We start from the raw sequence: 54,866 nt of genomic DNA, 5'->3' as shown, positions 1-54,866 counted from the left end.
GTCAGGCCAACCCTGACAACCCCCCAAGGAGGCCAGATGCCCGCCCCTTCCCTGACCGACCAGCAGATCCACTGCTCGTTCTGCGCCAAGTCCAAGACCGAGGTGGACAAGGTGATCGCCGGCCCCGGCGTCTACATCTGCAACGAATGCGTGCACCTGTGCGACGCCATCCTGCAAGCACCGCCCGCCGAACCCGAGATCCCCTGGCTCGACAGCATGACCGACCAGGACATCCTCGACTTCCTGCCGCGCGTCGCCACGGTGAGCGCCCAGGTCGACGCCAACCTTCAGGTCTGGGTGGGCAGGGCGCGCGACCGTGGCATCACCTGGGCCCGTATCGGCGCGGCCCTGGGCATGGCGCGGCAGTCGGCCTGGGAGAGGTTCTCCGGCGAGGAATGACCATAGGCTCAACGGGCACCTTCATGACATGGTGTCGTCATCGGCTTGACGGGGCCCAAACGGGTTTGTGACACTGTGTCATGAAACATCCGTACGAACCCTAAGGTGCAGCCGTGACCTCGTTCTCCGAGACCTTGAGAAACGCCACCTGGGGCGAGCACGAGGCCGCCGAAGGTGAGAGTTACCTGTCGGAGCTGATGGGCGGGCGGCTGACCGAGCGGGAGTACGGCGAGATGGTCGCCCAGCACTATTTCGCCTACGTCGCCCTCGACGGCGTGTCCCGCAGACTGAGCGATCACCCGGTGGCGGGACGGTTCGTCTTTCCCGAGCTCTACCGGGAGGAGGCGCTGGAGCGGGACCTGGTGAAGATCTACGGGCCGGGCTGGCGCGACCGGATCGCCCCGTCCAAGGCCACGCGGACCCTGGCGGCCCGGATCGAGCAGATGGCCGACTGGCCGGGCGGCTACATCGCCCACCACTACACCCGCTATCTCGGCGACCTGTCCGGCGGGCAGTTCATCCGGATGGAGCTGGAGAAGATCTACGGCTACCAGCCGGGCGGCGGCGTCGACTTCTACCTCTTCGACCAGGTCAGAAGCCTGCCCAGGTTCAAGGACGAGTACCGTTCCCGGCTGGACGCGCTGGCGCCGGACGAGCGGGAGCAGCAGCGGATCATCCGCGAGGTGAAGCTCGCCTACCAGCTCAACACCGAGGTCCTGACCGAACTGCTGCACGTGGTGCGGGCCCCCGCCTAAGGACACAGCCTGAGAACACAGCCTGGCAACCAGCCTAAGGACACAGCCTGAAGGCACGGCCTACCATGAAGCCATGCCCCGGATCTCCGCAGCCACCATCGGCGAGCACCGCGCCCAGACGCGTGACCGCATCCTGCAGGCGGTCTCGCGGCTGTCGAGGGTGCAGGGCATCGACACGATCTCGCTGACGGACGTGGCGCACGAGGCCGGGATCACCAGGACCGTCCTGTACAACTACTTTCCGGACAAGGCGGCGCTGCTGCTGGCGTTCACCGAGCGGGTGACGCGCTACTTCATCGACAGCTACGAGCAGGGCCTGCCCGAGGGCGCCTCGCCGGCCGATCGGCTGCGGGTGTTCGTGCGGCTGCAGCTCGACGGGCTGCTGGCGCATCCGCATCCGGGCGCGGCCGACCTGAGCGCGGCCCTGGGGCCCGCCGCCTACCAGCAGCTGGCCGAGCACGTGGCGCCCATGCAGCGGATCCTGATCGACATCCTCGACAGCGGTGCCGCGTCGGGTGAGTTCCAGGTGCTCGACGTGGCCGCCACCGCGCGCATGATCATGGCGTTGATCGGCGCGGAGCGGGTGCCGCTGATCAGCGGGGCGGTGACCGTCGACCGGGCCACCGAGCTGGTGTCGGCGTTCGTCCTACGCGCCCTGGGCGCACCACCCGCCTGAGGGCCATCCCCCTGGGGTGGCAGGATTGCCCTCATGGCAAACGGTCACATAGAGCTCAAATCAGCACAAGGCCGGTGGATTCTGGCTGCCACCGTGCTGGGGTCCGGTCTCGCCATGCTCGACAGCACGGTGGTGAACGTCGCCCTGCCCTTTCTCGGTACCGAGCTCAACGCCGGCATGGCCGGCCTGCAGTGGACCGTCAACGCCTACACGCTGACGCTCGCCGGGCTGATCCTGCTGGGCGGCTCTCTCGGCGACCGTTACGGCCGGCGCAAGGTCTTCCTGATCGGCACGATCTGGTTCGCGCTCGCCTCGGCGCTCTGCGGGATGGCGCCGAACATCGAGTTCCTCATCGCCGCGCGCGCCCTGCAGGGCGTCGGCGGCGCGCTGCTGACACCGGGCTCGCTGGCGATCATCCAGGCCTCCTTCCACCGGGGTGACCGGCCGCGGGCGATCGGCGTCTGGTCGGGGCTGGGCGGAGTGGCGAGCGCGGTCGGGCCGCTGCTCGGCGGGATGATGGTGCAGACGATCGGCTGGCGGTGGGCGTTCCTCATCAATCTGCCGTTCGCGGTGCTGGTCGTGCTGGTCACGGCAAGGCATGTGCCGGAGAGCAGGGACGAGCTGGTAACGGGCCGCTTCGACGTGCTGGGCTCGCTGCTGGCCGCGCTGTCGCTGGCCGGCGTCACCTACGGGCTGATCCAGTTCGACGCGCCGGCGCCGCTGATCGCGGGCATCCTGCTGGGGGTGGCGTTCGTGGTGGTGCAAGTGCGCAGGTCGCCTGACGCGCTGGTGCCGGTGGGGATGTTCCGCGATCGGGTGTTCACGGCCGTGAACGTGGTCACACTGATCATGTACGGCGCGATGGGCGTGGCGTTCTTCCTGCTGGCGGTGCAGTTGCAGGTGGTGTCCGGGTTCTCGCCGGTCGCGGCGGCCTCGGCGTTGCTGCCCGCCACGCTGCTGATGCTGCTGCTGTCGGCGCGGGCCGGGGAGCTCGCCAAGCGCGTCGGGCCGCGCTGGCCGATGACGGGCGGCATCCTGCTGGTGGGCGTGGGGCTGCTCTGGATGAGCACGATCGGTCCTGACGCGTCGTACCTGCTGCTGGTGCTGCCCTCGGCGACGGTGTTCGGGCTGGGGCTGTCAGCGGTGGTGGCGCCGCTCACCGCGACCGTGCTGGCCAGCGCCGACGATCGTTACGCCGGTACGGCCAGTGGCGTGAACAACGCGGTGGCCAGGACCGGCGGGCTGCTCGCGGTGGCCGCCGTGCCGCCTGTGGTGGGGCTGGTCGGGGACGCCTTCCAGAACGCGCCGGTGTTCGACGCCGGGTTCAGGACGGCCATGCTGATCAGCGCGGCCATGATGGGGGTGGCGGCGCTGATCACGGTCGTCACGGTCACGACGAACGTCCTGGACCCTCAGAACGTGAACGCCTGACTGCGGACGCTGTTGTCGAAGTTGGACACCAGCAGCTCGGGCTCGCCGACCGAGCGGATGTCGGGCAGCCGGGTCAGCAGTTGCCGGAACATGGCCCGCATCTCCTGCCTGGCCAGGTTGGCCCCCAGGCAGAAGTGCGGGCCAGGACCGCCGAAGCCGACATGCGGCTTGGTGTCGCGGGTGATGTCGAAGGCGTCGGCGTCGGGGAAGACCGTCTCGTCGCGGTTGGCCGAGCCGTAGAAGAGCACGACCTTGTCGCCCTTCTTCAGCTCCAGGCCGCGCAGCTCGTAGTCCCTGGTCAGGGTGCGGCGGAACTGCATGATCGGTGAGACGTGGCGGACCATCTCCTCGATCGCGTTGCCGATGTGGGCGTCGAAGTCGCTCATCAGGAGCTCGCGCTGCGCCGGGTTGTCGGTGAGGAGCTTGATGCCGTGGGCCATGGTGTTGCGGGCGGTCTCGTTGCCCGCGACCAGCAGCAGCGAGAAGAACGAGCCGAGCTCGCGGTCGCTGAGCTTCTCGCCGTCGGGGTTGGCGGTCACCAGGAGCGAGACGAGGTCGCCCTTGGGGTCGGCGGCGCGCTCCTGACCCAGCTTGATCACCATGCGCTGGAGGGCGAGCAGGGCCAGCATGTTCTGGCCGGCGAGCTGGACGGTGCGGGCCAGGCTGGTGCGGACGCCGGTGTAGGCGGTGGAGACGTCGACGTGCTGGTGGACCTTGGCCCGCCAGGCCTGCGGGATGTCCAGCATGTCGCAGATGACGTGGATCGGCAGCCGGGCCGCGACCTGGGTGACGAAGTCGCGCGGGCCGTCCTTGATCACGTCGTCGACGATGCCCGCGCACGCGTCGTCGATGTCGGACTGCAGGCCGGCGAGCATCTTCGGGCTGAACGAGCGCGTGACGATCCGGCGCAGCCGGGCGTGCCGCGGGTCGTCCATGTTGACCATGGACTCGCCGAACACCTGCTTGACCCAGGAGGGCGGCTCCGGGTTGGTGGCGGCCGGCTCACTGGAGAAGACCGCGGCGTTACGGCTGGCCTCGACCACGTCAGCGTGCCGGACCAGGGCGTAGAAGCCGGACCCTGACCGGAGGAGCGGCACCTTCTTCTCCGGGAAGAACACCGGTTGCTCCCGCTGCCGGAGACTGGCGAACGCTTCGCGACGTTCTTTCGGGGGCTTACGCCAGAAATCCAGATCTGCGAGATCGATGTGCACGCGCCTATCGTGGCACGTTCCTGCAGCGTTTAAACACTGTTCGGTCGGCCCGGAAATTACTAGAGGTATGAACGTACCGCTTGCCGCTGTTCTGATCCTCCCCCTTCTGACCGGTACGACACAGTCACCCTCCGCTCAGTGCGGCGGCGGGCCTTCGGACTTCGACGGCGACGGCCGCCCCGACGTGGCGGTGGCCGCGCCGTACGACGACCGGCGGGCCGGTTCGGTGACGATTCTGTACGGCTCTGGGGAGCGGGTGAAGCTGACCCAGGACGAGCCCGAGCCGGGCGACGCGTTCGGGGCGGCGCTGGCCGTGGGCGACTTCGACGGGGACCGCTGCTCCGACCTGGCCGTGGGGGTGCCGGAGGAGTTCGCGGGCGATCGGGTGCCGGGCGCGGACGGCAACGGCGTCGTCCAGCTCTACCACGGGTCGACCGGCGGGCTGCGGCCCGGCAAGGAGCTCGCCCTGGCCAAGCCGTCGAGCGACCGGTTCGGCGCGTCGCTGGCGGCCGGCGACCTCGACGGGGACGACCGGGACGAGCTCGCGGTCGGCGCTCCCGGGCTCCGCTCCGGCGGTGGCGTCACGCTCTACTGGATGAAGGGGCGTAAGCCGTACCAGATCACGCAGAAGACGCGCTGGGTGCGGCAGACGGCGCGGATGACGGACCAGTGGGGCGAGGCGGTCGCGACCGGCGACTTCGACGGCGACGGGCGCGACGAGCTGGTGGTCGGCGCGCCGTCCGACAGCGTGACGATGGACGGGCAGGGCTCGGCGACCGTGCTGGACCTGCGGCGTGAGTCGGCGCTCCGGATCACGCAGAGCTCACCGGGGATCGGCGGCTCCGCGGAGAAGTGGGACGCCTTCGGGGCGGCGCTCACGACCGGCGACTTCGACGCCAACGGCCGCGACGACCTGGTCATCGGCGTCCCCGGCGAGGGGCTGACCGCCAACCAGCGCGCCATGGACTACGGCGACGGCGCCCTGCACGTGCTGTACGGGACCAGGCGGGGGCTGGGCGGCGCCCGGTCGGAGATGTGGACGCAGCGGCTGCTCAAGGGCACGCCACGCTACTACGACCGGTTCGGCGCGTCACTGGCCGCCGGGGACTTCAACGGCGACGGCGACGACGAGCTGGCCGTCGGGGTGCCGGGCGAGAACGCCGTCCAGGTGCTGGCGGCGGCGCCCGCCGGTGGGCTGACACGGCACGGGGACCTGCTGATCAAGGGCAAGGGGTCCTCGGTGTCGGCGCTGCGCGCCTCCGGCGGCTACCAGGCCCTGTCGAAGCGGCCGCCGCTCTACGGGCTGGTGGTGGCGGCGCCCGACAAGGGCGTGGTGACGTACGTGCCGGGGGCGCGTGAGCCGGGGGCGCGCGCGGGGCTGCGGCCGGGCAAGGCCCGCCGGCTCGGCACCGGTGAGGGGCTGTACGGTTACGCGCTCGGCTGAGCACCGGCGGCGGCCGGGCCCGTGATGGCCGGGATGGTGACCCGGTGCGAGGTGCGGGCCCGGTCGCCCCGGCGGGAGATGCGGTCCAGGGTGCGGAAGTCCACCGACAGCTCGTCGCGGTCGAGGCGTGCCATGATGTAGCCCCGGCGCTGGTCGATGTAGGAGATGTGCGGGTTCTCCGCGATCGACTCGGCGATCCAGGTCTTGTCCCGGTAGCCGTCGCCGTCGCTGGCGATCGACGTGGCCACCAGTTCCTTGGCCACCACGGGCGAGTCCGGGTCGTCGAAGTCGGCCTTGAGGTCGGCGAGGTGGTGCATGTGCGCGTCACCGGTGAGGACGACCGGGTTGGCGGTGTGCGACAGCGACTCCATCAGGCGGGTGCGCTCGGGAGCGTAGCCGTCCCAGGAGTCCAGGTTCACCTCCCGGCCAGGGCCGCGCTTGTAGTCGCGGTGGGTCATGATGATCTGCTGGCCGAGCAGGTTCCAGCGGGTGCCGGAGCCGCGCAGCCCCTCCTCCAGCCAGCGCCACTGGCCGGCGCCGAGCAGGGTGCGGTCGGTGGACAGCCGCTCGTCGCAGCCGCCGCGCACACCGTCGTCGCAGGCCTGGTCGTCGCGGAACTGGCGGGTGTCGAGCAGGTGGAAGCGCGCCAGGGAGCCCCAGGAGACGCGCCTGTTGAGGTTGAGCCCGGCCCCGCGCAGGGTGGCGCGGCGCAGCGGCATGTTCTCGTAGTAGGCGCGGAAGGCGGCGGCCCTGCGCCGCTCGAAGGCCGGCGCGCCGGTGCTGGAGACCGGGCCGGCCCAGTTGTTCTCCACCTCGTGGTCGTCGAAGGCGACCAGCCACGGGGCCGCCGCGTGCGCCGCCTGGAGGTCGTGGTCGCTCTTGTACTGGGCGTGCCGCAGCCGGTAGTCGGCGAGCGTGGCGCACTTGCCCGGCGTGTGCGTACGGACCCGTCCGGCCAGCGCGGTGTAGCCGCTGGGGCCGTACTCGTACATGTAGTCGCCGAGGAACACGATCAGGTCAGGCTCCTGCTCGGCGAGGCGGCGGTAGGCGGTGTAGTAGCCGTGCTCGTAGTGGGCGCAGGCGGCGACGGCGAACGCGAGCGGCGTCTGGGAGCGCGCGTCCGGGGTGGTCCTGGTGCGTCCCTCGGGCGACAGCCGGCCCTCGCTCCGGAAGCGGTAGAAGTACTCGCGCCCCGGCTGCAGGCCGGACACCTCGACGTGGACGCTGTGGGCGTCGCGCGCGCGGGCGGGGACCGTACCGGATTTGACGATCTTGGAGAAGCGTTCGTCGGTGGAGACCTGCCAGTCGACGTCGGCGTCGCGGGAAGGCATGCCGCCGCGGCCGGCGCCGCCGAGCGGGTCGGTCGCCAGGCGGGTCCAGAGCACGAACCCGTCGGTGCCGGGGTCCCCTGAGGCCACGCCGAGCGTGAACGGGTCGGCTCGCAGGGTTCGCGAGGAGGCGGAGGCTGGGCGCGTTCCGGTCAGCGGGGCGGGCAGGACGAGCCCGGCGCCCGCGGCCGTGAGGAAGGATCTGCGGTCCATGCTCCAGGTATGTCCGGCCCCTCCGACCCGGCCATGACAGCGGGGTCAAGGGCAGGTGAACAGCGTCAGTCGTCCTCGCCGAGCAGCCGCGGAGGCCGTCCCCTTCCCGCTCAGCGGCCTCAGGAGGCCGCCAGGTCCCCTCTCAGCGTCGTCTCGGCGTCTCAGCGTCGTCTCAGAGCCTCGCGCAGGGCTTCGGCGCCGGTGTGGTGAACGCCGGTCATGCCCGCCGCCTCGGCGCCCGCGACGTTCTCCGGGCGGTCGTCGACGAAGACGACGTCGGCGGGGTCGGCGCCGAGCTCCCGCGCCACCTCTTCGTAGATCTTCCGGTCCGGCTTCACCAGGCCCATCCTGGCGCTGTAGAAGCGGCGCGGGATGGCGGCGATCCAGGGCAGCTCGTCCAGGCCGTCGGCGACGCAGGCGGGCGCGTTCGACAGCAGGGCGACGTCGCGGCCGGCGGTCAGGAGCTCGTCCAGGAGGGCGACCGTGCCCTCGTCGGGGTGGGCCCAGCTCGCCACGTCCATCGCGATCAGGCCGTCGAGCTCGGCGCCGGTCACCGGCCTGCCGGCCACCAGCGACCAGTAGTCCGCCGGGGTCAGGGAGCCGGCGTCGAAGGCCAGGCGGTGCTGCCAGTAGCGCTGGTCGAACACCGCCGGGCCGACACCGGCCGCGCGGGCCATCGCCTCGGCGTCGGCGGCGGGCTGGCCGAGGGACAGGACGTTGCCGTAGTCCAGGAGGATCCAGTTCACCCCAGGAATGGTCGCAGATGCGGGTGCAGGGCCGGGCAGCCGAGGTACTTCTCGGCGGTGTGGAAGTCGATCCAGTCCAGGTTGACCAGCTCTTCGACGTCGACGCCGGTGAAGCTGCCCGCCAGGGCGGGCGGGATGGCGGCGATGTCGTCCTTGTCGGCGATATTCACCCAGCGCCGCACGCCCTTGGGGCGCTCGCCCCGGCCGTTGATGGGGGCGGGCAGCAGGCGCTCGAAGACGACGTTGCGCATGCCGAGCGGGCTGCCGAGGGTGAGCAGCAGGTCGACCTCGAGCTCCGGGTGGGCCCAGAAGGTCTCGTAGGCGACGACGCTGCCCAGGGAGTGCGCGATCACGACTTTAGGCTGATTTTTCCGGATAACCTCGGCTACGGCCTGCCTAGCTTGCTCCCGCTTCTCCTGGTCGGCCAGGTAGACGGCCACCTCCGGCGCGAACAGCTCGGCGAACGCCGCCGACCTGCGGTCGAGCCTGGTCAGCAGCCAGCCGGTGAACGACCTGAGCGCTCCCGTGAAGTGCTCGCCGAAGCCCAGGTTGGCGGCCCAACCGGCGAGCACCTGCTGGGTGGACGCCTCCATCGCCGCGACCCGCCGCGGATCGTCGCCGCCCTCGTCCTCCGCGAGCAGGTGGGAGAAGTACGCCACCTCGCTGAAGTAGTCGCGCGCCTGTCCGCCGAGGGAGGCGTGCAGGTAGCGGTCCCATTTGAGGCGCATCGCCTCCGCCGCCCCGGCGACCGAGCGGCCGGCGTCGAGGTAGTAGTTGTACTTGCCGATCCCGTGCACGCCGACGATGCCCGCCGTACTGCCCGCCACAGTGACTCCCTGCCTGAAAGGTCTTCCGCCCCGTAGTTTCCGCGCGATATTGGCATACGCCGCTCGGGTTCGGCCGTCAAGCTGAACTCTCCCGCACAGGTGGCTGTATACGGAAATGCTGTTGCTCACCGCATATGTCGTACAGATACGGTGAGACTCACTTACGAGGGATATTTCAGGATCAGGAGCACCTTGCCATGCCCGGCCCGCTGGTCGTCAACGCCTCGGTCGTCATCCCCGACGCCGAGCTCGTCTGGCGTTTCTCCCGCTCATCCGGCCCCGGCGGCCAGGGCGTCAACACCACCGACAGCCGGGTCGAGCTCACCTTCGACGTGGCGGCGAGCACCGCGCTCTCCCCGGCGCTGAAGGCCAGGGCGCTGGAGCGGCTCGGCACTCCCGTGATCACCATCGCCGCCTCCGAGTACCGCTCCCAGCTGCGCAACAGGGAGGCGGCCGAGCAGCGGCTGGCCCAGCGCGTCCGTGAGGCCATCGCGCCGCCGCCCAAGCGCCGCCGCCCCACCAAGCCGAGCCGCGGCGCGGTCGAACGCCGCATCGCCGGCAAGAAGCGCCGCTCCGACCTCAAGCGCCTGCGCCGCGACCTCTGAGGCCCGCTGTCACCCCACCCGGCACCGTCAGCAGGCGCGTCATCCGGCACCCTCAGCCGGCGCTGTCACCCGGATAGGACCGGCTCCCTGATCTGCGCCGGGCAGAGCTGGGAGATCACCTCGCGCACCTGGGCGCGCAGCTCGCGGGCCCACAACCGGCCGTCGTCGTCGAAGTGCGGGCAGACCGGCGAGATGACGAGCTCCGCCCCCATCACCACGGCTCCCGCCGCCATCAACTCCTTGTAGAGCTCCGCCTGGGCCCACATGGCCCCGCAGGCCCGCGCGCTGGCGCACATGACGGCCACGTGCCGGCCCGCCAGCCCGCCGCCCGCCGACATCCACGACAGCGTGTGATCCAGCTCGGGCGGCAGCAGGCTGTGCTCGGGGGCGGTGAGCACGATCGCGTCCGCCTCCTCCACCAGGCTGATCAGCTCGCGCACCACGGCGGGCACCGGACCCGGCCCGTAGGGCGGCACCTCGCCCAGGCCCCGCCACGCCTCGAAGCCGACGCCGGGCGGCAGCTCACCGCGCACCGCCTCCAGCAGTCTGTTGACGTACGAGCCCGCGTGCAGGCTGGCGGCGATTCCGATGACCCTCATCCGGCACCCACGGCGGAGGGAAGGGCGAATCCGGTTGTGCACATCTTGTTCCCTCTCGTTCCAGTGAACGACATACGCACTGCATGGCGTCGATTGGGGGGAGTCACTGCGCCCACGACTCCCCCGAGGGATGCGGGCCGGTAGTCGGAAACCTGCCCGATGCCGTGGATGTCCAAGACCATCCACAGGTCAAGAGGATGTACGAGCTTGTCGACCTATGCCCGAGCCGCCCTGGATTACGCCACCGCGCCGTGGGGCTCGGCGTCGCGGGGACGACGGAAGATCAGGACGAGCACGCGCAGCACGAGGATGGCGCAGATCACCAGCAGGTTGTAGCCGATGAGCTCGAACAGGCTCATGTCGAGCTCGTCGCTCACCCGGGGCCCGCCGTCGGTGCCGAGCAGCAGGACCGCCATCAGCCCCGCGGTGGCGCCCAGCACGGTGAGCAGCACCTGGTGCAGCAGGCCGGTCACGAAGCGGCGGTCGCGGTCGTCGGCGAGCAGGCGCACGTTGAACCCGAGGCGGCCGTGCTCGGCGGAGCTGGCGATGCGCTCCACCCGCCGGGGCAGGCGGCGCAGCATGGGGATCAGGGCGGCGAGCTCCTGGGTGGCGGCCTCCTTGAGCGTGCCGCCGTCGAGCTTCTCGGACAGGTGACGGCCGGCGAACGCGCGGGCCTCCCCGATCAGGTCGAAGCCGGGCGAGAGCCGTACGAGCGTGCCTTCGAGCGTCGCCAGCGCCCGGAAGACGGCGGCGACCTCGGGCGGGATCGACAGCCCGTACGCAGAGACGATCTTGAACAGGTCGGTGAACATCTGGACGCTGTTCATGCCGGGCCCGAGGTTCCTGGCCATGAACTGGCCGAGCGCCCGCTCCAGCGCGGCCTCGTCGATCTCCTCCGGCCGGGGCACGACCTCCAGCAGCGCGTCGGTCACGCCGAGCGGGTCCTGCCGGTTCATGGCCAGCAGGAAGCGCTGCAGGGCCGAGCGGATGGCGGCGTCGAGACGGCCGACCGAGCCGAAGTCGAGCAGGCCGAGGCTACCGTCGTCGAGCAGCATGAGGTTGCCGGGGTGCGGGTCGGCGTGGAAGACGCCTTCCACGAGGATCTGCCTGAGCAGGCAGTCCAGCAGGTCACGGGCGAGCTGCGGCCCCTGCTCGGCGGAGGCCGTGGTCACCGGCCCGCCCGTCAGGCGCTGCATGACCAGCACGCGCTCGGTGCACAGCGGGCCGACCGGGGCCGGGTAGGTGACGCCGCCCCCGTTGGTGGCGGCGACGGCCGCCATGTTGGCCGCCTCGACGCGGAAGTCCAGCTCTTCCCTGATGGCGACCGCGAAGCCCTCAGCCAGGTCGCGCACGCCGAGCGAGCGCCCCCACCGGGTCCTGGACTCCAGCGTGCCGGCCAGCCGCCGGACGATGTCGAGGTCGCGGTCCACGGTCGGGCCGAGGCCCGGCCGCTGCACCTTGACCACCACGCTCTCGCCGGTGTGCAGGCGCGCGGTGTAGGCCTGCGCGATCGAGGCGGCGGCCAGCGGCTCGGTGTCGAACGCGGCGAACACCTTGTCCACCGGCCCGCCGAACTCGGCGGCGAGCACGGGCTCGATCCGCTCCCAGGGGACCGGCGCAACCTGGTCCTGCAGAAGGCCGAGCTCGTCGATGAACTCGGCCGGCAGCAGGTCACGCCGGGTGGACAGCACCTGCCCGAGCTTGACGAAGGTGACGCCCGCCTCGTCCAGCGCCTGGCGCAGCGAACGGGCCAGCCGGACCTTGCCCGGCCGGTCCGCCAGGCGCTCGCCCCGGCCGCGCAGGTAGGGGCCGAGCCCGTGCCGGACGGCGATCCTGGTGATCTGGGAGTAGCGCCTGGCGCGGGAGATCCGGCCGCGCAGCGACCGGAAGAACTCCAGCGGTCCCGGGATCGAGCCCGGCGGCACCAGCGCCTCGGCGAGCACCAGGATGACCATCGGGATGAGCACGACGCACATCACGACGAGGAACAGCACCCACATCGGCCCGATGCCGGGGTCGGCCTCCACCCCGGTGCCGGCGAACGAGCCGAGGATCGGCGACAGCAGCGGCCCGGCCAGGGCGAAGGCCAGCAGCGCCGCCAGGAAGGTGCGGATCGCCCCGAATCTGACGCCGAGCAGTCGCTGTGCCGCCGTGGCCAGCGCCACGATCATCACTAACGCGCCAAGTGCGACGACCAGCGTGACAGGAGCATCCATAGGGACGAATCATTTCATGGCGCGCGCCCTACGCTCTTCACGCCGGGTGACGAACCTGGCCGCCGTGGCGTCGGCCTTCTCCAGGTAGGCCGACAGCTCCTCGCGGGCCCGCTCCCCTTGGGCGTCGAGACCGGTCTGGTCGAACACCGCCCACTGGCGCAGCACCGGCATGAGCACGTCGTCCAGGTGCAGGCGGAGGTCGTAGATGCCCTCGTTCGCGATGATCATCGCCTTGCGGGCGAAGCCCTGGATGTTGGAGCCGGGCATCTGGAAGGTGGTGACGACGTCGGTCACCGCCCGCATGGTCTGGTTGGGGTCCAGCTCGAAGGCGGCCTTGAGCAGGTTGCGGTAGAAGAGCATGTGCAGGTTCTCGTCGGCGGCGATGCGTGCGAGCAGCCGCTCGCAGCCCTCGTCGCCGGAGGCCCGGCCGGTGTTGCGGTGCGCGATCCGGGTGGCCAGCTCCTGGAACGACACGTAGGCGAGCTGCTGCAGCATCGTGTCGTACTCGGTGATGAAGCCGCTCTGCATGTGCTCCATACGGGCCCGCTCCAGCGCGACCGGGTCGACCGCGCGGGTGACGGTCAGGTAGTCGCGCAGCGCGGTGCCGTGCCGGTCCTCCTCGGCCGTCCAGCGGTGCACCCAGGTGCCCCAGGCGCCGTCGCGACCGAAGGTGGAAGCGATCTCGTGGTGGTAGCTCGGCAGGTTGTCCTCGGTCAGGAGGTTGACGACGAGCGACACGCGAGCGGGCTCGGGCAGCTTGGAGTGGCCTTCCTGCCAGGCCTCGCCCCCGTAGATGCCGTCGAAGTCACGGCCTTCGCTCCACGGGACGTACTCGTGCGGGAACCACTCCTTGGCCACCTTCTCGTGGCGGTCGAGCTCCCCCGCCACCACGGGCTCCAGCTCGTGCAGGAGCTGCGTCTGGGTCATCGCCATACAAGGATCCTCTCCCTCAAGGTTACGGCACCGTAGGTTAGATTACCGGAAGGAGATACAGCCCGAATAAGGTGGTCCGTATGCGACCCAGTGTCCGCGGCATTCTGCTGGACGAGGACGAGCGCCTGGTGATCTTCCGGCGCACCGTGCCCGACCGTGACGTCTACTGGTCGGTGCCGGGCGGCCACGTGGAGCCCGGCGACGCGACCCTGGAGCACACGCTGCACCGCGAGCTCCTGGAGGAGCTCGGCGCGACCGTCTCCGCCGTGACCCCGCTGACCACGGTCAGCTACCCGTGGCAGGGCGAGGTCAAGGTCCAGCACGTGTACGGATGCCGCCTGCTGTCGATGGATCCGGCGCTGCGGCACGGCCCCGAGTTCGAGGACCCCGCGCGCGGCGTCTACGAGGTGGAGCGGCTCCCGCTGGCGGAGTCGGAGATCACCTCACGCCACCTCGTCCCCGAGGCGGTGGCGGCCTACCTGTCGGTCCACATCACGGCCCTGCCGAGGCTCATCGCCGGTCCTCGATCTCCCACAGGTGGTCGATGACGTGCCAGACGAGCCGGCGCCTGGCGTAGCTCGGCGGCCAGCCGGTCTCCAGCGGCGGCTGCCAGGCGCGTGACAGCACCTCGGCCAGCTCCGCGCGCATCGCCTCCCGGTCCTCGCGGGACCTCAGAGGCCGATGCTTGACGCCGACCTTGCGGGCGTAGGCACGTTCGGAGTCCTGCACGTGGTGCACGATCTTGGTCAGGTCGCGCCCGCCGCCGCGCGGGCCCTTGCGCAGCTCCTCCGGCGCGACGGCGGCCACCTCGTCGAACAGCTGCCAGGCGGCCCGCAGCAGCGTCACCTCACGCCGTGCCGTCGCCTCGTCGAACGGCTGGAGGTCCAGCTCCGGGACCTCGTAGGGGACGCCGAAGTCGGTCATGTCGCCGCCCTTCACCTGCGCGACCACCACCGGATCGCCGGGCTCGAAGGCCAGCCCGGCCCGCTCGGCGATCACCCGGTAGCGCGGCGCGTAGTCCGCCAGCCGCTCGATCGCGGCCTGTTCGTCCTTGGCCAGACGGCACCAGCCGGGCCAGTCCAGGGAGCAGGCGAAGACCTTCTTCGTCCCTAGTTCGAGGTAGATACGGGTCATGCTGCCAGACAATCACTTTCGCTGGTCAGCGTCCTGCGGGTTCGACCATATCGATCAGGTCGGCGACGGAGTCGACGATCAGGGAGGGGCGGTAGGGGAAGCGGTCGATCTCCTGGCGCTGAGTGACGCCGGTGAGCACGAGGATGGTGAACAGGCCCGCCTCCATGCCGGAGACGATGTCGGTGTCCATCCGGTCGCCGATCATGGCGGTGGTCTCGCTGTGGCCGCCGATCTCGTTGAGCGCGCTGCGCATCATCCGCGGGTTGGGCTTGCCGACGAAGTACGGCTCCACGCCCGTGGCCCGGGTGATCATGGCGGCGACGGCGCCGCAGGCGGGCAGCGAGCCCTCGGTCGAGGGGCCGATCGGGTCCGGGTTGGTGGCGATGAAGCGGGCGCCCGCGTCGATGAGGCGGATGGCGCGGGTGATCTGGGTGAAGCTGTAGGTGCGGGTCTCGCCGAGCACGACGTAGTCGGGGTCGAGGTCGGTGAGCACGTAGCCGGCGGCGTGCAGCGCGGTGGTCAGCCCGGCCTCGCCGATCACGTAGGCGGACCCGCCGGGACGCTGGTCGTCGAGGAACTGCGCGGTGGCCAGCGCCGAGGTGTAGATGGAGTCGGCCGGCACGTCGAGGCCGGCGCCGGCCAGCCGCACCGACAGGTCGCGCTGGGTGTAGATGGAGTTGTTCGTCAGGACTCTGAAGGGCATGCCCGATTCGCTGAGCCGCTTGATGAAGGTGTCGGCCCCGGGCACCGGCCGCCCTTCGTGCACGAGGACGCCGTCCATGTCTGACAGCCAGTAGTCGATCCGCCTGCGGTCGGTCACGCGGCCCATCGTACCGAGCGAGGCATATCGACTTCCCACCTGGTACGTGAACAATGTTCTTCATGTCGTTCACCGAATCCGCGCAGGACATGCGGGACGAGCTCATCCAGCTGCGTCACTCGCTGCACACCACACCGGAGCTGGGCCTGGCGCTGCCGCGCACCCAGGAGAAGGTGCTCTCGGCCCTGGACGGGCTGCCGCTGGAGATCAGCCTCGGAGCCGGCCTCAGCTCGATCACCGCCGTCCTGCGGGGCGGCCGGCCAGGGCCCGCCGTGCTGCTGCGCGGGGACATGGACGCGCTGCCCGTCGCCGAGCGCAACGAGCTGCCGTACATCTCCCAGATCGAGGGGCGGATGCACGCGTGCGGGCACGACCTGCACACGGCGATGCTGGCGGGCGCCGCGCACCTGCTGAGCGCCCGGCGCGAGGAGCTGGCCGGGGACGTGATCTTCATGTTCCAGCCGGGCGAGGAGGGGTATGAGGGTGCCAAGCACATGATCGACGAGGGGGTGCTGACCGTGACGGGCACGCCTCCGGTCGCCGCCTACGGCATGCACGTCGTCTCCTCGATGCTGCCGCCGAAGATGTTCGCCTCGCGGCCCGGCCCGATCATGGCGGCGGCCGACGTGTTCACCGTGACGGTCAAGGGGCGCGGCGGGCACGGCTCCAGCCCGCACCGGGCCAAGGACCCGATCCAGGCGGGCTGCGAGATGGTCGCGGGGCTGCAGTCGATGGTGACCAGGACATTCGACGTGTTCGACCCCGTCGTGGTCACGGTGGGCAGCTTCCACGCCGGGTCTACCGACAACGTCATCCCGGACGAGGCGCGCTTCGAGGCCACGGTGCGCACCTTCAGCAAGAGCAACCGGGTGCTGGTGAAGCGGCGGCTGGTGGAGCTGGTGGAGGGCGTCGCGGCGGCGCACGGGCTGGGTGTGGAGGCGTCGTTCGGGATGGGCTACCCGGTGACGGTCAACGACCCCACCGAGGCCGGCTTCGCCGGGCGGACGGCGGACGCGCTGTTCGGGCCCGGCCGCTACTTCGTCACGCCGCAGCCGGTCATGGGCTCGGAGGACTTCTCGTACGTGCTGGAGGAGGTGCCGGGCGCCTTCGTCTTCCTCGGCGCCTGCCCGCCGGACCTCGATCCGGAGACGGCGGCGTACAACCACTCCCCCGAGGCGCTGTTCGACGACGCGGTGCTGCCGGACGGGGCCGCGCTCTACGCCTCGCTCGCGCACACGCGGCTCGGCGCTGCCGATGCGGGCCTGGGCGGTTGACCGGCCCGGGCCGATGGGGTCCCGGCCGCTGCGGATCGTGGAGCGGCCGGTGCCGGTCCCCCGGCCCGGTGAGGTGCTGGTGCGCGTCGAGGCGTGCGGCGTGTGCCGGACCGACCTGCACCTGGCCGAAGGGGATCTGGCTCCGCGCAGGCCACTGACGACGCCCGGCCACCAGGTGGTCGGGCGCGTGGTGCGGCCCGGCGGGAGCGACGGGGGCCGCGTCGGGGTGGCCTGGCTGCGCTCGACGTGCGGGAGCTGCCGTTACTGCCTGCGCGACAGCGAGAACCTCTGCCCCCGCTCCACCTACACCGGCTGGGACGCCGACGGGGGCTTCGCCGAGTATCTGACGGCGCCCGCCGCGTACGTGTACCCGCTCCCGGAGGACGTGCCGGCCGGGCGGCTGGCGCCGCTGCTGTGCGCGGGGATCGTCGGCTACCGGGCGCTGCTGCGCTGCGACCTGCCGCCGGGCGGCCGGCTGGGGGTGTACGGCTTCGGCGCGTCCGCGCACCTGACCGCGCAGGCCGCGATCGCGCGGGGAGCCGTCGTGCACGTCGTCACCCGCTCGCCCGCGCACCGCGAGCTGGCACTGGAGCTGGGCGCCGCCTCCGCGCTGGACCGGCCGCCGGAGCCGCTGGACGCGGCCATCCTGTTCGCGCCCAGCGGCGACCTGGTGCCCGCCGCGCTGGAGGCGCTCGACCGTGGCGGCACGCTGGCCGTGGCCGGGATCCATCTGACCGACATCCCGTCGCTGAACTACGACCGCCACCTGTTCCAGGAGCGGACGCTGCGCAGCGTCACCGCCAACACCCGCGAGGACGGCCGGGCCTACCTGGACCTGGTGCGTACGCATCCGCCCGTGGTGCGCAGCGTTTCCTACGCCTTCGAGGACGTTGACCAAGCCCTGACAGATCTGTCCAATGACCAGGTCAAAGGCGCTGCCGTCATGCACGTAAGCTGAGGGCACGCAGCGTGGAGAGAAGCGTCATCCAGCAGGGCCATGAAGGAAAGTTACATTAACCTCACAACCACTGGAGATTATTGACGCGCCCTGCCCCTGACCGTAGGGTCCGGTCAACCCCGACAGATCCTCATCAAGTCCGAACTTCCCCGGAGCGGTACATGAAGCGACTAGCAGCGGTAGTGACGCTGGCGAGCCTCGCCGCCGTCACGGCCTGCAGCGGCGGCGGCACCACCAACCAGTCCGGTTCGGGCGGTGGGGGCGGCCTCTTCACCACTATCGACGTGAACCGGCCCGGCCTTGAGCCATCGGCCCCGGCCAACCCGTACGCCCCCAAGGGCAACTCCTTCTCCGCCTTCAACGCGATGAAGATCGGATGGGTCAAGAACCATCTGACGGACCCCAACGTGGCTCTGCCCGGCATCGCGGCCAGCTGGGACCTCGCGGCCGACAACTCGGCCATCACGCTGAAGCTTCAGCCGAACGCCAAGTGGTCCGACGGCAAGCCGGTCACCGCCGAGGACGTCAAGCTGTCCATCGGCATCGCCTACACCCAGGGCAGCACCGCCTTCGCGGTCACCCCCGGCGCGGCCGGCGCGGCCGCCGAGGTGACCGTCGTGGACGACAAGACCGTGAAGATCACCCAGGACATGGCCAACCCCAGCCCCAAGTTCGCCCGCGGCGTGCTGGACACCACCGTCGTGCCCGCCCACGTGTGGAACAGCGTGCTGCCGGCCGACTTCTGGGACACCCTGAAGACCGCCCGTGAAGAGGGCGCCGACGCCGAGAAGGCGCGCGAGACGATCACCGGCCTGGGCGAGAAGGTGCTGACCTTCGCGCCGCCGAAGGACGTCTCCGCCGGCCCGTTCGTGCTGGAGCGGGTCAACCCCGGCGAGGCTCTGCTGGTCAAGAACAAGAACTTCTTCAACGCCGCCAATGTCGCTCCCGACCAGGTGAAGTTCCTCAACTACACCGGCAACGAGCAGATCTGGAACTACCTGACCGCCGGCAAGCTCGACCACTCCGGGTTCGTCGCCGCCCCCACCGACGTGATGAACCGGATCAAGGCGGCGCCGGGCAGCGAGGTCATCAAGGGCTACTCGCCGGTGGCCGTGGGCCTGGCGTTCAACCAGACCAAGAAGCCCTACGACAACGTGCACGTCCGCAAGGGCCTGGCCTACCTCATCAATCGCGAAGAGGTCACCAAGGTCGCCTCGCCCGAGGGCGGCACGGCGGCGGCCACCACCAGCGGCATCCACCAGAAGGCCGCGCAGGCGTGGATCCCCGAGACGGTGGGCGAGCTGGAGCCGTACGCCACGGACCTGGCCAAGGCCGAGGAGGAGTTCGAGGCGGCCGGTCTGACCAAGAAGGACGGCAAGTGGACGCTGGCCGACGGCAAGCCGTGGAAGATGTCCATGCACGCGCCGGCCGGCTTCTCCGACTGGCTGTCCGCCCAGGAGAACATCAAGAGCCAGCTCATCAAGGCCGGTGTCGACGCCGAGGTGGTAACCACCTCCGACTACCCGCTCTACCTGGAGGAGCTGGCGGCGGGCAAGTATGACGCGGGCTTCTGGCTGATGGCGCTCGGCCCCGCGCCGTACGACATCTTCCAGCGTCTCTACGGCGCCTCCAACGGCTGGGCCAACGTCGCGGGCAAGGTCTCGCACTCCCCCGCGGGCAAGGCCGGCAACTGGATGGGCGGCCCCGAGGAGATCGAGGTCGATGGCACCAAGATCAACCCTGGGGAGCTGACCGCCAAGCTCAACTCCTCCACCGCCGAGGAGGCCAAGCCGATCATGGCTCAGCTGGCCAAGGCCGCCAACCAGGACCTCCCGGTCATCCAGCTCTGGGACTACGTGAACACGCAGTTCGTCAACAACAGCCGCTTCACCGGCTGGCCGCACGACGACGAGATCCTCCGCCTCGGCTCAGGGGTCCTCGCCTCCGGGGTGTGGATCCAGCTCGGCATGGTCAAGGCGAAGAAGTAGCGGCTTATGACGACTATCGCCAAGCGACTCGCGGGCCACCTGGCCCGCGGGTTCGTCATGATCCTCGTCGTCGCCACGATCAGCTTCTTCATCGTCAACAACATCCCTGGCGATCCCATGGCGGCTCGCTTCGAGAAGCTGATCGAGCAGGGCATGTCGCCGGAGGCGGCCGCGCAGTCGGTCAAGGTGCTGTACGGCTTCCAGCCGGACGGCTCGATGTGGCAGCAGTACGTCGACTACATGGCTGGCCTGTTCCGCCTGGATCTCGGCCAGTCCGTCACCAGGCCGGGGACCCCGGTGCTGGACGTGCTCCTCGAGAAGGCCAAGTGGACCGTTCTACCGGTGCTGATCGGCACGCTGGTCAGCTTCCTCGTCGGGATCATCCTCGGGGTGTACGCGGCGATCAAGCGGACCGGCAAGCTGGGTGACGCCCTGGCCATCTCGGGATCTTTGCTGCACGGCATCCCGCAGTACGTGCTGGCGATGCTGCTCGTGGTGATCTTCGCGACGCTCATCCCGATCCTGCCCGCCGACGGACCGGTGGACATCCTGTTCGAGCCCGGCTTCAACGCCGGCTACCTCGGCTCGCTCGCCGAGCACGCGGTGCTGCCGGTGGTCACCTACGCGCTGTCGGCGTACGGCGGCTGGATCCTGGCCATGAAGTCCAGCGTGGTGACCGTGCTGGGCGACGACTTCATCCTGGCCGCCGAGCTGCGGGGCATGAAGCGCTCGATCGTCTTCCGCTACATCGCGCGCAACGCCATCCTGCCGCTGTTCACCATCCTCGCCCTCTCCCTGGGGCTGCTGATGGGCGGCGCGGTCTTCATCGAGAAGATCTTCAACTATCCGGGGCTGGGGCTGCTGCTCATCGACAGCGTCAACGAGCGTGACTACGCGACCATGGGCGGCGCCTTCCTGCTGATCACGGCCGCGATCATCATCGCGAACATCGTGGCCGACCTGTTCTACACGGTGATCGACCCACGGGTGCGCAGCGGAGAGGAGTCGGCATGAGCGCCACACTCATCCCCGAGGCGGCGTCGGCCACCGGGACCATACGCCGCAACTTCTGGCGCGGCGTCTGGCGGGTGATGAAGCGCAAGCCGAGCCGGATGGCCGGCGTGGTCATCTGCGTCGGCTTCGCCCTCATGGGCGTCTTCGGGCCGATGTTCTACCCGGACAACCTGCCGGGCGACGTCAACCAGATCACCCAGCCGCCGAGCTGGGCGCACTGGTTCGGCACCGACCCGCAGGGCCGGGACGTGCTGGCGCTGGTCATCACGGGCTCTCGCTACGTCCTGCTGTGCGCGGCGGTGACCGCGGTCATCACGGTCGTCGTCGGCACCTCGCTCGGCCTGTTCTCCGGCTTCAAGCGGGGCCGCTGGGACACGGTGCTGATGCGGATCACCGACATGAAGCTCACCATCCCCGGCCTGCCGCTGCTGCTGGTGCTGGCGACCGTGTGGAAGTTCGGCAGCCCGATCCAGATGGGTTTGGTGCTCGGCCTGCTCGGCTGGGGCGGGGTGGCCAGGGCGGTGCGCGCGCAGACGCTGTCGCTGCGTGAGCGGGGCTTCATCGAGGCGGCGCGCGGGCTCGGCCTGTCCACGAAGCACATCGTGGGCAGGGAATTGCTGCCCAGCATGGCTCCCTATATCGCGATGAACATGCTCATCTCGGTCACGGGTGCGGTCTATGCGCAGGTGGGCCTGTTCTTCCTCGGCGTCCTGCCGTACGAGTCCGACAACTGGGGAGTCATGCTCAACCTGGCCGTGTTCCAGGCGGGGGCCATGATCCAGCCGAACGCGCTGGGCTACCTGATGGCGCCGCTGCTGGCCATCCTGCTGCTGACCCTCGGCATCGTGCTCGTGGTGGACGCCATGGACGAGATCTTCAACCCCCGGCTGCGTGAGGAGTAGCAGTGCCAGAACAAGCGCCGGGAGTGCGCATCGACGGCCTCACGGTCGTCTACAAGACGGCGGCGGGCGAGCTGCCCGCCGTGCGTGACATCAGCCTGACCCTGGAGCCCGGCTCGATCACCGGCATCGTCGGGGAGTCCGGCTCCGGCAAGTCGACGCTGGCCCTGTCGCTGCTGAACGCGGTCCAGCCGCCGGGCAGGATCGCGGCCGGCAGTGTCGACATCGACGGCCTCGGCGACGTGGTGGGCCTGCGCGGCGAGCAGCTGCGCAAGGCCAGGGGCAGGCACGTCGGATACGTCTTCCAGGCGGCCCAGAACTCCCTGAACCCGCTCAAGACGGTCGGCAAGCAGCTGCTGGACCTGGGCCGCTCGCACGGCGTGGAGGACCTGCGGGGCCTGGTCCGTGAGGCGAAGGAGCTGCTGGCCCGGATGGGCCTGGACGGCGCGCGGGTGCTCGACTCGCACCAGCACGAGCTGTCGGGCGGCATGCGCCAGCGCGTCGGCATCATGCTGGCGCTGGTGCTCAACGCCCACCTGGTGGTGCTGGACGAGCCGACCACCGCCCTGGACATGATCACGCAGGCCAACATCCTGAAGATCGTCCGTGAGGTGCACGCCGAGCGCGGCCTGACCACGCTGGTGATCACGCACGACATCGGCGTGGTGGCCGAGGTCGCCGACCGGCTCGCCGTCATGTACGGCGGGCGGCTGGTGGAGCAGGGCCCCACCCGCGAGGTGCTGGGCGCGCCGAGTCACCCGTACACCAGGGGTCTGATCAAGGCGATCCCGCGCCTGGTGGGCGACATCGACGAGGCGCAGGCGCTGCCGGGCCGGCCGCCGACGCTGACCTCGGTGCCGGACCAGGGCTGCGTCTTCAGGGACCGGTGCCCGCTGCGCATGGACGTCTGCGACACCGTGGACCCGGCGGCGGTCCCGCTCGGATCGAGGATCGTCGCCTGCCATGCGGTGAACGTGAAGGAGCACGCGTGATTACCGGCCAGGGCATCGTCAAGACCTTCAAGCAGCGCGGCAACATCCTGGGCGGCCGGGAGGTGCGGGCGCTGCGCGGGGTGGACTTCGCCATCCCCAAGGGCGGCTCGGCGTCGTTCATCGGCGAGTCCGGCTGCGGCAAGACCACGCTGGGCCGGATCATCGCCGGGCTGGAGTCCTACGACGAGGGCGAGCTGGCCATCGGCGGCACGGCCATGTCGGAGCTGAAGCACAAGCAGCGGCAGCCGCACTTCCGCAAGATCCAGCTGATCCACCAGGACCCGTACTCCGCCCTGAACCCGACCCGGACCATCCACCAGACCCTGCACGCCCCGCTCAGCCTGCGCGCCCAGCAGACCGGCCGGTCGAAGAAGTGGATCGAGGAGCGGGCGGCCGAGGTGCTGTCGCTGGTGGGGCTGGACGCGGGCAGCGTGCTGGCCCGCTACCCGCACCAGCTGTCCGGCGGGATGCGGCAGCGGGTGGTGATCGCCCGCGCGCTGACGGTCGACCCGGAGATGCTGGTCGCCGACGAGGCCGTGTCGATGATCGACGTGTCGCTCCGGCTGGGCATCCTGGCCCTGCTGAAGGACCTGCGCGAGCGGCTCGGCGTCAGCGTCCTGTTCATCACGCACGACGTGGCCACCGCCCGCTACATCGGCGGCGACGGCGAGCTGTACGTGATCTACCGTGGCCAGGTCGTCGAGCGCGGCCCGGTGGACACGGTCATCGCCGATCCGGTCCACCCGTACACGCAGTCGCTGTTGTCGGCCATCCCGGTGCTGCACGGGCTGGAGCGGCCCGGCGAGCACCCGGTGGTGCCGCTGGAGCCGCTGGACCAGAGCCAGGACGACGCCGGGTGCCTGTTCGCCGGGCGGTGCCCGTTCCAGGGCGAGCGGTGCGCGGACGAGCGTCCACTGCTGCGGGTGACGGAGGGGTTCCCGCAGGAGCACGCGTGCTTCTACCCCGAGCGCCGCAGCGTGATCGCGCGCCCGCTGAGCGAGGTGTGAGGTGGCCTTCGCGGTAGGTGTCCGGCTCGCCGGACCCGCCGAACCGCCCTCGGCCCACGAGCTGGACGCGGCCGGTGAGGTGGCGCGGGCGGCGCTGACGTACGACGTGGACGAGGCCGCCGACCTCGTGCCGCGGCTGACCCGCCCGCCCGAGGGCCGACGCTGGACGGCGTTGCTGGCGGACGGCGGCGTCGCCATGGCGTCGATGTCCGCCGGTGACCCGGCCGTCGGCCACATCGACCTGCTGGCCGTGCACCCGGACGCGCAGGGGCGCGGCCTCGGGCGCGAGCTGGTGCGCGCGGCCGAGGGATGGCTGCGCGAGCAGGGCGCGGCGCGGGCCCGCTTCGCCGGAAACCCGCCGTGTTACGCCTGGCCGGGCATCGACGTGCGCTACACCGCCGCCGCCTGCCTGGCCGAGAGCCTCGGCTACGAGCGCTACCACTCCGCCTGGAACATGACCGCCGACCTCGGCGCCGGCACCGACCTGAGCGTCACCGAGGGCCTGCGGCGGCTGGCGGAGGCCGGTGTCGGCGTGCGCGCTGCGGGCCCGCCGGGGAGCGAGGACCGCGCGCGGGTGGTGGCGTTCGTCCGCGAGCACTGGAACGACAACTGGGCGTGGGAGGCCGCCACCGCCACCGGCGTGCACTACGCCGAGCGTGACGGCGACATCCTCGCCTTCGCCGCCTGGGGCGCCAGGCCCGGCTGGTTCGGCCCGACTGGCACCGCGCCGGGCGCCAGGAAGCTGGGGCTGGGGCGGGTGCTGCTGCGCCGCTGCCTGGCCGACCAGCGCGCCGCCGGCCAGCGGACCGCCCAGATCGGCTGGGTCGGCCCGCTGCGGTTCTACTCACGCGCCGTCGGCGCCCGCGCCGAGCGGGTCTTCTGGCTGTACGGGCGCGAACTGGCGTGATGTCACCCGTAGAGAAGCGGGCCATCGGGGTGGCCGGGCTCGGGGCAGAGCTCGCGCGGATCCCCGCCGGCGTCCAGGCACGCGCTGAGCGTGCCGGAGCCCCACAGGTGGTCCAGGAACAGCTCGGGCCCCCGCCAGACCAGGTGATCGGCGTACAGGGTGCGAGCCACGTGCAGCATCGACAGGCCCGTCAGCACAGGCCTGAACGCCGTCTCGTCGTGCACGTGGAGCTGGACGCCGCACACGGGAGTGCCGGCGTGCTTGTGGAACGTCGGGGTGAACCACGTCTGCCGGAAGCGCACCCCGGGCAGGCCGAGCGCGGTGAGCGCGGGCGCGAACCTGTCGTCCGCGTACGGCGCGCCGACCAGCTCGAACGGCCGGGTGGTGCCACGCCCCTCGGAGAAGTTCGTCCCCTCGAACAGGCCGGTGCCCGGATAGACCAGGGCGGTGTCGGGGGTCGGCATGTTCACCGACGGCATCACCCAGGGCAGGCCGGTGTCGGCGAACGTGAGGTCGCGCCGCCAGCCCGTCATCCGGATCACCCGCAGGTCCACGTCGAAGCCGAACAGCGTGGCCAGCTCGCCGGCCGTCCTGCCGTGCCGCACCGGCAGCGGGAACCTGCCCACGAAGCTGGCGAACGCCGGATCCAGCGGCGGCCCCTCGGTGATCGTGCCGCCGAGCGGGTTGGGCCGGTCGAGCACCACGAACCGCAGCCCCAGCCGCGCCGCCGACGCCAGCAGGTCGTACATCGTCCAGACGTAGGTGTAGAAGCGGGCGCCCACGTCGGCGATGTCGAACACCAGCGTGTCCACCCCGGAACGCGCCACCAGCTCGTCCAGCGCCTCCCCGTCGGTCTTGTGCGTGTCGTAGATCGGCAGTCCGGTGCGGCGGTCCACGGTGTCCGGCTCGCTGAAGTTCGCCTGCGCGGTGCCCCGGACGCCGTGCTCGGGCCCGAACAGGGCGGTGAGCGGCACGCCGGCCGCCAGCAGGGCGTCGGCGGTGTGGGTCAGATCGGGCAGGACCCCGGTGGGGTTGGTGATCAGGCCGAGGCGCGTTCCGCCTGCGAGCGTGGGGTCCGCGGCCAGCCGTTCAGCTCCGGTTCGTACATATGACATAACCCCATAGTCTGAAAGATATTTACAACAGATACGTAAAGGGTGGAAATTAGCGTCATGATTGATCCGCTACCTGAGCTGCCCACCGAGCAGAGCGATCCCCGCTACAGCCAGATCGATCGGCTTCCCACGGGCGAGATCGTCGCGTTGATGAACGAGGCCGACGCGACCGTGCCCGCGGCCGTCGCGCTGGCCGTGCCCGCCATCACCGACGCGATCGAGGCGATCGCGGCCCGCATGCTCAAGGGCGGCCGGCTGCTGTACGTCGGCGCGGGCACGTCGGGGCGGCTGGCGGTCCTCGACGCCTCCGAATGCCCACCGACCTTCGGCACCGATCCTGAGCTCGTGCAGGGCGTCATCGCCGGCGGCCCGGACGCGCTGACCCGCTCCGTCGAAGGCGCGGAGGACGACGCCGAAGCGGGCGCCGCCGCGCTCGCCGACCTTGACGTGGGCCCGCTCGACTCGGTCGTGGGCGTCTCGGCCAGCGGACGCGCCCCTTTCGTGCTGGGCGCGCTGGCGGAGGCGACCCGGCGTGAGGCGCTGACTGTCAGCCTGTCGTGCAACGACGGCGCGCCGCTGTCGGCCGCCGCCGAGCACCCCATCGAGGTCGTCGTGGGACCGGAGGTGGTGACCGGCTCCACCCGGCTCAAGGCCGGAACCGCCCAGAAGCTGGTGCTGAACATGATCTCCACGGTCTCCATGGTCCGGCTCGGACGGACGTACGGCAACCAGATGATCGAAATGTCGGCGATGAACAGCAAACTCGCGGGACGGGCGGTCCGCATGGTCAGCGACATCGCCGGCGTCGGCCGCGAGGTCGCCGCCAGCGCCCTGGACGCGGCCGGGGGCCAGGCCAAGGTGGCGGTGCTGATGATCCAGCACAGCCTGGACGCCGAGCAGGCCCGCGCCCTGCTGCACTCACACGGCGAGCGCCTCAGCGACGCCCTGAGCGGCTGAGCTCGGCACACCCGTGCTGCATGGTTCTACGGGTTCCACGGGTTCTACGGGGAGGTTGAGGGGATGTCCGATCGGCTGGACGCCATCCTGGCGGACGCGGTGCCGCGTGTGTGCCCGGCCTCGGTGGCGCTGATCGCGGTGGACGGCGCCGTGCTGGCCGCCCGTGCCGCCGGTGAGCTGGTCCGCTACGGCGACGCCGCGTACACCCTCGCGCGGGACCGGCCGCCCGCGCGCCGCGACTCGATCTTCGACCTGGCCTCGATCAGCAAGCTGTTCACCACGTCCGTCATCGGGTCGCTGGCCGAGGACGGCCTGCTGGATCTCGACGAGCCGGTGGCGACCTGGCTGCCCGGGCGCGACGCGCGGATCACGCCGCGCCGCCTGCTGACCCACACGGCCGGGTTCCGGCCCACCCGCCGCATCGACCTGGAACTGCCGGACGCCGACCCGGCCACCCGCATGGCGGCCATGCTGGAGACGCCGATCACCGCACCCGTCGGCGGGCCGTACCTCTACTCCGACGTCGGCCTGATCATGGCGGGCCGGGTGGCGGAGGTGGCCGGCGGCGCGCCCCTCGACGAGCTGGTCCGCGCCCGCGTCACCGGGGTGCTGGGGATGGCCGACACCGGCTACCGGCCCGCGGCTCGCCTGCTGCCCCGGATCGCCGCCACCGAGTGGAAGCCGGAGCGCCCGGGGCCGGGCTGCGTGCGGGGCGAGGTCCACGACGAGACCTCCCACGCGCTCGGCGGTGTCGCCGGGCACGCGGGGGTGTTCGGCACCGCCGACGACCTGCTGAGCCTCGGCGAGGCGCTCCGGCTCGGCGGCGGCCCCATGCTGCGCCCGGAGAGCGTGGCCGAGATGCTGCGCGACCAGGGGGCCGAGGGCGCGCCGTTCCGGCACGGGCTGGGCGTGCGCCTGGGCGACCCCGGCATCGTCGGCCCCCTGGCGGGCGCCTTCGGGCACTCCGGGTTCACCGGCACCAGCCTGGTCGTCGACCCGGCGCACCGGCTGACGGTGATCCTGCTGACCAACGCCGTGCACCCGCTGCGCGGCCGCGACGGCATCCGCGACCTGCGCGCCGCCGTCGCCGCCGAGGCGCTGCGGCTGGCCCGCGCGGCGTAGCCTGGCCCTGAAGCCCGGAAGGAGCACACCCGTGTCCGTGCATCTGAACCACACCATCGTGGAAGCCCACGACAGGGACGCGACCGCCGAATTCCTGACCGACGTCCTCGGCCTGCCACCGGCCGCGACCTTCGGACCGTTCAAAGTGGTCGAACTCGGCAACGGCGTCTCGCTCGACGTCGTCCAGGCCGGGTCCGACGTGCACCCCCAGCACTACGCCTTCCTGGTCGGGGAGGACGAGTTCGACGAGATCTGGGGGCGCATCAAGCGCAACGGCCTCGACTACTACGCCGACCCCCACCACCGGCACGCCGGCCAGATCAACACCAACGACGGCGGCAGGGGCCTCTACTGGCTCGACCCGAACGGCCACAACCTGGAGATCATCACCGTCCCGTACGGCGGCTGACCCGGCGGGGCGACGCGTCTTCGTCCCGCACGGGAGGTCAGGCCGGCGGGGCGAGTGCCTCCAGCGCCTCCTCCGCCCGGCGCATCGCCTCCTTGGGGTCGGCGCTGACGATGTCCGGGGCGAAGTTGAGGTCGTGGAACACGTCCGTCACCCCTGCGCCCGCGAGCGCGGCGACGTCGCTCCTGATCTGCTCCGGCGTGCCCTGGAGCAGCCGCCGGTCCGGGCCGCCGCCCTCGTTGATCCGCGTCACCCCCCGGCAGACGAACCGCAACGCGTCCGGGTCCCGGCCCGCCTCTTCGGCCGCCGCCCTGACCAGCCGGATCCGTGGTCCGATCGCCGACAGGTCCTCCTTGCTGGAGCTGACCCACCCGTCCGCCAGCCGGCCCGCGCGCCGCAACGCCACCTCGGCGGTGCCGCCGAGCAGGACGGGCGGCGGCGGGGACGGTTTGGGGTCGAGGTAGGACGGCGGGATCCGGTAGAACTCGCCCTGGTGCTCGACCGTCTCGTCCGTCCACACCTTGCGCAGCACCTCGACGAACTCCTCTCCCCTGCGCCCGCGGCCCGCGAAGCTCGTGCCGGTGGCCTCGAACTCCTCGGGCACCCAGCCGAGCCCGATCCCGGCCGTCAGCCTGCCACCGGAGACGGTTTGCAGCGTGGCGAGCTGCTTGCCCAGCACGGCCGGCTGGACGTAGGCGTTGAGCACGGCCACGCCGAGCCGGATGGAGCTCGTCGCCCCGGCCAGGTAGGCGAGGGTGACGAGCGGGTCGTGAGCGCTGCGGTAGGTCGGGCCCATCGGGTGCCCGACAGGGTAGAGCAGCCGCTGGAAGGTCCACAGCTCGTGATAGCCGAGCTCTTCTGCCCTGGCGGCGACCCGGCGCATGTTGTCCGGGGTGGCCCACGGCCCTGACTGAGGCACGGCGAAACCCATTCTCATGCCCCCTAGTCTGTATGAGTGGGTCTTGAGGCGGAGCTGGCAGGGGTCGCGAGCGCGTACGGCGGCAGGGGTGAGTCAGTCCTCCATCCGACGCGGACGGACGTGGTGGTGCTGCGCCGCGGCGAGGTGGTGGTCAAGGCGCACTCACTGCGCGACGACGTGGAGGCGCTGCGGCCACGGCTGCGCGCGACCGCCTCGGCCGCGCTGGCCGGGGTGATGCTGGCGCCGCTGGAGCCGGAGGTGCTGTCGGTGGCGGGCCGCGCGGTGACGGTGTGGCCGGCCGGACGCCCGATCAGGCAGGACGAGACGGACTCCGCGCCCTGGGAGGAGGGAGCCAGGCTGCTCGCCCGGCTGCACGCCGTCCCGCTCACGCTGCTGCCGGCGCTGCCCGCCGCGGGCGGCCCCGCCCGCGCGGCCCGCGCGGTGCGGCGGATGACCGGCGACGGCCCCGTCGAGCAGCTCGTACGGCTGGCGTTCTCGGGGTTACCCGATCCCGAGCCGGCCCCGGCCCTGGTGACCCATGGTGACTGGCATCTGGGCCAGCTCGTCCAGCGTGACCGGTGGCTGCTCATCGACGTGGACGACCTCGGCGTCGGCGACCCGGCGTGGGACCTTGCCAGACCGGCCGCCTGGTATGCCGCGGGGTTACTCGAATCTGCCGTCTGGGATCGTTTCCTGGGCGCCTACCAGGCCTCGGGCGGGCCCGCGCTGGGCGCCGGCGAGGACCCGTGGCAGCGCCTCGACCTGCCCGCCAGGGCGCTGACCGTGCAACTGGCCGCCGTGGCGGCGGTCAACGCCGCCCGCGAGGGCCGGGAACTCGACGAGGTGGAGCATTCGTTGGTCGAATCGTGCAACAGAATCGTCAGAGCATGACGGCGTTGCGCGCGGTAGGTTCTGGTCAAGACCACGAGGCTGAGGAGACCGACTAGATGCAGTGCCCCAAGTGCCGCGGCAACATGCGGACATATGAGCGCAACGGCGTCCACATCGAGCAGTGTGACGGCTGCCGGGGAATCTTCCTGGACTATGGCGAGCTCGAGACGCTGTCCCGGATGGAGACGGCCTACCACGCCTCTCCCCCGCCTCCCGCGCCCGGCCCGGCGTGGGGAGCCCCTCAGCAGCACCATGGCGGCCACTACGGTCACAAGCGGCAGAAGAGCTGGGTCAACCAGCTGTTCTCGACCTGATCGAGCGAGCCGGCCCGCGGGGCCGCGCACCCCAGGTGCGCGGCCCCGGATCGCACGGCCGGCTCAGCCGGGGAAGTCGTCCGGGTCGACCTTCGAGGTGCGGGCGTTGCCGCCGGTGATCGCGTGCAGGGTGATGCGCCAGTCGGTCCACCGGATCTGCGTCGCGGTGACGGTCGTCCTGAACTTCACCGAGTTCTGAAACCGCTGGAAGCTGCATTCGCGGCTGAAGGCGCCCCGCTTGCGGTCCCAGTCGACACCACTGGTGAAGTAGATCCGGTAGGTGCCGTCACTGACATTGTTGATCTTGAATTTGGCCTTTCTGCGCACGTACACGCTGAGCACCTTGGACTTGCCGCGCATGACGTTGATGACCGCGTCGCGGCTGCCGCCGTTGTGGATCTGCAGCGAGCTGCGCCCGCCCAGGCCGCCCTTGCGCAGGAAGGTGCCGTTGCTCAGTCTCCTGGTCTGCTTCTTGCCCGCCTTCACCGACACGACGTCGGCCGGGTAGTCGCCGGCGTCCTGCAGCGCCTCGCCCGCCTGGTCGAGCTCGGACAGCCCGTCGCCGAGGTCGGTGAGCACGGCCGGCGAGGTGCACAGGTCGAAGGCGCCGACCTTGGCGGCGGTCGAGTCGAGATCGGTCGCCACATCGCGCAGACTCGTGAGGTAGGCGTCGTGCTGGGCCTGGACCTCGGGCGGCGGCACCAGCGCGGCGAGCTCGGTGGCGGCGCCGTCGAGCGCCTTCTGGGCCCGCGCCACCCGCTGGTCCAGGGTCTTGACGGTGCGCGCGGCCACCATGGACCTGATCGCGCCGCTCATGGTCTTGTGCCTGGTCTCAAGCTCGCCTTTGTACGCCTCGGCGGTCAACGCGCTCGGGGAGGGGCTCTGCCGCACCGTTTCACCGGACTCGTCACCTCCGGCGACCCCGCCGGCCCGGGGCTCGCCGCCGGTCAGGGTCGGGCCCGTCGAGGTGCACGCGCTGAGCGTGAGTGTCGCCAGGGCGAGTGCGCAGGAGATCATCCGGGAGGCAGCCACCCGCCACACTATTTCCCGCTTCATCCCACCACGTCAATCCGCGTTCAGGCCACCACATCGTCGCGGACGGCGGCGCTCCTGACCCGGTGCGCGGCCACGTTGACGCGGTTGGCGCAGGCGAGCGAGCAGAATCGCCTGCGCCCGTTGCGTGAGGTGTCGACGTACACCGTCTCGCAGCCCCGCCGGTCGCAGCGGCCGAGGCGCCGCCCGTCGGAGAAGCAGATGGCCATGGCCAGGCCGCCGGAGGTGGTGTCCTTGGCGCGGGAGACGATGTCCGCCTCGATGGAGTAGAAGTGCAGGTGCGGCTCGTAGCCGTCGTGGGCGCTGATGTGCGGCTTGGCGGCGGTGATCGCCAGCAGGTCGTTGACCAGCCCGATCTGCTTGTCCCGCACGGGCTCCCCGAAGACCGGGGCGAGCCGCCGCGCCCACGCCGCCACCTCCACGGCCTCGGCCGGGGTGAGCACGGTGCGCACCATCCCGTGCTCGGCGAGCAGGGCGGCGAGCGGCTCCGGACGGAGGTCGGTGGCGTTGACCAGCGCGGCCGACAGCGCGGCCCCGTTCCCCCCGTAAGTATTGAAAAGCATAAGGCCATTACATCAGGTTGGTCCCATGGACTCCAGACATCTCCACGACCCCTTCGCCATGACCGTCGTCTCCTCCCATCTCACCTCCGACGGGACCGTCTCCTACCTCCGGTGCGCCTGCGGCGTGTGGGAGGTGCGCACCGGAGGCCTGGTGGGAAGCACGTCCGGGAGCACGAGGCGGGCCGGGACCATCGACTGATCCGCTTCGTTCGCCTTAGAGTCTGCTCATTCCCCCCACAGGAGGTCAGGCATGTCGAGCATCCCCGTCCTGCTCCGCGACCGGATCGCGGCCACTCCCGACGCCGAGGCCTACCGCACGCCGTCAGGCGACGGCTGGAGCTCGATGTCGTGGCGGGAGGTCGGGGAGCGGGTGCGCGAACTGGCGCTCGGGCTGGCCGGGCTGGGGGCCGGTCCGGGCACCAAGGTCTCGATCCTCTGCTCCACCAGGCTCGAGTGGGTGCTGTGCGACCTGGCGGTGCTGTCGACGGGCGCGGCCACCACCACGATCTACCCGTCCAACACCGCGGCCGAGTCGGCGTTCGTCATCAACGACTCCGGCAGCACGATCGTCATCGCCGAGAACGACGAGCAGGTGGCCAAGCTCACCTCCGTGCGCGATGAGCTGCCCGACGTCACGCGGGTCGTGGTGATCGACGGTACGCCCGGCGACGACGGCTGGGTGATCACGCTGGACTCGGTGCGCGGCGAGGGCGACTACGACGCCATGGTGGACGCCATCGGGCCGGACGCCGTGGCCACGGTCATCTACACCTCCGGCACGACGGGCCGGCCCAAGGGGGTGGTCCTCACCCATGACAACTGGCTGTACGCCGCCGGCGCCGTCCGCGAGCTCGGCCTGCTCACCGGCGACGACCTGCACTTCCTGTGGCTGCCGCTGTCGCACTCGTTCGGCAAGCTGCTGCAGGTCGTGATGATCGGCGTCGGGGTGCCGACCGCGATCGACGGCCGCCTGGACCGGATCGCCGACAACCTGGGCGTACTCCAGCCGACCTTCATGGCCGCGGCGCCGCGCATCTTCGAGAAGATCCACAACACCGTGGCCGCCACCCAGCAGCGCGAGGGCGGCGTCAAGCTGAAGATCTTCGAGTGGGCGCGGGCGACCGGCGTCCGGGTGGTGCGGGCGCGCCAGCGTGGCGCGGCGGTCCCGCTGACCACCCGGCTGGAGTTCGCGGTGGCGGACCGGCTGGTCTTCGGCAAGCTGCGGGCCAGGTTCGGCGGCCGGATCCGCTTCTTCATCTCGGGGGCGGCGCCGCTCTCGGCGGAGATCGCCGAGTTCTTCGACGCGGCGGGGCTGACGATCCTGGAGGGCTACGGCCTCACCGAGTCCTCGGCCGGCAGTTTCTTCAACCGGCCCGGCAGCGTGAAGTTCGGCACGGTCGGGCCGCCGCTCCCCGGCACGACGGTGCGCATCGCCGAGGACGGGGAGGTCCTGATCGGCGGGCGCGGCGTCATGCGCGGCTACCACGGGCTGCCGGAGGAGACGGCCGAGGCGCTGGAGGACGGCTGGCTGCACACCGGCGACATCGGCGAGCTCGACGCCGAGGGGCGGCTGTCCATCACCGACCGCAAGAAGGAGCTGATCAAGACCTCCGGCGGCAAGTACGTCGCGCCCACCTATCTGGAGGGCCGGCTCAAGGCGGCGTGCCCGTACCTGTCGCATGTGTTCGTGCACGGCGACCGCCGCAACTACTGCACGGCGCTGGTGACGCTCGATCTGGACGTGACCGTACCGTGGGCGCGGTCCCTCGGCCTGCCCACCGACCCGGAGGAGCTGCGCGGGCACCCGCGGATGCGCGAGGAGGTGGAGAAGGCGGTCGAGCAGGTCAACGCCGAGCAGGCGAGCTACTCCACGATCAAGAAGTTCGCCATCCTGGCCCAGGACTTCACCGTCGAGGGCGGGGAGCTCACCCCCAGCCTCAAGGTCAAGCGCAAGGCCGTCGAGCAGCGCTACGGCGACACCCTCGACGCCTTCTACCAGGATCCCGTCTGATCCGCGCGGCTCACAGCACCCGCCTGGCCCCCGGCAGGGAGCGCACCAGGTAGGCCAGCCCCCAGCACAGCGGCAGCGAGACGACGGCCGCGACCGCGAACTTGACGATCGCGATCGCCTGCAGGCCGCTCAGTGCGTGACCGACGGCGACCAGCACGAGGGGATGGACGATGTAGACGGTGAAGGCGTGCGCGGACAGCCACCTGCCACGCCTCCCCTGGGCGCCGAAGCGCTCCCTGAAGAGCACCACGAGCCCGATGACGAGGCTGACCGCGAACGCGGACTCCCAGGTCGCGGTCAGCGCCGTCGAGACCGCTCCCGTGGTCATCACCGAGAACGGCACCAGCACCGCCGACGACACGCCCGCGACCGCGAGGCCGACCCTTCCGGCGCGGGCGGGCAGCGTCTCGAACCAGCCGCGCCGGAAGGCGACGATCCCGGCCACGAACATGCTCGCGTACTGCGGCAGGAAGGAGGGTGTGGGCAGCCCCAGCACCGGCACGTGGCTGCCGGCCGGGACCGGGATCCGCCACAGGAACGTCGCCACCGACAGGCCCAGCACGAACAGCACGATCCACCGCGCCCGCACCGCCGACGGACGCGCCTCGGCGGGGCGTCCCCCGCGCCGGTAGAGGGCGTAGAGCAGGGCGAAGACGAGCAGCACCTCCACGAACCACATCGGCCCCGGATCCCACGTGCCGAGGTAGAACCTCCAGTAGTCCTGTCCGGCGTGATCGCCGAGGGTGACCAGGGGGCGCAACAGGAGCAGATAGGCCAGCAGCGGGACGCCGAGCCGCACCAGCCGGTCGCGGACGAAGGTCCGCCCGCCCTTGCGATCGTGGGAGCCCGGCGTGAAGAAGCCGGAGATGAGGAAGAAGAACCCCATGAAGAACGCCTGGTCGATGGTCACCAGCATGTCCAGGGCGACGCCGGAGGGGTCACGGGCCGGGTCGCTGTAGTACCACAGCGGGAGGTTCCCGTACGTGAGCGCGACGTGGTGCAGGACGACGAGCGCGGTGAGCACCACGCGGAGGTTGTCGACGGCGTAGAGCCTGGACGCGGTCCTCGGCTCGGTCTTCATGTGCACGCCCTTTCCAGCAGGTCGGCCAGCTCGCGTGCGTGGGCGTCGAGGTCGTGGCCGGGGTTGGCCACCCAGTAGGCGAACATGTTGTCGAGGGCCGAGGAGTGGGTGATCGCCATCACCCGGACGTCGAACTGCCTGAACTCGCCGTTCTCCTGGCCGAGCCGGTAGATCTCCTCCAGCGACCGGTAGATCTCCTCGTTGCCGTTGATGCCGTAGCGCGGCTCGCCGTCGTCGGTGCGCAGGTGGTTGACGATCTGGCCGAGCGCGATGAGATGGGCGCGGTTGGCCCGCATGTACGCGGTGACGGACAGGATCTGCGTGCGCAGCAGGCCGGCGGCCGTGCTGACGTCGTCCATCCTGGCCACCACGTGCTCGACGATCTCGCTGTAGACCCGGGTGACCACCTCCTCCATCAGCTCGTTCTTGCCGGCGAAGTGGTAGGAGATGACGCCTTTGCTGATCCCGGCGTGCTGGGCGATCCGGGCCAGTGACGCGTGGGTGAAGCCGTGCTCGGCGATCACCTCGATGGCGGCGGCGATGATCTGCGCGCGCCGTGCCTCCTCGATGAAGGAGCGCCCTTTCTGGCCTATCGGTTTATTTTCTGGCCGCATGGCCAGAAAATAGCACATGCGGCCAGGGGGTCGAGCAGGGTGATCATTCCTGTGGCCCGGCAAGGCAGGGGAGGCTACGTTGTTGGGGGACAAATCAGGAGGAGACGCCCCCCATGGACTCGTCGCGGCAGGAATCCCCACCCGAGATGGACACGACCGTGCCGCACTCGGCGCGGGTATGGAACTACTTCCTCGGTGGCAAGGACTTCTATCCCGTCGACCGCGCGGCCGGCGAGCAGTACCGGGCGATCTTCCCTGAGATCATCGACATCGCCAGGACCGACCGGGCCTTCCTCGGCCGCGCCGTGCGCCACCTGGCCGGCGAGGCGGGCATCCGCCAGTTCCTGGACATCGGGACCGGCCTGCCGACGATGGACAACACCCATGAGGTCGCCCAGCGCGTCGCCCCGGAGTCCCGGATCGTCTACGTCGACAACGACCCCCTGGTGCTGCTGCATGCCAACGCGCTGCTCACCGCCTCCCCGGAGGGCGCCTGCGCCTACGTGGACGCCGACCTGCGCGACCCGGACACGATCCTGGAGCACGCCGCGCGGACGCTCGACCTCACCCGGCCCGTCGCGATCATGCTGCTGGGGATCCTGCACTTCATCCCGGACTTCGACCAGGTGCGCGGCATCGTGACACGGCTGATGGACGCCGTGCCGTCCGGCAGCCACATGGCGCTCACGCACGCCACGCTCGACCTGGGCGGCGAGCAGACCGCACAGGCCAACTCCGAGGCCCAGCAGGCGTGGAACGAGCAGGCCACCGACACGATCACCCCGCGCACCCACGCCGAGGTCAGCCGCTTCTTCGACGGCCTGGAACTGCTGGAGCCCGGCCTGGTCTCGATGTCCCGCTGGCGGGTCGAGGCCACCCCCTGGGGCGAGCCGGCCGAGGTCTCCGGCTTCTGCGGCGTCGGCAGAAAGCCCTGATCCCGCCACCCTCACGGCGGCCTCTCACGGACGGCTCCAGCACCGGACGTCACGCCGCCACGCCGACAGCGTACGATCTCCAAAGCGCATGGTGGCCGAACCGTTCAGCGTGGCAAGATGGTCCGCGATCGTTTCGCGGCGATCTTCGCCGATCTAGGAGCATCTATGCGACGTGCTCGCAGTATGGGTGACCTGAGGGACGTTCCCGAGGGTGATTCCCGCAGGGCCGGGCCGACGGCACTGCGCATGCTGGTCGGGGCACAGCTGCGCCGGCTGCGCGAGGCCAAGGGGATCACCCGCGAACGCGCCGGGTACGAGATCCGGGGCTCACACTCCAAGATCAGCCGCATGGAGCTCGGCCGGAGCGCGTTCAAGCTCCGCGACGTGGCCGACCTGCTCGTCCTGTACGGCCTGGACGAGTCCGAGCGCTCGGCCGTGCTCTCCCTCGCCGAGCAGGCCAACGCCCTCCCCTGGTGGCACGACTACCGGGACGTGATCCCCGACTGGTTCGAGGCCTACGTCGGGCTGGAGCAGGACGCGGCGCTGATCCGCATCTACGAGGTCCAGCTCATCCCGGGCCTGCTGCAGACCGAGGACTACGCCCGCGCGGTCATCGCCCAGGGCTACGACACCGTCACGGCCGAGCAGATCGAGCGCCGGGTGGCGATGCGGATGCACCGCCAGCGGATCCTGACGCCGCCCTCCTCGCGCAAGATCTGGGTGGTGCTGGACGAAGGGGCGCTGCACCGCCAGGTCGGCGGCAGCGCCATGATGCGCGCCCAGCTCGAACACCTCGCCGAGCTCGCCGGCCAGCCGCACATCACGATCCAGGTGCTGCCGTTCACCTCCGGCGCCCATGTCGGCGGTGTGGGGCCCATCACGATCATGCGTTTCGCCCAGGCGGAGCTGAACGACGTCGTCTACCTCGAACAGGTCAACGGCGCCCAGTACTTCAGCAGGGAGGCCGAGGTGCTCCCCTACCAGCACCTGCTGAACAAGCTGGGCATCCACGCGGAGCCCATGGCCTCGACCCCGGCGATCCTCCGAAGGATCATGAGCCGCCTTTAGGCCGGTACGCCTCAGTCCGTGCCGCGCTTGAGCACCGGCGGCTCGGGGACCGGCGGCCCGGGGACCAGCGGCTCGGAGACCAGCTCGGAGACGGACAGCTTGAAGACGGACAGCAGCCGGTCGGCCGCCAGCGCCGGGGTCAGCGTGCCGGCCAGCACCTCCCGCTCCACCTCGGCGCTGATCGCCGCCACCTCCGGGTCGTTGCGCAACGCGGTGAGCAGGCGGTCACGGACCAGCGTCCAGGTCCAGCCCACCTGCTGACGGCTGCGCTTGGCGGCCAGGTCGAGGCCCTCCTGGTGGGCGAGGACCTGACGCCACACCTCCTGCAGCCCATCGCCGGTGAGCGCGCTGCAGGTCAGCACCGGAGGCGGGGGCGTGTCCGAGCGGAGCATCCGCAACGCCCCGGCCAGCTCGCGGGCCGCCTTCTTCGCCGCGAGCGCGTGCTCGCCGTCGGCCTTGTTGACCGCGATGACGTCCGCCAGCTCCAGCACCCCCTTCTTGATGCCCTGGAGCTGATCCCCGGTGCGCGCCAGCGTGAGCAGCAGGAAGGTGTCCACCATGTCCGCCACCGCCGTCTCGGACTGGCCCACGCCGACGGTCTCGACCAGCACCACGTCGAACCCGGCCGCCTCCACCACGACCATGGCCTGCCTGGTCGCCTTGGTGACGCCGCCGAGCGTGCCCGAGGTGGGCGAGGGCCGGATGAACGCGGCCGGGTCCACGGACAACCGGGCCATCCGCGTCTTGTCGCCCAGGATGCTGCCGCCGGTCCTGGTGGAGGAGGGGTCCACGGCCAGCACGGCCACCTTGTGCCCCTGGCCGGTCAGCGACGTGCCGAGCGCGTCGACGAAGGTCGACTTGCCGACGCCGGGAACGCCGGACACGCCCACCCGCCTCGCCTGACCCGCGAGCGGCGTCAGCTCGACCAGCAGCCGCTGCGCCTGGGCCATGTGGTCGGGCCTGGTGGACTCCACGAGCGTGATCGCACGGGCGATCCACGTACGCGAGCCCGCCTTGACGCCCCGGACATAGTCCTCCAGCGACCGCACCTGGGCCCTCCTTCTCTGCTGGTCACACGAGCTTAACTCTCGACAGATCACAATATTTGCCGCTGAGGAGCCGGGTGCCCCCATGCTTCTGTTCGAGAAGCCGGAGGAGAGCCGCGACGAACGTCGCAGGGGCTACTGACGCTTGCGGAGCTCTGTGAGGAGGTCCAGGGCGGCGGTGGCGATCACCGTGCCGGGTGGGAAGATCGCGGCGGCGCCGGCGGCGCGCAGCTCCGCGAAGTCGTCCGGTGGGATGACGCCGCCGACCACGATCATCACGTCCCCGGCGTCCAGGTCGGCGAGCGCCTGCTTGAGCGCGGGCACCAGCGTGAGGTGGCCGGCCGCCAGGGTGGAGACCCCGACGATGTGCACGTCGGCCTCGACCGCCTGTCTGGCCACCTCCTCCGGCGTCTGGAACAGGGGGCCGACGTCCACGTCGAAGCCCAGGTCGGCGAAGGCGGTGGCGATCACCTTCTGGCCGCGGTCGTGGCCGTCCTGGCCCATCTTGGCGACCAGGATGCGCGGGCGGCGGCCCTCGGCGCGCTCGAAGTCGGCGCACGCCTGCCGCGCCCGTTCGATGTCTCCGGCCGGTCCGGCCTCGTCGCGGTACACCCCCGAGATGGTACGGACCTGCTCGGCGTGCCGGCCGAACACCCGCTCCAGCGCGGCGGAGATCTCCCCCACGGTGGCCTTGGCGCGGGCGGCGTCGACGGAGAGCTTGAGCAGGTTGTTCTCCAGGCCGGGCGCGGGGTTGTCGGCGGCCTTCGTCAGCGCGTCCAGCGCCCGCCCGACCGCGTCCTCGTCACGCTCGGCCCTGAGCCTGCGGAGCTTGTCGAGCTGCTGGGCGCGCACCGCGCGGTTGTCGACCCTGAGCACCTCGATGGGCTCGTCGGCCTCGGGACGGTACTTGTTGACGCCGATGACCGGCTGGCGGCCCGAGTCGATGCGGGCCTGGGTGCGGGCGGCGGCCTCCTCGATGCGGAGCTTGGGCAGGCCCGCCTCGATCGCCTTGGCCATGCCGCCCGCCTCCTCGACCTCCTGGATGTGGGTCCAGGCGCGTTCGGCCAGGTCGTGGGTGAGGCGCTCGACGTAGTAGGAGCCGCCCCAGGGGTCGATCACCTGCGTGGTGCCGGACTCCTGCTGCAGCAGGAGCTGGGTGTTGCGGGCGATGCGGGCCGAGAAGTCGGTCGGCAGCGCGAGCGCCTCGTCCAGGGCGTTGGTGTGCAGGGACTGGGTGTGGCCCTGGGTGGCGGCCATGGCTTCGACGCAGGTGCGGGCGACGTTGTTGAAGACGTCCTGGGCGGTGAGCGACCAGCCGGAGGTCTGGGAATGCGTCCGCAAACTCCACGATTTCGGATTTTTCGCATTAAATCCGGATACAAGGTTGGCCCAGAGCAGGCGCGCCGCGCGGAGCTTGGCGACTTCCATGAAGAAGTTCATGCCGATGCACCAGAAGAAGGACAGCCGTGGCGCGAACCGGTCCACGTCCATCCCCGCCGCGACCCCCGCCCGCAGGTATTCGACCCCGTCGGCCAGCGTGTAGGCGAGCTCCAGATCGCAGGTGGCTCCCGCCTCCTGAATATGGTACCCAGAAATACTAATAGAGTTGAATTTCGGCATCTTTTCACTCGTATAAGCAAAAATATCCGAGATTATGCGCATGGACGGGGTCGGAGGATAGATGTACGTGTTCCGTACCATGAATTCTTTGAGGATGTCGTTCTGGATGGTGCCGGCGAGCTGCTCGGGCGCCACCCCCTGCTCCTCGGCGGCGACGATGTAGAGCGCCAGGACCGGCAGCACCGCGCCGTTCATCGTCATCGACACCGACATCCGGTCCAGCGGGATCCCGTCGAACAGCTGCCGCATGTCGTAGATGGAGTCGATCGCCACCCCCGCCATCCCGACGTCACCGGCGACCCTCGGGTGGTCGGAGTCGTAGCCCCGGTGCGTGGCCAGGTCGAAGGCCACCGACAGGCCCTTCTGCCCGGCCGCCAGGTTACGCCGGTAGAAGGCGTTGGAGTCGGCGGCCGTGGAGAAACCGGCGTACTGGCGGATGGTCCACGGCTGGTTCACGTACATCGTGGGATAAGGGCCCCGCAGGTACGGCGCCGCTCCCGGATAGGTGTGCAGGAAGTCGAGCCCTCGCAGGTCCTGGGCCGTGTAGAGGGGCTTGACGGCGATCCCTTCCGGCGTCAGCCACGGCTCTCCCTCGGCGGGCCCGTCGTCCGGCACGGACCGGACCGAGTCGTTCAGCGGGATGCGGGAGAAGTCCGGGATCATGCCGTCACCTCCAGGTCGCGGAAGGTCGTGCGGAGCACGTCGAGCGCGTCGCATCCGGCGAACAGGCACGCGTCGACACCGTCATAGCGTTCCTTCCCCGCCAGCCAGACCCTGTGCGCGCCCGCCCGTCTCAACGCGGCGGCCACCGCCTCCGCGTGCTGGCCGTACAGCTTGTCACTGGAGCACAGGCAGGCGACGGTGGCGCCGCTGACGGCGAAGGCCGTGGCGATCTGCTCCGGGTCGGTGCCGGGGCCGGCGGTCTCGGTGGCCAGCCCGCCCGCGTGGAACAGGTTCGCGGCGAACGCGGCCCGCGCGGTGTGCGCCGCGACGGGGCCGATCGTGGCCAGGAACACCTTCGGACGTACGGGCTGCGCGTCGGCGAGATCACGCAGCGCCTCGAACTCCCGCGCGTAGCGGATCGCCGGCATCCCCTGAGCAGATGACGCCTCCTCGGCTCCCAGCGCCTCCTGAGCGGGCGGCGTCTCGTGGGCGGAGGGGGACGCGCGGAGGGGCTTCTCGTCAAGGTGGGCGAACTCGCTGACGCCGGTGATCGGGAGGCGGCGGTGTGCGATGTCGGCGGCGCGGCGTTCACGGGTGGCGGCGATCCGGGCGGAGATCAGCTCGCCCGCCGCCTCGACCCCGCCGGCCGCCTCGATCTCCTGGAACCAGGCCCACGCGCGCTCGGCCAGGTCGGCGGTGCGGCGCTCGACGGCCCAGGAGCCGCCCGCCGGGTCGGCCACCCGGCCGACGCCCGCCTCCTCCAGGAGCAGCAGCTGGGTGTTCCGGGCGATCCGGCGGGAGAACGCGTCGGGCGGCCGCAGGGCGGCGTCGAAGGGCTGGACGGTGACCGCGTCGGCGCCGCCCACCCCGGCGGCGAAGCAGGCCAGGGTGGTGCGGAGCATGTTCACCCAGGGGTCGCGGGCGGTCATCATGGCCGAGCTCGTCACCGCGTGCTGGCGCTGCGGGCTCTCGACGCCGCACACGTCGGCGACCCTGGCCCACAGCTTTCTGGCGGCGCGCAGCTTGGCGATGGTGGCGAACTGGTCGTCGGTCGCCGCGTAACGGAACTCCAGCTGACCGAACGCCCGCGCCGTCCCCAGGTGGTCGAGCGCCCGCAGGTCGGCGACCGCCAGGGCGATCGAGCAGCCCAGTTCCTCGGCGTCGCTGCCACCGGCGTCGTGGTAGGGCGTGGCGTCCACGGTGACGGCCCGCAGCGCCGGGAAGTCGGCCGCGCACCGCGCCGCGAGCTCGGCGGTCACCTCCGGCCCCACCGCGCCAGGACCGGCGGCCGAGGCGCCGAGGTTGCCGCTGAGCACGGGGCCGCCGCCCTGGACGGCGCGCGCGGCGGCCACCGCGAACAGTGCTTCGGCGGCCTCTCGCGTGCGGGGGCCCGCCTCCAGCGCGATCGGCGCGAGGTCGAGGTAGACGTCCTTCAGCACCCTGGGCAGCGCCGCGACGGGGATGGCCCCGTCGCCGACGACCAGCCAGAGCGAGGTGACGCCGCCGGTCAGGTCGGCGAGCACCGCTTCGGGGTCGGGGATGTCGTGGCGCTGCCGGACGTCCCATCCGGTGCCGGCCCGTGCTCTCCGCTCGAACGGCTCGGCGGCGGGCAGGTCGGCGGCGTCGTAGAGCGGGGCGACCGTGATCCCGTCGTAGGTCGGGCTGGACAGGGCCTCTTCCGGGGTGGCGGCCTCGACCCCGGACTTGCGTAGGACGGCGAGCGCGAGTGCTCGCCAGTCGTCACGGTCAGTGGAAGGGAATCCCGCTGCCAGATCCATGGTCTGGATAGTAAGCGCACGCTGGCACCGTTGGGGAAACCGGGGTCAGGTCGTCGGAGCGTCCCAGGTCAGGCGCCAGGTGACGGGCCCCACGACACCGTCGTCCTCGATGTCCTGCTGACGCTGGAAGGAGCGGCACACCTCGCGCGAGGCGGGACCGTACGCGCCGTCGACGTCGAGCTCGAAGCCGCGCTCGGCGATCCTCGTCTGCCAGGTCCGCACGTCGTCACCCCGCATGACCGGCGGGTACTTCAGCAGTCGCCCGGGAAACGGCGGGGCCGTCGTGGGCGGGTCACCGGGGGCGGTGTCGGTGCCGGGGCGGGGCGCGCCTCGCTGGACCCAGGCGTACAGCGGGCCGCCGGGGCAGTCGGTGGGGAACCCGTCGCGGTGCCCCTTGATCTCCTTGCCCGCCCGCCCCTGATCGCGTACGTGGTCGACGGCGTCGAGGATGGCGTGCAGCAGGGCGTCGGGCGGCTGCACCAGGCCGGAGTTGCCGACCAGGCCGAGCACGGCGTAGTGGCCCGAGTTGAGCCCGGAGCCGTTGGCGGCTGGTAAGTGGTGCAGCCCCCGCCCCTCGAAGACCTTCTTATGGGGACACGCGACGAACGAGTAACCAATGTCGATCCACCCATTGCCGTCCATATGGTGACTCTGAATGGATTGGACGAGTTTGACGCACCCGGCATGGTCGCCGACGATTCCGGGATCGACCCGCCCACCTGTGTAGTGAACCTTCACCCCCTTGGTGGAACCAAGCTGTGTGTAGTCGCCGCGCGGCGACCGCGCGTCCCAGTCCTGTCGTCTGACAAGGTCAATGGCCATACCGTGCTCCAGAAAATCGGCATTGATGACGACTGAGCGTAACGTGGGAAGCACAGATAGGTCTCCGGTTCTGACTATTTCGCTGAAGGCCGGATGACACGCCTCTCCGTCACGATGGCAGTGATCAACTCGTGTGGCGTCACGTCGAACGCCGGATTGGCCACCTGTGTGCCCTCAGGAGCGACCCTTATACCCGCGAATGTGGTGACTTCGCCGGGGGCGCGATCCTCGATCTCGATGTGCTCGCCCGACGGCGTCGCCGGGTCGATCGTGCTCTCCGGGGCGACGACGATGAAGGGCACCCCGGCCCGCTGGGCGCCGAGCGCGAGCGCGTACGAGCCGATCTTGTTGGCGGTGTCGCCGTTGACGGCGATCCGGTCCGCGCCGATGAGCACCGCGTCGACACCTCCCCGCGACAGCAGGTACGGTCCCGCGGAGTCGGCGATGAGCCGGTGCGGCGCCCCCATCCGAGCCAGCTCCCAGGTGGTGAGCCTGGCACCCTGCAGCAGCGGACGGGTCTCCAGGGCGAGCACCTCGGCCAGCCGCCCGCGTTCGTGCAGCGTCTGCGCGACGCCGAGCGCGGTGCCCCGCTCGACGGCGGCGAGCCCGCCGGTGTTGCACACGGTCATGATCCGCAGGCCGTCGCCCTCCAGCAGGTCCGCGCCGCGCTCCCCCATGGCCAGGCAGGCGGCGATGTCGTCGTCCCTGATCCGCAGGGCCACGCGCAGCACGGCCTGCGGCCCCTCCCCGAGGTGCGCGGCGGCCTGGTCGACCCCCCAGGCCAGGTTGACGGCGGTCGGCCGGGCGGCCCGCAGCCTGGCGATGGCGTCGCGGTCGTCCCCGGCGAGCACCACGCCGAGCGCCCCGGCCACGCCCAGCGCGGGCGCGCCCCGCACCGCCAGCCGCTGGATCGCCTCGATGAGCTCGTCCACGCCGCGCAGGCGCAGCATCACGCACTCGCCGGGCAGCCGGGTCTGGTCGACGAGCTCGACGGCGCCGTCCACCCAGTCAATGGTTCTCACGTCTGCACGCTAACGCAGACGGTACGAGTCACGACCTATCGCCAGACGTGGCGAGCGGTAACGTAGCGCCCATGGTGACCCCCCTCACGCCGGACGATCCGCCCTCCCTGGGCGGCCATCGGCTGGCCGGGCGGCTCGGTGAGGGCGGCCAGGGGGTGGTCTACCTCGCGCACTCACCGGCCGGCGAGCCCGTCGCGATCAAGCTGCTGAGCACGGGCGACCGCGAGACCCGCGCCCGGCTCGCCCGGGAGCTCCAGGCGCTGGAGAGCATCGCGTCCTTCTGTACGGCGCGCGTGCTGCACGCCTCGACCGAGGGGCCGCGCCCGTACGTGATCAGCGAGTTCATCGACGGGCCCTCGCTGGCCGACCGGGTGCGGGATCGGGGCCCGCTGGCCGGCGGCGAGCTGGAACGGGTGGTGGTCGGCAGCGCCACCGCGCTGGCCGCCATCCACGCGGCCGGGATCGTGCACCGCGACTTCAAGCCCGGCAACGTGCTGCTCGGGCCGGACGGTCCCCGTGTGGTGGACTTCGGCATCGCCAGGGCCGAGGGGGCGGCGACGATGACCTCCGGGCTGATCGGCACCCCCGCCTACCTGGCCCCCGAGCAGATCAACGGGACCCCTGCCTCGCCCGCCTCGGACGTGTTCGCGTGGGCGGCGAGCATGGTGTACGCGGCGACGGGGGTCAGCCCGTTCGGCGCGGACACCGTCCCGGCGGTGCTGCACCGGGTCCTGCACACCGACCCGGACCTGAGACCGTTGCCGCCCCGGCTGCGCGCGGTGATTGCCGGCTGCCTGGCCAAGGATCCGTCCCGCCGCCCCACGGCCAGAGACCTGATCGGCATGCTGGTCGGCCCGAACACCCCACCCCTGACGGACACGACCACCGGCGGCCCCCACACCACCCCGCCACCCGGCGTCTCCCACCCCGGCGGACCGGTGGCGGGGCCGTCCGGAGGCTTCGCCCACCCCGGCGGCATGCCGCCCCCGGGGATCTCCGGGGATCCCCATCGCACTGGCCCGCCGGGGCCGGCGCACAGGACCGGCGTGCCCCGGCGGCGTTCGCGTGGGGTGCTGATCGGCTCGCTGGCCGTCGTGGTGGCGCTGACGGCGGGCGGGTACGCGCTGCTCTGGTTCACCCGCACTCCGCCCATCGTGAACGACCTGTCCACCACGCCCTCTCCTACGCCGAGCGCGGACACGGCGTCCCCTTCCACCCCGGTCACGGAGCCCACCCCGGCCCAGGAGCCGACATCGCGGGAGAGCGCCGCGGAAGGCGGGCTCAAGGTTCCGGCGGCGCTGGCCGGCACCTGGTCGGGCAAGGCCAGCGGCACGATGCTGGACAAGCGGTTCGACGACGAGGCCGTCACGATCATCCTGCGCCAGGGCCGGAGCACGGGCGTGTGGGAGTCCCCCGGCGAGGACCCCGGCTGTGCGAAGGGCACCCTCAAGCTGACCCAGGTGGCCGGTACGAAGCTATCCTTCGACCTGACCGGTCTCGGCGGCGTCTGCGCCATCCTCGACAGCACGGGCGGCATCAAGGTGTCGCTCGACCGCAAGGACGAGGACCGGGCCGACTACGAGCTGACCATGTTCGGCGGGGAGAGCAAGGGAGAGCTGACCAAGACAGGGTGATTTCCCGCAAACCCTTCGACATCAAGTCCCGCTAACTGTGATCATTGGAGTCATGTCTGTGATGAAGGAGGTGCCGTTCCCCGGTCAGGAGTCGGGCGAGCTGCCGATGAAGATCTGGATCGACGACTCCGACTCGGCCATCGACGTCATCGATGCCCTGGCGCTGTCGCCGTTCGCCACCGGTGTCCAGCCCTGGTCCCGGCTGGCGAGTCTGGAGCGGGTCCGCCCGGACGCGCCGCTGCGTCCCTCGCACGGCCGCGTCGTACGGACCGCGCAGATCGAGGACGGCTCGGAGTCACGGCTGATCTGCGGCGACGGCTGGACCCTGCGTGTCATCCGGCACCGCAACCGCGCGGCCACGATCAGCGTCACCGCGATCAGCGAGGAGCTGGCCCGCTCGGTGCTCAAGGAGAGCCTGGAGGGGGCGGAGGAGCCGGAGCCGGACACCGACCACGTCGACATGGGCTTCTGGTGGCGCGGCTCGCACGGCGGCACTCGCTCGGACAAGCCGATCACGGCCCAGCCCTGGCAGGACATCAGCGGCAACTACTCCGCGGCCGTGCGCCGCTCGCTGGACGACCTGATGGCCGTCACCCCGGCCGACGTGAACGGCCGGCTCATCCTCCTGCACGGCCCTCCCGGCACCGGCAAGACCACGCTGCTGCGCACGCTGGCCAAGCAGTGGCAGGAGTGGTGCCAGGTCGACTGCGTGCTCGACCCCGAGCGGCTGTTCGACGAGCCCGGCTACCTGATGGAGGTGGCCGTCGGCTACGACAACGACGAGGACGACAAGCAGCGCTGGCGGCTGCTCGTGCTGGAGGACTGCGACGAGCTGATCAGCGCGTCGGCGAAGTCCCAGACGGGGCAGGGGCTGTCGCGCCTGCTCAACCTGACCGACGGCCTGCTCGGCCAGGGCCGTGACGTGCTGGTGGCGATCACCACGAACGAGGACCTGGCCCGCCTCCACCCAGCCGTCGTGCGTCCCGGCCGCTGCCTGGCGCAGCTTGAGGTCGGCCCGCTGACCAGGGACGAGGCGGTCTCCTGGCTGGGCCACTCCGACGGTGTCGGCCCTTCGGGCGCGACCCTGGCCGAGTTGTACGCCCTCCGCTCGGGCCGCGCGGTCACCCCGTCGGCCTCCAGCGGCGAGAACACCGGCCTGTACCTGTAGTCCCCGCCGCGCTCGCGGCTCCTGCCGCCGGAAAATGGTCCCCGCCCGGGTGCGCCCCCGCGACTCCCCCGGGCGGGAAGCTGTCAGTTCAGGGCGGCCCGCAGGTGACGGGCCGCCCGGAGGAAGCCGCTCTCGCCCGCGCGGCCGGCGATCTCCGCCACGCACGGCAGCTCGCCGCCGGCCCCGGTCCGGTGGGCGATCCGGGCGGCGAGCTCGAGCACCTGGGTGTGCCCGGCGTGCGCCCGCTCGCCCGGCCCCGGCAGGTAGGCGGGCAGCAGGCCGGTCATGATCTGCCATACGTGGTCGTGGCCGCCCCGGTCGGCCGCGAGCTCCATCGATTCGCGCAGCGCCGCCGCCTTCAGCCAGGTCCGCCGCAGCAGCAGCGCGAGCTGACGGCCGACCTCGGCGGTGGGCAGGTCGCCCCTGGCGGCCAGGTCGAGGAGCAGCGACACCCCAGAGGGGGCCCGGTTCCACTTGCGGTTGAGCAGGAAGTAGGCCGCCAGGAGCGCGATGGCCTCCCCCGGGGGCCCGTCCGTGACCGACAGGATCTGGACGTGGGTGAGCTCGATGTGGGATCCGTGCTCCCGGCAGAAGAGGTGCGGCAGGTAGTGCACGGCCACGGCTTCCCGATCGTGGGGCAGCATCGCGGGCCAGCCACGCGGATCGTCTCCGTCGGCCTGCCACCGGGACGGGCGAGGGGCGGACAGCAGGTGGTCGACGAGCTCCAGCCCGGTGTGCTCCGCGCGGATCCCAGGGACGAGGGAGACCTCGCTGGACGGGGACGGCTCCCGATCGTCGAGGTAGACGCCCGAGCCGTGCCGCCAGGCGATCCGGGTCCGCGGCTCCGGCCTGCCGGTCAGCCAGCCCGCCAGTGTGACGCCCGCCGCGGAGGTCAGGCGGCCCGCTCGCGCCGCCACCTCCGGCGGGATCCGGCGGGGCAGCCGGAGCAGCGCCTGCTGCAGGTCGGCGGGCAACGCCTCGACGCCCGCCCGTTCGTACCCCTCGATCCGGGCGACCAGCGCGGCCGGGTCGAGCCCGCCGGTGCCGGTGGTGGGGGTGGCCAGCAGGTACGGCGGCGCGGTGCCGCCGCGCACGGCGGCGTGGATCTCGGCCAGGCGGCGCAGCAGGAGCCAGTGCGGCGCGGAGACCCGCGAGATGTCGGGGAGCCGGCCCACCGGGTGCGGCCCCGGCGTGGTGACCAGGTCGGCCATCGCCTCCACCCACTGCGCCGGATATGGCCATTCGCGCTTGTCGTACGGGGGTGCCTGCCGCACCGCCGGCTCTCGCATCGCCTCCCTGAGCCCTGGGAGGTCCTCGGTGCGGAACCTGACGAACGCCTCCAGCCAGCGCTCCAGGTCCTGCCAGGTCTCACCAGCGGCCGCCTCGCCGAGTGCGCGCTCCAGCTCGGCCACCGTCGGCGCGTCACCGGCGGCGGTCGCCGTGCTCGTGTTCCTTCCGGCGCTCATGCGGGCACGTCCACGATCAGGCGGGCGGCGATCCGGGCGGCGAGCACGTGCTTGCACGGCCCGCGTGAGCCGCGATGGTCGAACCACCACGCACAGGTGCAGGTCCCCTGCTCGATCCCGACCTGCCGGACGCCGCCGGAGGTGGTGACCTGGGCCTGGTCGCCGTCGAGCCGGACCGCGCCGGAGTCGGCCAGCGCGCGGGCGGCGGTGAGCCGGGGGTTGAGCTGTGCCACCTGCTCCCGGTCGTAGGGCAGCTCGCGGTGGAAGTGGGAGGCGTCGTGCAGGTCGTAGCCGACGCGGCCGGCGGTGCCGAGCTGGGTGAGCGCGGCGCGTACGCGCTCGACCGTGAGCCCCGAGCGGTCGGCGAGCAGCCCGATCTCCACGGTCGGCTCGAAGTTGAGCAGCATGCCGACCACGTCGGCGTCGCCGGCGGCCTCGTCGGTGGCCAGGTGCGAAAGGACGGCGCCCTCGCCGGAGAACCCGCGCCACGGCTCTGGTGAGACGGCCAGGGTGTAGCGCATGCCGGGCAGCTCCAGCTCCCACGCGCTCGCCTGGTGCTGGGTGCCGGCCGCCGGGCCGTACACCCGCAGCGCCTTGGCGAACCTGAGCAGCGGCATCAGCGTGGCGACGCGGCCGACGCCGGCCAGGCTGACGGCGTCGCCATTCCCTGGGCCGTGACCGGGGCCGGAGGCCAGGCGCAGATCGCGGCCGGACGGCACGGCCCACACGGCGGTGGCGGCCTTGCGCGGCAGCGACCGCAGGAAGCGCACCGCCTGCGGCCCCTTCAGCTCCGCCCGCAGGTCGAAGCCGGCCGCGATCACCTGCACCTCGGCGAAGCCGCGCAGCCAGCGGGTGGGCAGCGGCACCTTCTTCTCCACGACCGCGCCGTCGAGCGTGGTGACGGTCAGCTCGTCGGGGCCGACGCCGAGGTGCAGCGGGTCCCTGCCGCCGACTCTGGCCAGCGACTCGCGCAGCGGGCCGTTCACGTCGACGTTGGTGGTGCCGCGGTCGAGCACGTCGCCGTCGAGGCCGAGCACGTCCAGGCGGGCGTAGACGCCGCCGCAGGCGGAGAACGACTCGAACCTGAGCCGGCCGCCGTCGCAGGTCACCACCGGGTCGCGGGTCCAGCCGGGGCGGGGCTGGTGGTAGCGGGTGAGGGCGACGTCGGCCACGGCCAGCAGACCGGCGGCGGCCGGGGCGGCGTGGGTGAGCAGCCCGCTGAAGAACCGGGGGTGGGTCTGGGGGCCCGAGAGGGCCGTGCCGCCGGAGGTCGACAGCCCGAGACGGCCGTCGGCGAGCACGGAGGGCCCGGCGTAGGAGTACGCCTGCACCGCTTGAGTCATGATCGGGACGATAGTGATCACCACTGACACATTCGGCGGACTTACGTAAACCCTCCGATGCGCGGGCGGTGCGGCCGAACCACAATGGTGCCGGTGCTCACCGTCGACCTGGCCGAAGTGGCCTTCACCCGCTTCACCGTGCCCGCCGGGGGCACGGTGTGGACGAGCGACGAGCACCCGATCGGTTTCGCCGCGACGCAGCTCGTCGCCTCGTGGACGGCGCGCACTCCTCCCGGCTCCTGGATCGAGGTGGAGTTGCGGGCCACGACCGCGCCGGGGAGCCGTACCAAGTGGTACGTGATGGGCCGGTGGTCCGCGCACGGCCGCCCGCGCACCTCCGTTCCCGGGCAGGGCGACCGGGACGGCGACGTGGCGGTGGACACGTTCGTGGCGCGGCGGGCGGTGGTGGCCTATCAGGTGCGGGTCACCGCGCACGGCGAGGGCGCGCGGGTGGACTGCCTGGGCGTGCTGGCCTCGGCCGTGCCGCCCCGGCCGGTGACGCCGAGCGCCTCCGCCACGGCGGGACCGGTCCAGCTGGTGGTTCCGGCGTACTCCCAGCACGAGCACGCCGGGCATCATCCCGAGTACGACGGCGGCGGCGCCAACTGGTGCGGACCCGCCGCCGTCGCCATGGTGCTCGCCTACTGGGAGCGCGGTCCCGCGCCGGCCGAGCTCGGCTGGGTGGGGGACGGCGACCCGTGCCCGGCGGTCGACCACGCGGCGCGCGGCAGCTACGACACCAGCTACCAGGGCACCGGCAACTGGCCGTTCAACGTCGCCTACGCGGGGACGTACGGGCTGGCGGGGTTCGTGACGAGGCTGCGGTCGGCGGCCGAGCTGGAGCGGCTGGTGCGCGCCGGCATCCCGGTGATCACCTCGCTGTCGTTCCGGTCGCATGAGCTGCCGGGCTCCGGGTACTCCACCAGCGGGCACATCATGGTCGTCACCGGCTTCACCGCCGGGGGCGACATCCTGGTCAACGATCCGGCCGCGCCTGGGGGCGGCGCGGAGGTGCGCAGGGTCTATCCGCGTGCCGCGTTCGAGAACGTCTGGCTCAGGAGCACCGGCAGCGGAGGCAGTGGCGGCATCGTGTACGTCCTGCATCCGCCTGAGTTATCCCTGCCCCCATCCGACGGCAATTGGTGAAATATGAGCATTCGACCGATCGATGTGGCGCGCACGGACGGCGGCCCCCAGTGGGTGGAGGCCGTGGCCACGCCCGACGGTGTCGAGGTGTGGTGGGACGAGCCGCGCCCGCACGAGGGCGGCAGGCGGTGCGTGGTGCGCCGGCTGCCCGGCGGCGACCGCGTCGACGCCCTGCCCACCGGGTGGAACGCGCGCAACCGGGTGATCGAGTACGGCGGCCGCTCGTGGCGTCCCCTGCCCGGAGGCGGCCTGGTCTTCACGAACTGGGCCGACCAGCGTGTCTACCGCCTCGACGGCGGTGCCCCGGTGCCGCTCACGCCGGCCGGCCCCGCCCGCTACGCCGACCTCTACCTGCCGCCCGGCCGCGAGGAGGTGTGGGCGGTGCGCGAGGTCGAGGACGTGCGCGACCTGGTGGCGATCCCGCTCGGCGGTGGTCCGGTCAGGCGGATCGTCAGGGCGCAGCACTTCGTGATGAACCCCCGCCTGTCCCCCGGCGGCGGCCATCTGGCCTGGATCGGCTGGAACCACCCGGCCATGCCGTGGGACGGCACCGAGCTGTGCGTCGCCCCGCTGGACGCGGACGGGGTGGCGGGCCCGCACGAGGTGGTCGCGGGCGGGCCGCAGGAGTCGGTCGTGCAGGCCGAGTGGCGCGACGACGACAGCCTGTACGCGGTCACCGACCCGACCGGCTGGTGGAACGTGCACGTGATCGGCAGGGACGGCGCCCGTGGCCGCAACCTGACGCCGATGGAGGCTGAGTTCGGCGCCGCGCCGTGGAAGCCCGGCCTGGCCTGCCTGGCGGTGGCGGACGGGCGGCTGGTCGTCGTGTACGGCACGGCGGACCGCCGCCGCCTGGGTGTGCTGGACCCCGACGGCGGGGAGCTGCGGGAGATCGGCGGCGAGGCGACCTATTGGGCCTCCACCGTGTCGGCGGCCGGCGGGAAGGTCGCGGCCGTGGCCGCCACCCCGTACACGCCGCTGGAGGTGGTGCTGGTGGACCTGGATGGGGGCGGCGGGCGCGAGGTGGTGTCGGCGCCGAAGCCGCTGCCGCCGCGTGAGCTGCTGCCCGACCCGGAGCCGGTGACCGTCGAGGGCGTGCACGCGCACCTGTATCCGCCGGCCGGGGCCGAGGGCCCCGCGCCGTACGTGATCTTCGCGCACGGCGGGCCCACCGGCAGCAGCCCGGTCGTGCTCGACCTGGAGATCGCCTACTTCACCAGCAGGGGCCTCGGCGTGGCCGTGGTCAACTACGGCGGCTCCACCGGCTACGGCAGGGCCTACCGGGAGCGGCTGCGCCACCAGTGGGGCGTGGTGGACGTGCAGGACTGCGCCAAGGTGGCGCGCGGCCTGGTGGAGCTGGGCCGGGCCGACGCCGCCAGGATCGCCATCCGGGGCGGCAGCGCCGGCGGCTGGACGACGGTGGCGGCGCTGGTGCACAGCGACGTGTTCGCGGGCGGCGTCGCCCACTACGCGATCACCGACCCGGAGAGCTGGGCGGCGGAGACGCACGACTTCGAGTCCCGCTACCTGGACGGCCTGATCGGCCCGCTGCCGGAGACCCGGCAGCGCTACACCGACCGCTCGCCGCTGCTGCACGCCGGCCAGGCGTCCGGGCCGTGCCTCATGCTGCACGGGCTGGAGGACGCGATCGTGGACGTCGGCCAGGCCGAGCGGTTCGTCGCCGAGCTGGACAGGAACGGCAAACAGTGGGCCCTGCTCACCTATCCGGGCGAGCAGCACGGCTGGCGCAGGGAAGAGACCATCGTGGCGGTGCTGGAGGCCGAGCTGGCCTTCTACGGCACGCTCTTCGGGTTCGACACACCCGAGGTGGCGCCGCTCAAGCTGGAGGGAAGCGCGTGAAGAGCGTCGCGGAGATCTGCTCGGACCTCATCAGGTTCGACACCACCAATCCGGGCTCGGGCGAGCGGCCGGCCGCCGAGTACGTGGCCACGCTGCTGGCCGAGGCGGGGCTGGAGCCGGAGGTGTTCGAGGCGGCGCCGCGCCGCACCACCGTGGTGGCCCGGATCGAGGGCGACTCCCCCGACGCGCTGCTCATCCACGGGCACCTGGACGTGGTGCCCGCCGACCCCGCCGAGTGGCGCACGCACCCGTTCTCGGGCGAGATCGCCGACGGCTGCGTCCACGGCCGGGGCGCGGTCGACATGAAGGGCTCGTGCGCGATGACGCTGTCGGCCGTGCTCGGCCTGCGGGCGCTCGGCGTGCGGCCCAAGCGGGACGTCGTGCTGGCGTTCCTGGCGGACGAGGAGGCGACCGGCGACTACGGCTCACGGCACGCGGTGACCGAGCACCGGGAGCTGTTCGACGGCGTGACGCAGGCGATCAGCGAGTCCGGCGGCTTCAGCGTCGCCTCCGGCGAGCACCGGGTCTACCCGGTGGCGGTGGGCGAGCGGGGCACGGCCTGGATGAAGCTGACCGCGCACGGCGTGGCCGGGCACGGCTCCAGGCCCGCGGTGGACAATCCGGTCGCCACGCTGGCGCACGCGCTGTCGCGGGTGGCCGCCCACCAGTGGCCGATACGGCTGACGCCGTCCGTGGCGGCGCTGGTCCAGGGCCTGTCGGAGATCACCGGCACACCGATCGACCTGGACCGCCTGGACGAGGAGGCGGCCCGGCTGGGCGCGCTGGGCCAGCTGTTCGAGGGCCAGATCCGCAACTCGGCGAACCCGACCATGCTGAACGCCGGCTACAAGGTGAACGTGGTGCCCTCGACCGCCGAGGCGCACGTGGACGGCCGTTACCTGCCGGGCCTGCGGGAGGAGTTCCTGGAGACGATCGACGAGCTGCTCGGCCCGAAGATCGTCCGCGAGTTCGTCAACCTGGAGGACGCCCCGGCCGCGCCGTACCCCTCGGCGTTCTTCGACGAGCTGGCCGGCTCGCTCGTGGCCGAGGATCCGCTGGCCAGGCCGGTGCCGTACGTGATGAGCGGGGGCACGGACGCCAAGTCGTTCGCCGGGATCGGCATCGAGGGGTACGGCTTCGCGCCGCTCATGCTCCGGCCCGACCTGGACTACTTCGGCATGTTCCACGGCAAGGACGAGCGGGTCCCGGTGGAGGGCCTGGAGTTCGGCACTAGGGTGCTCACCCGGCTCCTCACCTGAGTGGAACAAATCATTCCGTTCTGATAGAGTGGTGTCAACGGAAAACGCCGAAAGGGGCCAGTCATGACATCCGGGTGGACACTGCTCGACAACGCGCACGAGGCTCTTCGCACCGTCGTGGGCGACGTGCCCGCCGACGCCTGGGAGCTCCCCACGCCCTGCGCCGACTGGAACGTCACCCAGGTGCTCCAGCACGCCGCGGGCGACCAGATCGGCTACGCCGCCTTCCTCACCGGCGAGCCCGGCCCGGAGGAGAACCCGTTCGCGCCCTCCGGCACCCTGCCCGCCGACCCGGTGGCGTACGCGGCGGACGCCATGGCGCGCTCGGCCAAGGCGTGGGCGAGCGTCGACAGGGCCGCGGCCGAGGTGCCGGTGCCGATGCCGCCGAACAGGATGACGCCCGAGCTGGGCGCGGGCGCCTGCGCGCTGGACGCCGCGGTGCACGCGTGGGACATCGCCGTGGCCACCGGCCGCCCTTCGCCGCTGACGCCCGAGCTGGCGGCGGGGCTGCTGCCGGTGGCGCGGGCGACCGCCGAGGTGGTGCGCGGGTTCGCCTACGGCCCCGCGCTGGCCGCCGAGACCGGGGACGACGAGGTCGCGACCCTGCTGCGGTA

General features: G+C 71.4%; 53 protein-coding genes (1 of these 53 only partly in view). 31 read left to right on the top strand and 22 right to left on the bottom strand.

Annotated features, from left to right (window positions below):
* Window positions 1-36 precede the first annotated feature (36 nt).
* From ACTMTF_RS03415 to ACTMTF_RS03400, 4 genes are all read left to right on the top strand, one after another.
* A complete protein-coding gene (locus ACTMTF_RS03415; protein ID WP_441109163.1) occupies window positions 37-399 on the top strand; it encodes a ClpX C4-type zinc finger protein in 363 nt (120 codons plus the stop codon).
* A 113-nt stretch (window positions 400-512) separates the two neighbouring features.
* Window positions 513-1,154, top strand: coding sequence for a heme oxygenase (biliverdin-producing) (locus ACTMTF_RS03410; protein WP_441109162.1), 642 nt, complete (start codon window positions 513-515; stop codon window positions 1,152-1,154).
* Window positions 1,155-1,227: 73 nt separating this feature from the next.
* Window positions 1,228-1,830 (top strand): TetR/AcrR family transcriptional regulator, encoded by a 603-nt coding sequence (locus ACTMTF_RS03405; protein WP_441109161.1) that lies wholly within the window; start codon window positions 1,228-1,230, stop codon window positions 1,828-1,830.
* Window positions 1,831-1,863: 33 nt separating this feature from the next.
* On the top strand, window positions 1,864-3,261 hold the full coding sequence (locus ACTMTF_RS03400) for an MFS transporter (protein WP_441109160.1): 1,398 nt from the start codon (window positions 1,864-1,866) through the stop codon (window positions 3,259-3,261).
* On the opposite strand, the gene ACTMTF_RS03395 is transcribed toward ACTMTF_RS03400, so the two are convergent.
* Window positions 3,243-4,472 (bottom strand): cytochrome P450, encoded by a 1,230-nt coding sequence (locus ACTMTF_RS03395; RefSeq protein WP_441109159.1) that lies wholly within the window; start codon window positions 4,470-4,472, stop codon window positions 3,243-3,245. The two genes, ACTMTF_RS03400 and ACTMTF_RS03395, sit on opposite strands and share 19 nt — an antisense overlap.
* Window positions 4,473-4,539: 67 nt before the next feature.
* Here ACTMTF_RS03395 and ACTMTF_RS03390 point away from each other — a divergent pair, with 67 nt between their 5' ends.
* Window positions 4,540-5,916 carry an FG-GAP and VCBS repeat-containing protein gene (locus ACTMTF_RS03390; protein ID WP_441109158.1) on the top strand — a complete coding sequence of 459 codons (1,377 nt, stop codon included), beginning with the start codon at window positions 4,540-4,542 and terminating at the stop codon, window positions 5,914-5,916.
* Here ACTMTF_RS03390 and ACTMTF_RS03385 read toward each other — a convergent pair.
* The 3 genes from ACTMTF_RS03385 to ACTMTF_RS03375 all read right to left on the bottom strand — a co-directional run bounded on the left by ACTMTF_RS03385 (window position 5,901) and on the right by ACTMTF_RS03375 (window position 9,030).
* Entirely contained in the window at window positions 5,901-7,457 is a 1,557-nt protein-coding gene (locus tag ACTMTF_RS03385; RefSeq protein WP_441109157.1) for an alkaline phosphatase D family protein, read from the bottom strand. The genes ACTMTF_RS03390 and ACTMTF_RS03385 overlap by 16 nt on opposite strands.
* 161 nt (window positions 7,458-7,618) lie before the next feature.
* The gene (locus tag ACTMTF_RS03380) at window positions 7,619-8,203 is read right to left on the bottom strand and encodes an HAD family hydrolase (RefSeq protein WP_441109156.1); all 585 of its coding nucleotides are present in this window, start codon (window positions 8,201-8,203) and stop codon (window positions 7,619-7,621) included.
* The gene (locus ACTMTF_RS03375) at window positions 8,200-9,030 is read right to left on the bottom strand and encodes a hypothetical protein (protein WP_441109155.1); all 831 of its coding nucleotides are present in this window, start codon (window positions 9,028-9,030) and stop codon (window positions 8,200-8,202) included. Before ACTMTF_RS03375 ends, ACTMTF_RS03380 begins: the two co-directional genes overlap by 4 nt.
* Before the next feature lie 197 nt (window positions 9,031-9,227).
* On the opposite strand from ACTMTF_RS03375, the gene arfB reads away from it, so the two are divergent.
* Entirely contained in the window at window positions 9,228-9,635 is a 408-nt protein-coding gene (arfB, locus tag ACTMTF_RS03370) for an alternative ribosome rescue aminoacyl-tRNA hydrolase ArfB (RefSeq protein ID WP_441109154.1), read from the top strand.
* 65 nt (window positions 9,636-9,700) lie between these two features.
* On the opposite strand, the gene ACTMTF_RS03365 is transcribed toward arfB, so the two are convergent.
* The 3 genes from ACTMTF_RS03365 to ACTMTF_RS03355 form a co-directional block, all read right to left on the bottom strand.
* Window positions 9,701-10,234 carry an NADPH-dependent FMN reductase gene (locus tag ACTMTF_RS03365; protein WP_441109153.1) on the bottom strand — a complete coding sequence of 178 codons (534 nt, stop codon included), beginning with the start codon at window positions 10,232-10,234 and terminating at the stop codon, window positions 9,701-9,703.
* A gap of 236 nt (window positions 10,235-10,470) precedes the next feature.
* Window positions 10,471-12,450, bottom strand: a complete 1,980-nt coding sequence (locus tag ACTMTF_RS03360; RefSeq protein WP_441109152.1) for an ABC1 kinase family protein — start codon at window positions 12,448-12,450, stop codon at window positions 10,471-10,473.
* A 9-nt stretch (window positions 12,451-12,459) separates the two neighbouring features.
* The gene (locus ACTMTF_RS03355; protein WP_441109151.1) at window positions 12,460-13,383 is read right to left on the bottom strand and encodes an acyl-ACP desaturase; all 924 of its coding nucleotides are present in this window, start codon (window positions 13,381-13,383) and stop codon (window positions 12,460-12,462) included.
* An 80-nt stretch (window positions 13,384-13,463) separates the two neighbouring features.
* On the opposite strand from ACTMTF_RS03355, the gene ACTMTF_RS03350 reads away from it, so the two are divergent.
* Window positions 13,464-13,931 (top strand): NUDIX domain-containing protein, encoded by a 468-nt coding sequence (locus ACTMTF_RS03350; protein WP_441109150.1) that lies wholly within the window; start codon window positions 13,464-13,466, stop codon window positions 13,929-13,931.
* Here ACTMTF_RS03350 and ACTMTF_RS03345 read toward each other — a convergent pair.
* Both ACTMTF_RS03345 and ACTMTF_RS03340 read right to left on the bottom strand, forming a co-directional pair.
* Complete coding sequence (locus ACTMTF_RS03345) at window positions 13,894-14,517, bottom strand: hypothetical protein (protein WP_441109149.1); 624 nt, start codon at window positions 14,515-14,517, stop codon at window positions 13,894-13,896. The genes ACTMTF_RS03350 and ACTMTF_RS03345 overlap by 38 nt on opposite strands.
* A 25-nt stretch (window positions 14,518-14,542) precedes the next feature.
* Window positions 14,543-15,346, bottom strand: a complete 804-nt coding sequence (locus tag ACTMTF_RS03340; protein WP_397000346.1) for an HAD-IIA family hydrolase — start codon at window positions 15,344-15,346, stop codon at window positions 14,543-14,545.
* A 53-nt stretch (window positions 15,347-15,399) separates the two neighbouring features.
* Here ACTMTF_RS03340 and ACTMTF_RS03335 point away from each other — a divergent pair, with 53 nt between their 5' ends.
* From ACTMTF_RS03335 to ACTMTF_RS03300, 8 genes are all read left to right on the top strand, one after another.
* Window positions 15,400-16,611: a M20 metallopeptidase family protein gene (locus ACTMTF_RS03335; protein ID WP_441109148.1), complete on the top strand. Its 1,212-nt coding sequence runs from the start codon at window positions 15,400-15,402 to the stop codon at window positions 16,609-16,611.
* Window positions 16,592-17,569: a zinc-dependent alcohol dehydrogenase family protein gene (locus ACTMTF_RS03330; protein ID WP_441109147.1), complete on the top strand. Its 978-nt coding sequence runs from the start codon at window positions 16,592-16,594 to the stop codon at window positions 17,567-17,569. Before ACTMTF_RS03335 ends, ACTMTF_RS03330 begins: the two co-directional genes overlap by 20 nt.
* 161 nt (window positions 17,570-17,730) lie before the next feature.
* Entirely contained in the window at window positions 17,731-19,557 is a 1,827-nt protein-coding gene (locus ACTMTF_RS03325; RefSeq protein WP_441109146.1) for an ABC transporter substrate-binding protein, read from the top strand.
* Between the two features lie 6 nt (window positions 19,558-19,563).
* The gene (locus ACTMTF_RS03320) at window positions 19,564-20,571 is read left to right on the top strand and encodes an ABC transporter permease (protein WP_441109145.1); all 1,008 of its coding nucleotides are present in this window, start codon (window positions 19,564-19,566) and stop codon (window positions 20,569-20,571) included.
* Entirely contained in the window at window positions 20,568-21,473 is a 906-nt protein-coding gene (locus tag ACTMTF_RS03315; RefSeq protein WP_441109144.1) for an ABC transporter permease, read from the top strand. Before ACTMTF_RS03320 ends, ACTMTF_RS03315 begins: the two co-directional genes overlap by 4 nt.
* A gap of 2 nt (window positions 21,474-21,475) precedes the next feature.
* Window positions 21,476-22,462 (top strand): ABC transporter ATP-binding protein, encoded by a 987-nt coding sequence (locus ACTMTF_RS03310; RefSeq protein WP_397000356.1) that lies wholly within the window; start codon window positions 21,476-21,478, stop codon window positions 22,460-22,462.
* On the top strand, window positions 22,459-23,469 hold the full coding sequence (locus ACTMTF_RS03305; protein WP_441109143.1) for an ABC transporter ATP-binding protein: 1,011 nt from the start codon (window positions 22,459-22,461) through the stop codon (window positions 23,467-23,469). Before ACTMTF_RS03310 ends, ACTMTF_RS03305 begins: the two co-directional genes overlap by 4 nt.
* A 1-nt stretch (window position 23,470) precedes the next feature.
* Entirely contained in the window at window positions 23,471-24,376 is a 906-nt protein-coding gene (locus ACTMTF_RS03300; protein ID WP_441109142.1) for a GNAT family N-acetyltransferase, read from the top strand.
* A gap of 2 nt (window positions 24,377-24,378) precedes the next feature.
* Here ACTMTF_RS03300 and ACTMTF_RS03295 read toward each other — a convergent pair whose 3' ends face one another.
* Window positions 24,379-25,491: an exo-beta-N-acetylmuramidase NamZ family protein gene (locus tag ACTMTF_RS03295; RefSeq protein WP_441109141.1), complete on the bottom strand. Its 1,113-nt coding sequence runs from the start codon at window positions 25,489-25,491 to the stop codon at window positions 24,379-24,381.
* A gap of 57 nt (window positions 25,492-25,548) precedes the next feature.
* On the opposite strand from ACTMTF_RS03295, the gene murQ reads away from it, so the two are divergent.
* The 3 genes from murQ (at window position 25,549) to ACTMTF_RS03280 (ending at window position 27,979) form a co-directional block, all read left to right on the top strand.
* A complete protein-coding gene (murQ, locus tag ACTMTF_RS03290; protein WP_441109140.1) occupies window positions 25,549-26,448 on the top strand; it encodes an N-acetylmuramic acid 6-phosphate etherase in 900 nt (299 codons plus the stop codon).
* A gap of 63 nt (window positions 26,449-26,511) precedes the next feature.
* Window positions 26,512-27,570 (top strand): serine hydrolase domain-containing protein, encoded by a 1,059-nt coding sequence (locus ACTMTF_RS03285; protein WP_441109139.1) that lies wholly within the window; start codon window positions 26,512-26,514, stop codon window positions 27,568-27,570.
* Window positions 27,571-27,601: 31 nt separating this feature from the next.
* Window positions 27,602-27,979, top strand: coding sequence for a VOC family protein (locus tag ACTMTF_RS03280; protein ID WP_397000368.1), 378 nt, complete (start codon window positions 27,602-27,604; stop codon window positions 27,977-27,979).
* Between the two features lie 37 nt (window positions 27,980-28,016).
* Here the strand turns inward: ACTMTF_RS03280 and ACTMTF_RS03275 are convergent, their stop codons facing one another.
* Window positions 28,017-28,913, bottom strand: coding sequence for a TIGR03619 family F420-dependent LLM class oxidoreductase (locus ACTMTF_RS03275; protein ID WP_441109138.1), 897 nt, complete (start codon window positions 28,911-28,913; stop codon window positions 28,017-28,019).
* An 18-nt stretch (window positions 28,914-28,931) separates the two neighbouring features.
* Here ACTMTF_RS03275 and ACTMTF_RS03270 point away from each other — a divergent pair, with 18 nt between their 5' ends.
* Window positions 28,932-29,786, top strand: coding sequence for a phosphotransferase family protein (locus ACTMTF_RS03270; protein WP_441109137.1), 855 nt, complete (start codon window positions 28,932-28,934; stop codon window positions 29,784-29,786).
* A gap of 56 nt (window positions 29,787-29,842) precedes the next feature.
* On the top strand, window positions 29,843-30,100 hold the full coding sequence (locus ACTMTF_RS03265; protein ID WP_397000374.1) for a TFIIB-type zinc ribbon-containing protein: 258 nt from the start codon (window positions 29,843-29,845) through the stop codon (window positions 30,098-30,100).
* 63 nt (window positions 30,101-30,163) lie between these two features.
* On the opposite strand, the gene ACTMTF_RS03260 is transcribed toward ACTMTF_RS03265, so the two are convergent.
* On the bottom strand, window positions 30,164-31,156 hold the full coding sequence (locus tag ACTMTF_RS03260) for a hypothetical protein (RefSeq protein ID WP_441109136.1): 993 nt from the start codon (window positions 31,154-31,156) through the stop codon (window positions 30,164-30,166).
* A 20-nt stretch (window positions 31,157-31,176) separates the two neighbouring features.
* Window positions 31,177-31,716: a CGNR zinc finger domain-containing protein gene (locus ACTMTF_RS03255; protein ID WP_441109135.1), complete on the bottom strand. Its 540-nt coding sequence runs from the start codon at window positions 31,714-31,716 to the stop codon at window positions 31,177-31,179.
* A gap of 25 nt (window positions 31,717-31,741) precedes the next feature.
* Between ACTMTF_RS03255 and ACTMTF_RS03250 the strand changes: the two genes are divergently transcribed.
* Window positions 31,742-31,915 carry a hypothetical protein gene (locus ACTMTF_RS03250; protein ID WP_441109134.1) on the top strand — a complete coding sequence of 58 codons (174 nt, stop codon included), beginning with the start codon at window positions 31,742-31,744 and terminating at the stop codon, window positions 31,913-31,915.
* Window positions 31,916-31,966: 51 nt separating this feature from the next.
* Window positions 31,967-33,727, top strand: coding sequence for an AMP-dependent synthetase/ligase (locus tag ACTMTF_RS03245; RefSeq protein WP_441109133.1), 1,761 nt, complete (start codon window positions 31,967-31,969; stop codon window positions 33,725-33,727).
* A 10-nt stretch (window positions 33,728-33,737) separates the two neighbouring features.
* On the opposite strand, the gene ACTMTF_RS03240 is transcribed toward ACTMTF_RS03245, so the two are convergent.
* Window positions 33,738-34,808, bottom strand: coding sequence for an acyltransferase family protein (locus ACTMTF_RS03240; protein WP_441109132.1), 1,071 nt, complete (start codon window positions 34,806-34,808; stop codon window positions 33,738-33,740).
* Window positions 34,805-35,422 (bottom strand): TetR/AcrR family transcriptional regulator, encoded by a 618-nt coding sequence (locus tag ACTMTF_RS03235; protein WP_441109131.1) that lies wholly within the window; start codon window positions 35,420-35,422, stop codon window positions 34,805-34,807. The genes ACTMTF_RS03240 and ACTMTF_RS03235 overlap by 4 nt, the downstream gene beginning before the upstream one ends.
* 113 nt (window positions 35,423-35,535) lie before the next feature.
* Here ACTMTF_RS03235 and ACTMTF_RS03230 point away from each other — a divergent pair, with 113 nt between their 5' ends.
* Entirely contained in the window at window positions 35,536-36,357 is an 822-nt protein-coding gene (locus ACTMTF_RS03230) for an SAM-dependent methyltransferase (protein WP_441109130.1), read from the top strand.
* Window positions 36,358-36,540: 183 nt separating this feature from the next.
* The gene (locus ACTMTF_RS03225; protein WP_441109129.1) at window positions 36,541-37,425 is read left to right on the top strand and encodes a helix-turn-helix domain-containing protein; all 885 of its coding nucleotides are present in this window, start codon (window positions 36,541-36,543) and stop codon (window positions 37,423-37,425) included.
* 11 nt (window positions 37,426-37,436) lie between these two features.
* Here ACTMTF_RS03225 and meaB read toward each other — a convergent pair whose 3' ends face one another.
* The 4 genes from meaB to ACTMTF_RS03205 form a co-directional block, all read right to left on the bottom strand.
* Window positions 37,437-38,474: a methylmalonyl Co-A mutase-associated GTPase MeaB gene (gene meaB, locus ACTMTF_RS03220; protein WP_441109128.1), complete on the bottom strand. Its 1,038-nt coding sequence runs from the start codon at window positions 38,472-38,474 to the stop codon at window positions 37,437-37,439.
* A gap of 132 nt (window positions 38,475-38,606) precedes the next feature.
* A complete protein-coding gene (scpA, locus tag ACTMTF_RS03215) occupies window positions 38,607-40,754 on the bottom strand; it encodes a methylmalonyl-CoA mutase (RefSeq protein WP_441109127.1) in 2,148 nt (715 codons plus the stop codon).
* Window positions 40,751-42,532 carry a methylmalonyl-CoA mutase family protein gene (locus ACTMTF_RS03210; RefSeq protein ID WP_441109126.1) on the bottom strand — a complete coding sequence of 594 codons (1,782 nt, stop codon included), beginning with the start codon at window positions 42,530-42,532 and terminating at the stop codon, window positions 40,751-40,753. The genes scpA and ACTMTF_RS03210 overlap by 4 nt, the downstream gene beginning before the upstream one ends.
* A gap of 45 nt (window positions 42,533-42,577) precedes the next feature.
* Window positions 42,578-43,174 carry a peptidoglycan recognition protein family protein gene (locus ACTMTF_RS03205; protein WP_441109125.1) on the bottom strand — a complete coding sequence of 199 codons (597 nt, stop codon included), beginning with the start codon at window positions 43,172-43,174 and terminating at the stop codon, window positions 42,578-42,580.
* 18 nt (window positions 43,175-43,192) lie between these two features.
* Here ACTMTF_RS03205 and ACTMTF_RS03200 point away from each other — a divergent pair, with 18 nt between their 5' ends.
* On the top strand, window positions 43,193-43,390 hold the full coding sequence (locus ACTMTF_RS03200; protein WP_441109124.1) for a hypothetical protein: 198 nt from the start codon (window positions 43,193-43,195) through the stop codon (window positions 43,388-43,390).
* Between the two features lie 38 nt (window positions 43,391-43,428).
* On the opposite strand, the gene mtnA is transcribed toward ACTMTF_RS03200, so the two are convergent.
* A complete protein-coding gene (mtnA, locus tag ACTMTF_RS03195) occupies window positions 43,429-44,376 on the bottom strand; it encodes an S-methyl-5-thioribose-1-phosphate isomerase (RefSeq protein WP_441109123.1) in 948 nt (315 codons plus the stop codon).
* Window positions 44,377-44,447: 71 nt separating this feature from the next.
* Between mtnA and ACTMTF_RS03190 the strand changes: the two genes are divergently transcribed.
* Complete coding sequence (locus ACTMTF_RS03190; RefSeq protein ID WP_441109122.1) at window positions 44,448-46,010, top strand: protein kinase domain-containing protein; 1,563 nt, start codon at window positions 44,448-44,450, stop codon at window positions 46,008-46,010.
* Window positions 46,011-46,062: 52 nt separating this feature from the next.
* Window positions 46,063-47,178: a DUF5925 domain-containing protein gene (locus ACTMTF_RS03185; protein ID WP_397000452.1), complete on the top strand. Its 1,116-nt coding sequence runs from the start codon at window positions 46,063-46,065 to the stop codon at window positions 47,176-47,178.
* 83 nt (window positions 47,179-47,261) lie between these two features.
* On the opposite strand, the gene ACTMTF_RS03180 is transcribed toward ACTMTF_RS03185, so the two are convergent.
* Both ACTMTF_RS03180 and ACTMTF_RS03175 read right to left on the bottom strand, forming a co-directional pair.
* Window positions 47,262-48,644 carry a hypothetical protein gene (locus ACTMTF_RS03180; protein ID WP_441109121.1) on the bottom strand — a complete coding sequence of 461 codons (1,383 nt, stop codon included), beginning with the start codon at window positions 48,642-48,644 and terminating at the stop codon, window positions 47,262-47,264.
* Window positions 48,641-49,987, bottom strand: a complete 1,347-nt coding sequence (locus ACTMTF_RS03175; protein WP_441109120.1) for an SWIM zinc finger family protein — start codon at window positions 49,985-49,987, stop codon at window positions 48,641-48,643. The genes ACTMTF_RS03180 and ACTMTF_RS03175 overlap by 4 nt, the downstream gene beginning before the upstream one ends.
* 84 nt (window positions 49,988-50,071) lie before the next feature.
* On the opposite strand from ACTMTF_RS03175, the gene ACTMTF_RS03170 reads away from it, so the two are divergent.
* The 4 genes from ACTMTF_RS03170 to ACTMTF_RS03155 form a co-directional block, all read left to right on the top strand.
* Window positions 50,072-51,133: a C39 family peptidase gene (locus ACTMTF_RS03170; RefSeq protein WP_441109119.1), complete on the top strand. Its 1,062-nt coding sequence runs from the start codon at window positions 50,072-50,074 to the stop codon at window positions 51,131-51,133.
* A gap of 3 nt (window positions 51,134-51,136) precedes the next feature.
* Window positions 51,137-52,993, top strand: a complete 1,857-nt coding sequence (locus ACTMTF_RS03165) for a prolyl oligopeptidase family serine peptidase (protein ID WP_441109118.1) — start codon at window positions 51,137-51,139, stop codon at window positions 52,991-52,993.
* Complete coding sequence (locus tag ACTMTF_RS03160) at window positions 52,990-54,252, top strand: M20/M25/M40 family metallo-hydrolase (RefSeq protein ID WP_441109117.1); 1,263 nt, start codon at window positions 52,990-52,992, stop codon at window positions 54,250-54,252. Before ACTMTF_RS03165 ends, ACTMTF_RS03160 begins: the two co-directional genes overlap by 4 nt.
* A 63-nt stretch (window positions 54,253-54,315) precedes the next feature.
* Window positions 54,316-54,866, top strand: partial view of a TIGR03086 family metal-binding protein gene (locus ACTMTF_RS03155; protein ID WP_441109116.1) — the 5' portion only. 34 nt of this gene lie beyond the right edge of the window; the window shows 551 of its 585 coding nt (coding positions 1-551); its start codon is at window positions 54,316-54,318; its stop codon lies beyond the right edge, outside the window.

It is taken from the genome of Nonomuraea sp. ZG12 (assembly GCF_052068115.1).
GTDB lineage: Bacteria > Actinomycetota > Actinomycetes > Streptosporangiales > Streptosporangiaceae > Nonomuraea.
Note: the sequence above shows the minus strand (reverse complement) of the source record. Positions and strands in the feature narration are given on the sequence as shown.

Bases quoted from the DNA above. Each gene is read 5' to 3' on its own strand.
- scpA (WP_441109127.1), bottom strand. From the start codon at position 40,754: ATGATCCCGGACTTCTCCCGCATCCCGCTGAACGACTCGGTCCGGTCC.
- ACTMTF_RS03350 (WP_441109150.1), top strand. From the start codon at position 13,464: ATGCGACCCAGTGTCCGCGGCATTCTGCTGGACGAGGACGAGCGCCTG.
- ACTMTF_RS03180 (WP_441109121.1), bottom strand. From the start codon at position 48,644: ATGAGCGCCGGAAGGAACACGAGCACGGCGACCGCCGCCGGTGACGCG.
- ACTMTF_RS03255 (WP_441109135.1), bottom strand. From the start codon at position 31,716: ATGCTTTTCAATACTTACGGGGGGAACGGGGCCGCGCTGTCGGCCGCG.
- ACTMTF_RS03320 (WP_441109145.1), top strand. From the start codon at position 19,564: ATGACGACTATCGCCAAGCGACTCGCGGGCCACCTGGCCCGCGGGTTC.
- ACTMTF_RS03225 (WP_441109129.1), top strand. From the start codon at position 36,541: ATGGGTGACCTGAGGGACGTTCCCGAGGGTGATTCCCGCAGGGCCGGG.
- ACTMTF_RS03405 (WP_441109161.1), top strand. From the start codon at position 1,228: ATGCCCCGGATCTCCGCAGCCACCATCGGCGAGCACCGCGCCCAGACG.
- ACTMTF_RS03315 (WP_441109144.1), top strand. From the start codon at position 20,568: ATGAGCGCCACACTCATCCCCGAGGCGGCGTCGGCCACCGGGACCATA.
- ACTMTF_RS03295 (WP_441109141.1), bottom strand. From the start codon at position 25,491: ATGTCATATGTACGAACCGGAGCTGAACGGCTGGCCGCGGACCCCACG.
- ACTMTF_RS03185 (WP_397000452.1), top strand. From the start codon at position 46,063: ATGTCTGTGATGAAGGAGGTGCCGTTCCCCGGTCAGGAGTCGGGCGAG.
- ACTMTF_RS03275 (WP_441109138.1), bottom strand. From the start codon at position 28,913: ATGAGAATGGGTTTCGCCGTGCCTCAGTCAGGGCCGTGGGCCACCCCG.
- ACTMTF_RS03390 (WP_441109158.1), top strand. From the start codon at position 4,540: ATGAACGTACCGCTTGCCGCTGTTCTGATCCTCCCCCTTCTGACCGGT.
- ACTMTF_RS03365 (WP_441109153.1), bottom strand. From the start codon at position 10,234: ATGAGGGTCATCGGAATCGCCGCCAGCCTGCACGCGGGCTCGTACGTC.
- ACTMTF_RS03165 (WP_441109118.1), top strand. From the start codon at position 51,137: ATGAGCATTCGACCGATCGATGTGGCGCGCACGGACGGCGGCCCCCAG.
- ACTMTF_RS03250 (WP_441109134.1), top strand. From the start codon at position 31,742: ATGGACTCCAGACATCTCCACGACCCCTTCGCCATGACCGTCGTCTCC.
- ACTMTF_RS03190 (WP_441109122.1), top strand. From the start codon at position 44,448: ATGGTGACCCCCCTCACGCCGGACGATCCGCCCTCCCTGGGCGGCCAT.
- ACTMTF_RS03205 (WP_441109125.1), bottom strand. From the start codon at position 43,174: ATGGACGGCAATGGGTGGATCGACATTGGTTACTCGTTCGTCGCGTGT.
- ACTMTF_RS03345 (WP_441109149.1), bottom strand. From the start codon at position 14,517: ATGACCCGTATCTACCTCGAACTAGGGACGAAGAAGGTCTTCGCCTGC.
- ACTMTF_RS03340 (WP_397000346.1), bottom strand. From the start codon at position 15,346: ATGGGCCGCGTGACCGACCGCAGGCGGATCGACTACTGGCTGTCAGAC.
- ACTMTF_RS03360 (WP_441109152.1), bottom strand. From the start codon at position 12,450: ATGGATGCTCCTGTCACGCTGGTCGTCGCACTTGGCGCGTTAGTGATG.
- murQ (WP_441109140.1), top strand. From the start codon at position 25,549: ATGATTGATCCGCTACCTGAGCTGCCCACCGAGCAGAGCGATCCCCGC.
- ACTMTF_RS03335 (WP_441109148.1), top strand. From the start codon at position 15,400: ATGTCGTTCACCGAATCCGCGCAGGACATGCGGGACGAGCTCATCCAG.
- ACTMTF_RS03210 (WP_441109126.1), bottom strand. From the start codon at position 42,532: ATGGATCTGGCAGCGGGATTCCCTTCCACTGACCGTGACGACTGGCGA.
- ACTMTF_RS03230 (WP_441109130.1), top strand. From the start codon at position 35,536: ATGGACTCGTCGCGGCAGGAATCCCCACCCGAGATGGACACGACCGTG.
- ACTMTF_RS03330 (WP_441109147.1), top strand. From the start codon at position 16,592: ATGCGGGCCTGGGCGGTTGACCGGCCCGGGCCGATGGGGTCCCGGCCG.
- ACTMTF_RS03415 (WP_441109163.1), top strand. From the start codon at position 37: ATGCCCGCCCCTTCCCTGACCGACCAGCAGATCCACTGCTCGTTCTGC.
- ACTMTF_RS03260 (WP_441109136.1), bottom strand. From the start codon at position 31,156: ATGAAGCGGGAAATAGTGTGGCGGGTGGCTGCCTCCCGGATGATCTCC.
- ACTMTF_RS03285 (WP_441109139.1), top strand. From the start codon at position 26,512: ATGTCCGATCGGCTGGACGCCATCCTGGCGGACGCGGTGCCGCGTGTG.
- ACTMTF_RS03355 (WP_441109151.1), bottom strand. From the start codon at position 13,383: ATGGCGATGACCCAGACGCAGCTCCTGCACGAGCTGGAGCCCGTGGTG.
- ACTMTF_RS03385 (WP_441109157.1), bottom strand. From the start codon at position 7,457: ATGGACCGCAGATCCTTCCTCACGGCCGCGGGCGCCGGGCTCGTCCTG.
- ACTMTF_RS03245 (WP_441109133.1), top strand. From the start codon at position 31,967: ATGTCGAGCATCCCCGTCCTGCTCCGCGACCGGATCGCGGCCACTCCC.
- ACTMTF_RS03400 (WP_441109160.1), top strand. From the start codon at position 1,864: ATGGCAAACGGTCACATAGAGCTCAAATCAGCACAAGGCCGGTGGATT.
- ACTMTF_RS03240 (WP_441109132.1), bottom strand. From the start codon at position 34,808: ATGAAGACCGAGCCGAGGACCGCGTCCAGGCTCTACGCCGTCGACAAC.
- arfB (WP_441109154.1), top strand. From the start codon at position 9,228: ATGCCCGGCCCGCTGGTCGTCAACGCCTCGGTCGTCATCCCCGACGCC.
- ACTMTF_RS03265 (WP_397000374.1), top strand. From the start codon at position 29,843: ATGCAGTGCCCCAAGTGCCGCGGCAACATGCGGACATATGAGCGCAAC.
- ACTMTF_RS03325 (WP_441109146.1), top strand. From the start codon at position 17,731: ATGAAGCGACTAGCAGCGGTAGTGACGCTGGCGAGCCTCGCCGCCGTC.
- ACTMTF_RS03175 (WP_441109120.1), bottom strand. From the start codon at position 49,987: ATGACTCAAGCGGTGCAGGCGTACTCCTACGCCGGGCCCTCCGTGCTC.
- ACTMTF_RS03170 (WP_441109119.1), top strand. From the start codon at position 50,072: ATGGTGCCGGTGCTCACCGTCGACCTGGCCGAAGTGGCCTTCACCCGC.
- ACTMTF_RS03235 (WP_441109131.1), bottom strand. From the start codon at position 35,422: ATGCGGCCAGAAAATAAACCGATAGGCCAGAAAGGGCGCTCCTTCATC.